We start from the raw sequence: 55103 nt of genomic DNA on the forward strand, positions 1-55103 counted from the left end.
AAACGCGCAAGCAAATGAAAATAAAAGGCATTTAAAAAGGCTCTAAAAATATAAAAGGCGATTAATATACAGCCAAAATAAGCAATAATCTTATAACTTGGTAAATTTAAATACTCATATATAGGTTGAAAATAGGAGCTTTTTTCTAAAAGCTCAAAATTACTCGCTACTGATACAAAAGGCATGATTAAAGAAATAGCAAAGCTTTCTATAAATCCTATAAAAATAGAAAAAATTAGTAAAGTAAATAAAAATTTCTTATCATGAGCATTGAGTATAAAAAAAAGTTTTTTTAACACTGTTTTTCCCACTCATAAGCACTTTTGCAGATTAATTCTAAATTATCATATTTTGGTTTCCAGTTGGTTAGAGTTTTGATTTTATCCGCATTTGAAATAAGTACAGAAGGATCCCCAGCTCTTTTTGGTGCTAGTTCTACTGTGAAATCCACCCCGCTTACTTTTTTCATGGTTTCAATAACTTCTTTTACGCTAAAGCCATGTCCATAGCCTACATTGAAAATATTACTTTCATTGTTTTCTAGGTATTCTAAAGCAGCTAAATGCGCACTTGAAATATCATCAACATGGATAAAATCTCTAATGCAAGTACCATCTTTGGTGTTATAATCATCGCCAAAAATATAAAGTTTTTCTCTTTTTCCTGTGGCTACTTCAGCAGCAACCTTGATAAGTAAAGTAGCTTTTGGATAGCGTTGACCTATAGGATAACTCATACAAGCACCTGCTACATTGAAGTATCTTAAAATGCAGTATTTAAATTCAGGATTAGCCATATTAGCATCTTGTAAGACTTTTTCACTCATAAGCTTGCTTTGTCCATAAGGATTAATCGGTGCTAATGGACTTTGCTCATCTACGATAGGAGTTTGTGGCTCTCCATAAGTAGCTGCGGTTGAAGAAAAAATGAATTTTTTCACACCTGTTTCTAAGCAAGTTTGGATTAGATTACTTGTGTTTGCGGTATTGTTCATATAGTATTTTAAAGGATTTTCCATGCTTTCAGGAACTTCAATACTAGCTGCAAAATGCACAATTGCATCAAATTTTTCTTCTTTGAAAAGTTTTTTAATCCCAGCATAATCGCTTAAATCTTGCTCAAAAAACTTAAAAGGTCTGATTTTAGAAAGTTCATCTAAACTTTTTTTGCTACCTTTTGAAAGATTATCTAATACACAAATTTCATGATTTGTTTCTAAAAATTGTTTTAAAGTATGAGAGCCTATGTATCCTGCGCCACCGGTGATTAAAATTTTCATTTTTATCCTTTTTGTGATATTTAATAATAGTTATTTTAATATACTTTTCTTAATTAATTTAAAACTTACTCTTTTCTTTTTCTATAGCCTCTAAAAATGGCTTTTGATAGCTTTTATCACTATGTTTTTGCAAAAGTTCTTCTTTGAAATTTTCTAAAATATTAAGATAATCTTCTTGGGTTAAATTAGCTTTGATGAGTTCGTATTTTAAAAATAGCATATAGGTGTTTAACACATCGCTTTCACAGTATTCGTGGATTTTTTCTAATTTATTTTGATAAAAAAGTTCTAATACTTCATTTCCATGCACATCATATTTTCCAGGAAGTCCTGCCATAGCACAAAGTGTGTCAAGTCTTAAGCCTTTTTGACCAAAACTTCCTAAAGATTCTAATAAATCACAATGTTTATTTTCTACAAATTTACTTTTGTAGTTATTCCATTTATCGCTTGCGTCTAAATAAGCACTTGCGTTGATATTGTATTTTAATGCTCTTATAACAAGCAAAGGCATGTCATAGCTTTTACCATTAAAACTTACAAGGCGGGGTTGGTGTTTATCTATGAAGTTAAAAAACTCTTCTAGCATTTGCTTTTCATTTTCGCCTTTGATTTTATTGACTTTGATGAAATTTCCAAATTTATCTGCAATCACTGCACAAATGCTTACAACTTTATGAAAAGGCAGGGGTAAAAATTCGCTTCCGCTTTCTTCTTTTTGTCTTTCTAAAGCTTGCTTGCTAATGCTTAAATCATCGCCATTAAAATCATAAAGATGTTTTATCAATTCTACATCAGGAATGCTCTCACAATCAAAAACGCAAATATATTCTTGCATGATAAACCTTTTTTTAAAAAAATCTTTGTTAAAATCATAACAGAAAATTTAAAAATAAAGTAGCATATGAAAATAGGTTTGGTTAAGTTATCCGCACTTGGAGATATCATCCATGCGGTAATTGTTTTGCAATTTATTAAAAAGCATTATCCTAAGGCGAGTATTGATTGGTTTGTAGATGCAAGATTTGCAGGATTATTGCAAGATCATCCAATGATCAATGAAGTGTATGCCCTGCCTTTAAAAGATAGAAAATTCAAAGAAGTTTTTGCTATGCTTTTTGAAGCTAGGCAAAATAAATATGATGTTGTGATTGACTTGCAAGGTTTGATTAAATCTGCTTTGGTGAGTAAATTTTTATGTGCTAATACTTTTGGTTTTGATCAAGAAAGTATCAAAGAGGGCTTTGCGAGCAATTTTTATACGCATAAATTTGCGTGTAATTATGAAGAAAATATTATCGTGCGTAATCTTTCTTTGGTAGCTTATGTGCTAAATGAGCATTTTGATCATAGTGACATAGAGTTAAAACAAAGTTGTTTTAGCGTAGATGATGAGTTAAAAGAAGAGCTAGAGCAAAGACTTTCTTTAAGTGAAAGTGCGCCAAATATACTCATACATGTAGGCTCATCTATGCCTAATAAAATTTACTCAAAAGAGCGTTTGATACTACTTTGTAGAATGCTTTTAGAGTATTTTACTAGTGCAAAAATCATGCTTGGTTGGGGCAATGTTAATGAGTTTAATTTTGCTAAAGATATAGTTTTAAATTTAAAACATTTAAAAATAGAACTTGCGCCAAAATTAAGCTTAAGTGAGCTTTGTGCTTTAACCAAGGCAAGTGATTTGATTATCGGAAATGATAGTGGGCCTACTCATTTAGCCTTTGCACTAAACAAGCCTTCTATAACGATTTTTGGTGCTACTCCTAGTCAAAGAAATGCTTATGAAACAAATATCAACAAAACAATCAATGCAGGTAAAAAAATACTGCATTCAAAGCATATAGATAAGAGTGATTTTTGCATACAAAATATCGATGAAAAAGATATTTTTAAACTTGCTTGTGAGCTTTTAAAAAAATGATAAATTATGTATATCTAAGCCTTTTTTATACACTAAAAGCTCTTGTGAAGATTTTACCTTCAAAGCTTTTAAGTTCTTTTGCAAATTTGGTTGCTTTGATCACTTATAGGCTTAATCGCAAACACCGCAAAATCATTGACACAAACTTAAAAATTTGCTTTCCTGAAAAAGATCAAAAATGGCGTGATGAAACTAGTCTTAATATCTATAAAAATTTTGCTAAATTTGGGATTGATTTTATCAAAAATCAAAACGCAAGCAAAAAAGAAATCATCAATAAAATTTGCTTTGATAATGAGGAGCAAATTTTAAATATAATGCAAAGTAAAAGACCCTTGATTGTAACTACGGCTCATTATGGTAACTGGGAGCTTTTGGCTTTATCTTTTGGGGCTAAGTTTCAAGGAATTTCCATAGTTGGAAGAGCGCTTGATAGCGTGATAATGGATAAAATTTTAAGTAAAAATCGCACGCAGTTTAACATAGAGCTTATAGAAAAAAAGGGTGGTCTTAAAAAAATGCTAAAAGCCTTAAAAGAAGGCAGATCGCTTGGAATTTTAACCGATCAAGATGCAGTGGATAGTGAAAGTGTAAAAATACAATATTTTAACCAAGAAGTAAATTTTATAGCAGGTGCGAGTGTGCTTGCAAAAAAAACAAATGCTATGATTTTACCTTGTTTTGTGTATCAAAAAGATGAGAAATTTTTTGTAAAAACTTTTAAGGCTTTAGACGCAAGTAAGGCAAGCATAGAAGAGCTTACTAAGTATCAAGCAAAGTGTTGTGAAGAGATGATTAAATTTAAACCTGATGAGTATTTTTTCTTTCATAAGAGATTTAAAAGATACAATCATGAATTATATTTATAGGGTATAAAATGGATTTAAAGCAAATTAGTGTGATAATGATTGTTAAAAATGCTCAAAAAACTTTAAAGGCTTGTTTGGAATCTTTGCAAGAATTTGGCGAGATCGTTTTAATAGAAAATGATAGTAATGATGATACTTTAAAAATTGCTTATGAGTTTAGTAAAAGTTATAAAAATATCAAGATTTATCAGCATAAATTTATAGGTTTTGGACCTTTGAAAAATTTAGCCATAAGTTATGCTAGTAATGATTGGATTTTTAATATTGACGCAGATGAACTTGCTAAGAAAGAATTTTTACAAGAGCTAAGGAAAATCGAGCCTAATAAAGAAGATATCATAGCTTTGCCAAGAGAAAATTTATACAATGGAGAGTGGATTAAAGCTTGTGGGTGGTGGCCTGATTATGTAATGCGGGTGTTTAATAAAACCCATACTAGTTTTAATGAAAATTTGGTGCATGAGAGTTTGATTTTACATGAAGAAAGTAAAAAGATTAAGTTGCAAAATGGTTTGAGGCATTTTGCATTTGATGATATCGATAGTTTGTTAGATAAGCTTCAAAAATATTCTAAGCTTTGGGCTTTACAAAATTTACACAAAGAAAGTAGTGTTTGCAAGGCATTGCTAAGAGGAATTTGGACTTTTTTTAGAAACTATATTTTAAAAAAGGGAATTTTTTATGGTTATAAAGGCTTTATCATAAGTACTTGCAATGGCCTTGGAGCTTTTTTTAAATATATGAAATTGTATGAACTTAAAAAGCAAAAGCCAAAAACTTGTGCTTTGATTATCACAACCTATAATCAAAAAGAAAGACTTGCTTTGGTGCTTGATAGTGTTAAAAACTTAGAACCTTTACCAGATGAGGTTTTAATAGCTGATGATGGAAGCAGGGAAGATACAGCTAAACTTATACAAGCTTATCAAAAAGATTTTCCTTGCAAGTTAGAGCATATTTGGCAAGAAGATGAGGGGTTTCGTGCCGCGGCAAGCCGCAATAAGGCAATTAATGCTTCAAATAGTGAATATATTGTTTTAATCGATGGGGATATGATTTTAGAAAAAAACTTCATTAATGATCATTTAAAATTTGCTAGCTTAAAGACTATTTTGCAAGGCTCAAGAACTATTTTAAATGAAAAAGAAAGCAAAGAACTTTTAAGAAAAAATGATTTTAGTTTGGCATTTGATAAAAAAGGTTTTAAAAATCATAGAAATATTTTTTTAGCTAAATGTGTTTATAAATTTTCAAAACTAACTAAGAATTTTTTTAAAAAATCACAACTTGTTAAAGGTAGTAAAACTTGCAATATGAGTTTTTATAAAAGTGATTTTGAAGCCATTGAGGGATTTAATGAAAAATTTATAGGCTGGGGCAGGGAAGATAGTGAGTTTGTAGCTAGATTTTTATTTAATAATGGAGTGTTTAAAAGACTTAAATTTAATGCCCTAGCTTATCATATTTACCATGAAGAAAATAGCAAAAATATGCTCGAAATCAATCACCAAATTTATCTTGAAACTATAAAAAATGAAAAAACAACTTGGAGATAAAGTATGAAAAAAGTAGGTGTAGTAATCCCTATATACAATGTAGAAAAATATCTAAAAGAATGTTTAGATAGTGTAATCAATCAAACCTATACAAACTTAGAAATCATACTTGTAAATGATGGTAGTACAGATGAAAACTCACTCAATATTGCAAAAGAATACACTCTAAAAGATAAAAGAATAACTCTTTTTGATAAAAAAAATGGTGGTTTAAGTAGTGCTAGAAATGTAGGTATAGAATTTTTTTATGGTGAATATAAAACACAATATATTGAAAAAGAAAATGAATTAAATATTTTTAAGATTGTTGGCAATAATCCACAAAATATTTATAAAATTTATAAGTACAAAAATACTTTAATTGATGATAAATTAGAAATTCCAAAGATTGATTATATTATCTTTTTAGATTCTGATAATTATTGGGAGTTAAACTGCATAGAAGAGTGCGTTGCGAGAATGCAAAATGTAGATGTGTTGTGGTTTGATCATGCTTGTATTTATGATGATAGTATAGAAGATAAGGGTCAAAAAACAAGGATGAATGTATTTAATTTTACTCAAGAATGCACTATCACTCCAAGAGACTATGCTAAGCAAGCTATAAAAGTAGGTTCGAGGGATATCTCGTTTAGCTGGGGTGGTATGATAGATTTTTCATTTTTAAAACAATTAAAACTTAAATTTATTAACAAAATCATCAATGAAGATATTCATTTTGGTATGATTTTATTTGCGAGTGCTGATAGTATCTATATTTTGCCAAAAAGATTGTATTTGTGCCGTTTGAGAGCAAATAGTATATCAAATCATGATAAGAAAATTACGAAGGCAAATGTGTCAGAGTATTTTAAAGACTTGTATGAATTTTTTGGAGAAAATGCTAAAGAGGCAAAAAACTATTTAAAAGCAGTAAGTAGGATGATAACAGCTTTAGAGTTGATAGAATTTTTTAAAGATCAAAAAAATGAAAATTCTCAAGCTATAAAGGAAACCTTTTTGCCTTTTTATGTAAAAAAGGCTTTGATGATTAAAAAATTTAAAAAAGATCCTTTAAATTTAAAGGAAAAATTACCTATAATTAAACCTTTTATCCAGACAAAAATCCCTTATGATCTTTGGAAAATTTGGCAAAAAATAAAGGGTATTTTTAGATAAAATCAACTTTGCAAGATGATTTTATCTATCATTGAATCTTTTTTTATAGATTTAAAATGCGTGAGTTTGTGTAAAAAACTTTGTTTTTGAATATCTTCCCAAAGAGTTGGATTAAATTTTTCTTTGGCGCTAAATTGTAATAAATGGCATTCTATATCGCTCATGTTTTTATAAGTATCATTTATAAAGCCATGTTCTTTTAAAAGTTCAAATATGATATGTAGTACAAAATAATAGTGATTTCCATTTGATTGCTCATTTTTCCAATAATTCATTAAAATATCTTTTAGAGTTTGAATAAAAGTATTGCTTGCTTTGGCTATCATAAAACTACTTAGCATTTTAACTTTAAAATCATCATTCCAGTTAAAGTATCCATAAGAAAAATATCCACTTTTGATAAATTTATTCAATTTTTCTTTGCAAGGTTTTGTTTTTGATCTTTCAAAGGCAAAAAAATCTTTATTACAAAGTTCACTAGGAATTTTAGAGCTTAAAAATATACTTGCATCACACCATATACCACCATAAGTTGCAAGCAAGCATACTCTTAAAAGATCTGAAAAAAAAGTTATAGTTTTTTCTCCAAAAAAATTATTTTCTAATTTTTCTATAACAAATGGTGGAAAATCAAGGTAATCTTTTATATTATCTTTATTTAAAATGATGATTGTGTAGTCATCTTTCATTTGACTTTGCACTGAATTGAAACATTGTTGTATCATAGGTGAAGCTTGATTTTTACCTTGGTACCAAAACTGCCAAATGATTTTATCGTTTTTAAAATGATGTTTTTTTTCAAAATCAAAATGAGGAATTTTTCCTTCTAAAAAAGGATTGATATAGTTACTTGAAAGATAACTAGCTACTTTAGGGTGTTCTAACTTATATTGGATATGATTTCTTAATTTTCTTCTTGTTGATTTTATGGGTATAAATGAGCTTAGTTTTTTTGTTAAATTATTATAAAATAAAGGGTTATTTTGTTGTATTTGCATATATATTCCTAAAAAGTTTTTTGATATAATATCAAAAATAATCAAGGTTATGTATATATGAAAACCGTAGGCGTAGTAATCCCCATATACAATGTAGAAAAATATCTAAAAGAATGTTTAGATAGTGTAATCAATCAAACTTATACTAATTTAGAAATCATACTAGTAAATGATGGTAGTACAGATGAAAACTCACTCAATATTGCAAAAGAATACACTCTAAAAGATAAAAGAATTACTCTTTTTGATAAAAAAAATGGTGGACAAAGTACAGCAAGAAATGTAGGTATAGAATATTTTAGTGGAGAATATAAACTCAAAAACAAAACTCAAATTATAAAAGAAAATTCTTTAATAGAATTTAATATAGAAGGTAATAATCCTTATGAAATATATACTGTATATAAAAGCTATAAAGCTTTTAATAATGAACAAGATTTAACTAGCTTTACTTATCCTATTATAGATTATATTATCTTTTTAGATTCTGATGATTATTGGGAATTAAATTGCATAGAAGAATGTGTACCTAGAATGGATGGGGTAGATGTGTTGTGGTTTGATGAGGCAAAATACTATGAAATATCTTGTAAAAATCAAAGTCAAAGTAGCAGGCTAAAAGACATTAATATAAAACAAGAAAAAAAGATTACTTCATTAGAATGGTTGCGATATTTAGCAAGAAGCAAGATGAAAGATTTTTCTTTTGTTTGTTCGGGTATGATAAATTTTAACCACATAAAAAATAAAAAGATAAAATTTAAAGATGGTATTTTTGCTGAAGATCATTTATTTGGAATTTTGCTTTTTTCGCAAGCTAAGAGTATTTATGTTTATCCTAAAGTATTTTATTATTACAGAATTCGAACAAATTCATCAACAAATCAAGATAAGATAATCATTAAAGATAACATACTTCCTCATTTTAGAAATATATTAGATGCTTTTAATGGAGATGCATTTTTAGCAAAGGAGTATTTTAGGTATTCTAGTTGGGTGTTGATAGCCTTAGAGCTAATTAATTTTATTAATAGTTATCAAGACAAAACCATCTCTTTGTTTTTAAAAAAAGCTATTTTATATTTTTATATAAAAAATGCATTTAAGATAAAAAAATTTAGCAAAGACCCACTGTGTGCTCAGAGAAAACTTAAAGATTTAAAATCTTATAAGATATCAAAGATTCAATATAAAATATTTAGATTATTATCGAGTTTTATTAAATAATGAGATTATTTTTTTTGGATGTCTAATGTATAATCTAATTATGTAATATAGTTTATATAATTTAACAAATTTTAAGTACTTATATAGATTCTCACGGATTTTTAGAGGATCTTTTGTAATTTTCTTTTGTGCTATAGAGTACAAATAACTTTTTGATGATTTTTTTAAAAAATAGGTTTGATTGTCAAATTTTTGTATTTTTAAAAAAATAACTAGTAGGCAGTATAGGTGAAAATATTCTCTAAGCTCTTTATAATCGCTAAAATGTTCTTTTAGCGGCTCTAGATGTTTAGGTAATTTTTGTGGTATTAAGGTATTTTGGATATTTGTTATGGAGCCTTTTCTAATTCTATATATCATTAAGGTTGTATTGATATAAAAAACTTTTTTAGCCAAGCAAAACAATATAGTTCCAAAATCATGATCTTCATGATAAATTCCATGAGTGAAACGAAGATTATATTGATTTAAAATTTTAGCCTTAAAAGTTCCTTGCCAAGCAAAATAAAACTGAAAAAAGTTATTTTCTTGCAATAGTTCTATACCGGTATTAAAAAATATTTTTTTACTTTTTTGCATTAGATCTGTTGGTGGTTTTTTTAAAAAACAAGAATTTTCTTCATGATATTCTTCAAACCCATGCGCACAAATATCCAAATCTTTTTCAATCATTTCTTTCACGCAAAGCTCTATACAATCATTTAAAAAATAATCATCTGAATCTAAAAAGTGAATTATAGAATTTGGTAGCTCTTGCACTAATAAATCATTTATATTTTCTATATTTGTTTTTATGTATCTTTTTTGAATAGGTATAAAATTTGATTTTATAGTTTCTTTGTTAATTGTTTTTGTATTTTTGTCAAAGGTATGAGTTGAGGTAAAAGAGATTATATCTTGTTCTTTCTCATCTTCAAAAAAGCTTCTAAGTTTAGTTCCTTTTATAAATTCTAATCCCATATTTCTTGCCGAACTTAATCCTCCGTTTTCCTTAGAGATTAAAAATATTCTTTCATCTTTATTGAGATATTCTAAAGCTATATCTAAGCTTCCATCATCACTTCCATCATCTACTAAAACAATATCTAAATGTTTATAGCTTTGATTGATAACGCTATCTAGACATTCTTTTAAGTATGGTGCTATATTGTAAATTGGTATGATGATGGAAACTTGATAATCAAACACGATTTATCCTTTAAAATTTATGACATTTTAACATAAGTTTTATTGTTTTAACTTTTTTAGAAAATGATTTATGATTGATAGCAAAAATTTCCTTTCCTAATGTATAAGCAAAAGCTTCCTTTTTGCTTAGAAGAGGATTTGTACCGCATTCTTGGATGCTGTTTAAATAATTACTATTTTTAATCTTATGATATAACGCTAAAAATATTTTTACTTTTTTTATGATATTTTTTTCATTTAAAATTTTATTGCCTATTTTATAGTACAGACTTTTTTTTATGGTGTATAAATTCTTTCTATATTTATCTTTAATTTTTTCAAGTTGGTTATATTCTTCTATAAAGTTTTTATTTAAAGCAAAATTATTGTTAAAGAAATCTAAGTTATGTATATATTCATGTGTTAAATCTCGTAGTAAAATAATATAACTTAAATTAGGATATATTTGAAGTATGTTGTAGTCCATATCATCTTCTAAAAAAATATTTTTTTCTTTCCATAGTTTGTAAATTTTGATAATTTGTTCTTTTTGTGATTTAATCTCTAAAGATATGTTTTCAGCATTTTTAAAGTTTTTGTCGCGCATATTGTATTTTATAAGTATCAGTTTCAATAAGATATTATTTTGGTCGAACTTTAAAGCTTGATCAAGAATTTTTATTAAAAAAAGATCTGGTTTGTTAATATTTTTTGCAAATATAAATAGATTAAATAAATAGAATGATTTGTAGAGAGGATCGGTATCGATAATACTGTTAAAATTATTTAATATTTCAAATTTCTTATGATAATTAAAAAGTTTAGACCAAGCGATAGGTTCTTTTTGATTTCCTATGATGCTAGCCAAACGTGCAAAACCAGAAAAAGAATAAATTTTTTTACAATTTGACATAAAAATTATTTCAAAAATATCAATATCGGTTTTATTATGGAGATTTTTAGGTATAAAATCTTTGGCTAGATAAATTTTGATATTAGAATTAGTTTGGTAATAGAGTATTATCTTTTTTAAAGATGATTCATCTTCACCAAATAAAATTATAGTATTGTTTTTATTTTTTTGAATGAGATATAAAGCTATTTCAATGGGCATTGATTTTTCTTCGTGAAAATAGAACCATTCAGATCTTCTTTCCCCAAAGATAATATCGCCGCTTCTAATATGAATAGCAATAACTTTTTTCTTGTTAAAATTTACTTTAAAAGTATTTTTGCTTTGTTTTATAATATCGTTAATATGTGAAGAAAATTCAATTTGCGAAAATATTTTTTTACCTTCTTTTAAAAAAGTACTCTTTTTACAAAAAGTCCAATGATTTGTATAGTAGCATGAAAATATAGATTTTGTATTATTGTAGCTATTATACTGATTATAGTTAGGGGTATTGCTATAATTTATTTTGATATTACTATTTTGCGTGTATGAGAAATTTTGTATAAATTTTTTTGAAAAAACATAGTATTCATCTTCAATGTTTATAAAATTATCAATATGTAATTTTTTCCAAGCGTAACCGAATTTAAATCCTGTGTGTTTTGATAAATACATAGCATTAAGTAAGGCTAGTATTCTATCTCCCCACCCCCCCCCTAATGATGCTAAAAAAATATTAGTATGCTTTTTAATATAAATTTTTATATTTGAAGGATTTGTCTTGATTTTTAATGCATTAATTATAAAAGCTTCTTTTAGCAATAAATAATTTTCACTATTTTGATTGACTATGATATTTTTCGGAAATATTTTCCACTGAGATTCGTTAGAAAGATATAGTATAGAGTTTATATCGCTTATATTTGTTTTTATCATATAAATTGGAAAGATATTTTTGAAAGTAATATTCAACCATTCTTTGTTTTGTTGTATATTTATCAGATCATCGTTTTTTGTTATATCAATCAATGATGGGTTAGAGTTCATTGTTTATTCCACAATATCATTTTCTTGAAAAGTTTTTTTGGATGGCGTAGATAATTTACCTTTTGAGCATTGTATATGATGTCAGTGTAGCTTTTTGCTGCTTGAGAATTTGGTCTTCTATAGGCATATTTTTTTTCTTGAGAAAATATATTATCTAAAAACGATTCTAATTTTTGTGTATAGAAGCTAGTGATATCAAAATCATTTAAAAAAATAGGTTCTTTTAGTATTTTCTTATAAATTATATTATCATTGTCGATTTTTTTTATTTCATTTATCATATCTTCAATAGAGTTAAAATCATGAGCATTGATATATGCCTTTGGGTTTAGAGTAAAGTCTTGATTTATATTGCTATTTAAGCTAGGATCTCCCCAGTATATAGGTATGCAACCAGCAAAAAACGCATCAAAAAGTTTTTCTGTTAAATATCCTGGATAACTAGAATTTTCACAACATAGATTAAACTTGTAATCTAATAACCATTGATGTTTATCTAAAACCTGATAGTTTATATTATTTTTGAATTTTCCACCAGAATCAACTTTTTTATATAAGCATAATTTTTCAAAAATTTCATCTCTTGGTGAGTATTGATTGCAGTTTCCATTGCTAACTAAAAACGAACAAAATTTTTTTCTGAATTTGCTATTTTTTCTTTCAAAGTCTATAGACTTATTGTGTTTAGTAATATTGTTATTTGCGTTGATTATGAAAGAATTAAGTTTAAGATGTCGATCCGCAAGATATAGATTGTCATTACCTATGCTGTAATCTGTAAAATTATAATCTATATTTGTATTTTCTAAAAATACAGCAATTTTTATACAATGATTGTACTTTGCATGATTTTTCCCAAAAGTAGAAAAAAATAAATAATCAGGATTTTCACAAAAGATTATCTTGTATTTTGTTTCTAAGTATTTAACAATAAAAGAATTTTTAACTGATTCTTCTCCACCCCACCAATCAACGAATTTTATTTTTATCTCTTGCAAAATATTCTCCTATTATTTTAAATATTTTTTAAATGAAATAAATAAATCTTTAACATTGCTAAAAATAGATTTATAATATGGTCTTTGAGGTGAATAGGTATTTCTATATTTTAAAATAACTTCATTTTTGAGTAGAACTTTGTTTTTTAAGTAATCAATAAAATCTTTATCATTAATATGTAATATTTTATTATCCTCAATGTCGTAATCAAATAGTTCGAAATCATCTTTGTATAATTCTCTAATGATTTTATATGTTTCATGAGTATAGTAATTAGTGTAATGTAAGTGAGTGTTTTTATTTGCATGAGATAGTTTTCTGTTAATTTGTAACATTGTTATGATATAATTAAAATCTTCTTGAATATTTTCTACTTTTCCGACAAAATTAACCATAATATTCTTTTCGTTATCACAAAGAAAACGATATTGTGGCTCAAAATGCATCCAAGATAAAATTTTTTCTTGAATTTGTTTATTTTTCAAATCTAATACAAAATCATGGAAATTTTTATAACAAGAAAGGTTTTCTTTGGCCCATTGTGCATCAATATCACTTCCCCCGCCATTTTTTAGATAATGAAATGCAGATACAATTCTATCATATGGATTACGAACAAAACCAAAAGAAAAAAATTTTTGAAATTCAACTTGGTTGTAATCTTTAGCTTTAGCGTGTCCAGTAAGCCATTTATCTGTTTCATAAATTGCTTTTTCAATACTTGTACCCGCTGCTTTCGGTACGTGTATAAAAATACAATTATATTTTTTTTGGAAATCTTTAATATTTATTTTTTTCATTTCTATACCACTCCAACATACTTTTAATCCCTTCTTCTAAAGAAGTTTTGTGTTTCCATCCTAGTTTATGAAGTTTACTAGGATTGGTTAGTTTTATCATAGTTCCATCAGGTTTTTGAGTATTAAAATATAATTCCCCTTTAAAACCTACGATATCTTTTATAAGATATGCAAGCTCTTTTATGCTTACATCTATTCCTGTACCTATGTTTATATGGGTATTTTTAATCTCTTTTTTATCGCTTATAAGATCTTTAAAATTTATATTTTCCATGATAAATACACACGCATCGGCCATATCTTCATTATATAAAAATTCTCTTCTTGCTTGACCACTACCCCAAATTTCAACTTTATCTTTATAAATTCCAAAATTTTCTAAATAATTTTTAGCTTGATTGATATCTTGTATATTTAAGTCTTTTAAAACTTCTTGCATATTATCTTCACTTAAAAGTTTAGCTAGATATATTTTTCTAAGTAATGCAGGTAAAACATGGGATGTTTCAAGGTTAAAATTGTCATTTTTTCCATATAAATTTGTAGGCATTACACTGATAAAATTGGTGTTGTATTGCAAATTGTAACTTTCGCACATTTTCATACCAGCTATTTTAGCTATAGCATAAGGTTCATTGGTGTATTCTAATTCGCTAGTTAAAAGCACTTCTTCATCCATGGGTTGAGGTGTACTTTTTGGATAAATACAAGTAGAACCTAAAAATAGCAATTTTTTTACTTTATTTAGATAAGAATAATGAATGATATTGTTTTGAATTTGAAGGTTTTCATAAATAAAATCAGCTCTATAGGTATTGTTAGCTAATATGCCTCCTACTTTTGCAGCTGCTAAAAAAACATATTCTATGTTTTCTTTTTCAAAAAAATCTTTCACAGCTCGTTGATTTAATAAATCAAGTTCTTTTCTGTCTTTATAAATTAAATTATTATAACCTTTATCTTGTAAATTTTTTAATATAGCTGAACCAACTAAACCTTTATGACCTGCTATGAAAATTTTGGATGTTTTATTCATTGCTATTAACTTCAAACTCAAATTTTAAAGGAATTTCAGGATTTGAAGGCCAAGATGGATAGTCTAATTTAGTTATACCAATTGTTTTATAATTATATTTAATATCGGTTTTATCTAAATCTTTTTTTCTTATATAGCTGACTTCTAAAGTAGTACTAAAAAATAAGCCATTAGAATAGAATATTTTTCCATGGTTGTTTAGGTGCACATGAAAAGGATAATAATATTGATTTATTTTTTCTAGGAGAGATTTTCTTTTTTCAAAACCTACTTGTTCCTCAGGATTGCATCCGTGAAATTCAAATATAACTTGTTTAAAATAATCGTTAAATAGCCCTATATTTATACTATTAAGCATATCCCATTCTGAATTTTCAATATCGCATTGGAGAATATTTATATCTTTTTTATTTAAGTTATTATCTTTTATAACTTTTTCAATATTTATGTATTCACCTTCATTTTTTATACCTATAAATTTTTTATGAAAAGTTATATTTTTATGTTGATATGGACTTTGCTTTATGCTAGCATCATATTCGATCACTTTAAATCCTCTATCAGCCATATCTAAATCCCATGGTGAAGATTCTGAAACACCTAAAGATATAGCTTTGTTATTTAGAGGATTATTTAATTCATTGTTTTTATTATACATTATATAACCACCATCAGTATGACCACCAATGCGAATTAGATCTTCTTGTGGAATATCAAGTGGTTGTAAAACTTTTAAGTATGCTTTAATATTTTCGTAACACTGCTTGTTGTTGTTAATTCTTATGAAATTTCTATCTCTATCTTGTAGCAATAATAGTAATATTTCTTTATCTTTTTGATTTTTAAAATCCAAATTTGAAATAATATTTGACATTAATAATTGATATTTTAATTGGTTATTTAGTTTTAGTTCTTTTAATAAATCTTGCATTTTATTTCCTATTCATAATATCTCATTATTTTATATCCACCTTGCTTAAGATAGACATCTTTATTCATAAGTTTTAAATCACTTTCCATCATATCATCAACTAAATTTTTAAGATCATATTCTCTATTCCAGCCTAGTTCTTTTTCAGCCTTAGAAGGATCGCCCAAAAGCAAATCAACTTCAGTAGGTCTAAAATATCTAGGATTTACTTTTACTACCACTTGACCTTTTTGAAGATGGTTAAAATTTAAAGAAAGCTCTTTAGCTCTTTGTTGGTCAAAATCTTCTATAAAACCTTCTTCATCCACTCCGCTTCCTTTAAAATTTAATTTTATCCCACAGTATTCAAAGGCAAGCTTCACAAAGTCTCTTACTGTAGTAGTTTTTCCAGTAGCTATAACCCAATCATCGGCCTTTTTATGTTGAAGTATCATCCACATCATTTTTACATAATCTTTTGCATGACCCCAATCCCTTTTAGCATCTAAATTACCAAGATAAAGTATATCATCTAAATTTAAGACTATTTTTGCAGCCGCGCGGGTGATTTTTCTAGTTACAAATGTTTCACCTCTAATAGGACTTTCATGATTAAATAAAATTCCATTACATGCAAACATATTATAAGCTTCTCTATAATTTACTGTAATCCAATATGCATACATTTTTGCTACCGCATAAGGACTTCTTGGATAAAATGGGGTTTTTTCACTTTGTGGGGTTTCTTGCACTTTTCCAAAAAGCTCTGAAGTAGAGGCTTGATAAATTTTAGTTTTTTGAGTTAGATTTAAAAATCTTACTGCATCAAGTATTCTAAGCGTACCTATACCATCAGCATTTGCTGTGTATTCAGGTGTCTCAAAGCTAACATGCACATGACTCATAGCGGCAAGATTATAAATCTCATCAGGTTTAATCTCAGCTATTATTCTAGTTAAATTCATAGAATCAGTCATATCACCATAGTGTAAATAAAAATCATTTTTTTTGCCATGATGACCTTCAAATAAATGATCTATTCTATCTGTGTTAAATAAAGAAGATCTTCTTTTTATGCCATGTACTTCATAACCTTTATTGAGTAAAAATTCAGACAAATATGCCCCATCTTGTCCAGTAACTCCAGTTATTAACGCCACTTTTTTCATTTATATCCTTTTATAATCATCTTCTAATCTTACTATATCATCTTCACCAGTGTATTCGCCCACTTGAGCTTCTATAATTACAACAGGAATTTTGCCATAATTACTTAAACGATGTTTCTGTCCCATTTTTATATAGATTGATTCATTAGGTCTTACTAAATTTTTTACCCCATCTATTTCTACACTTGCTGTGCCACTTAAGACTATCCAATGTTCATTTCTGTGAAAATGTTTTTGTAAAGAAAGTCTTTTGCCAGGTTTAACTTCTATGCGTTTGATTTTGTAGTTTTTCTCATCTTCAAGTATAGTAAAACTCCCCCAAGGTCTATGCGTGCAAAGATGATTTTTACTTAGATTTTCATTTTCTTTAATAGCTTCATAAATTTGCTTTACTTTTTGAGAGGATGATTTTTTGCTAATTAAAAGTGCATCTTGAGTATCTATGATAAATATATCATCAAGATCAATTGTAGCTATAAATTTCTTTTTATCACTTGCATAGCAAAAGATATTATTAGAATCTAAAAATTTAGTATTAACATTAGAATAATTATTGCCATTATTAAACTCTTTAGCTAAGCTTTCAAAGCTTCCTACATCACTCCAAGAAATGTTACTAGGTATCACTTTTACTTTGTTTGATTTTTCCATCAAGGCATAATCTATACTTAGTTCCGGAATTTTCTCCATGTCTTCTGATTTGATTTTAATAAAATCATTTTGCTTTAAAACATTTTTATGCGCTTTTAAACAAAAATCATATATTTCTTTTGAATAAGCTTGCATTTGCTCTAAGAAAAAACCAACTTTAAACATAAACATACCAGAATTCCATAAATAACTTCCATCTTCTAAAAATTCTTTAGCTTTTTTAAAATTTGGTTTTTCTATAAAAGCTTCAACATCATAAGTATTTTTGGATTTAATATAGCCATATCCAGTATGTGGATTATCGGGCTTTATGCCAAAAGTTACAAGATAATTATTATTTGCAAATTCTATAGCTTTAGCTATTGCTTCTTGATATGCTTTTTCATTTTTGATTAGATGATCGCTTGGTGTAATTAAAACTATTTCTTCCTTAGATAAAGATAAGCAAGCTAAAGTAATAGCTGCTGCGGTATTTTTTGCTAGTGGTTCTAAAATAAATCTAGTTTTACTTGTGTTTGAAATTAGATCAAGAGCTAGGAAATACTGCTCTTCGTTGCATACTATTAAAGTATTAGAGCAAAATTTGGAATTTCTTTGTAGGGTTAGCTCAAATAAAGATTTATTATCAAATAATTTTAAAAATTGTTTTGGCATTAGTGTTCTACTAAGTGGCCAAAGTCTTGTGCCGCTACCACCGCAAAGAAGGATATTAGTCATTTATTCTACCCTCTAACCCTAAAATTTCTTTCTCTAAGATTTCTAATATTTTTTCATTAAAATGTTTATGTGAAAAAACACTAGCTAATTTTTTAATGCGCTTTAAACTTTGCTTTTTATGCTCGTAATTTTGCCATAAAATTTCTTTATTTTTGTTTTCATATCTACCATTTTCGTTAAATTCATAGCGGTATATACATTCTTTTGATATAAAAAAACTTCCACTCAACATAAAATTTATATAATTAAAAAGCACATCCTCTCCATAGCAAAGTCTTTCTTTGAAATCAACATATTTAAAACTTTTTAAAATCAAATTTTTCCTATATACTTTTGCCCAAACACTCCAACAAAAATGTTTTTGCTTAAGTAAAAATTCCAAAAATTCATCTTTATTAAAAAGCTCATCTTGTTTAAATCTGTAAAATTTCTTAAATTTCACTCTATGTACATACGCATCAAACACTACCATATCTACATTTTTAATTTTTTCAAGCCCAACTTCACAAGCATTAAGCTCTAAATAATCATCAGGATCTAAAAACATTATACAGGGTGAGCTTGAATTTAATACACCTATATTTCTACTAGCAAAAGTTCCTAAATTCTCTTCATTATGTATGATTTTTATTCTATTATCTTTACTAGCATATTCTTTAGCTATATTTATACTTTTATCACTTCCACAATCATCTGCTACAATGATTTCTATATCTTTAAAGGTTTGGTTAATACAACTTTCTAATGCTCTAGCTATATATTTTTCTACATTATAGGTTGGTAATATGATAGAAATTTGACTCATTTTAGCTCTTTATTTTTTGATATAATTATAGCTTTTATTTTTAAGGAAAATCATGAATATTTTTATCAATCTTCCCACTTGGCTTGGCGATACAGTGATGGCTAGCGCGGCTATTTATGCTATAAAAGAAAAACACCCCCAAGCTAAATTTACTTTTTATGGTTCTTTTGTGAGCACAGAGCTTTTTAAACATTTTGAAAATGCTCAAATTTTAGTAGAAAATAAAAAGCAAAGATATAGGCAAATTTTACAAGCTAGAAAAAACCTTGGTAAATTTGATCTAGCTTTTTCGTTTCGCTCGGCATTTTCAAGCAAGATCATTTTAAATCTAATCAAAGCAAAAAAAAGATTTTATTTTGATAAAAATATTCTAAAAGAAGAACACCAAGTCTTAAAATACTTAAATTTCATAGAAAAAGCTTTAAATTTTAAAGCTACTTCAAATGCTTTAAAGCTTCCTATAAAAGCAAAATCAACTCAAAAAATTTTAGGTATAAATGCAGGTGCACATTTTGGAAGTGCGAAAAGATGGGAAGCAAGCTATTTTGCAAGGGTAGCAAGAGAATTTAGCTCCACTCATCAAATTTTAATCTTTGGAGTAGAAAGTGAGAGAGAAATTTGTGATGAAATTGAGCATTTTCTTTTAAAAGAAGGCATAAAAGTAAAAAATCTTTGTGGTAAAACTAGTATTTATACTTTATGTAAAAATATTTCTATGCTTGATTTACTCATTACAAACGATAGTGGTCCTATGCACATAGGTGCAGCTTATGGGGTAAAAACGGTGGCTGTTTTTGGCTCGACCAAATTCAGCCAAACCTCGCCTTGGCAAGAAAATGTTAAAATAGCACATTTAAATTTAACTTGTATGCCTTGTATGCAAAAGGTCTGTCCTTTGAAACACCACAAATGTATGAAAGACTTAAAGCCTGAAGTGGTAATAAATTTAGCAAAAACATTTTTTTAACATATTTTTCTTTGTGATTTGGGTTTAAACCTCTTGCAAAAGCTTGATAAATGTGTTAAACTTAACAATCATTTTTAATCAAGGAGCTTTTTATGACTAAAGCAGATTTTATTTCTCAAGTTGCTCAAACTGCTGGGCTAACTAAAAAAGATGCAACTGCAGCTACTGATGCAGTAATCGCTACTATTACTGATGTATTAGCTAAAGGTGATAGCATTAGCTTTATTGGTTTTGGTACATTTTCTGTAGCTGAAAGAGCTGCTAGAGAAGCTAGAGTACCAAGCACTGGTGCTACTATCAAAGTACCTGCTACTAAAGTTGCTAAATTTAAAGTAGGTAAAAACCTTAAAGACGCAGTTGCTGCTGCTAAAACTGCTAAAAAAGCTAAAAAATAATTCTTTGCGCAAAAGTTTCCAACTTTTGCGTTTTTCTTCATAATTAAGTATTAATTTTCTTTTGATATTGTTTTTAAAAAGTTACAAGGAAGACAATGTCAGTTTATAATAATATTTTAGATTGTATAGGTAATACCCCGATTATTTCTTTAAAAGAATTTGCTCCAAATCTTTACGCTAAATGCGAGTATTTTAATCCAAGTCATTCTATAAAAGATAGAGCGGCTGTGGAGATGATAAAACAAGCTTTAAATGAAGGTAAAATCAATCAAGAAACAACCATTATAGAAGCTACAAGTGGAAATACCGGTATAGCTTTAGCAATGATTTGCGCAAGCTTAAAACTTAAACTTATCATAGCTATGCCTGAGTCTATGAGTGTTGAGCGTAGAAAAATGATGAGTTTTTTTGGTGCAAAGCTAGAGCTTACTCAAGCAAGCAAAGGTATGCAAGGAGCGCTTGATAGAGCTAATGAGCTTTTGAGTGAAATTCCAAATTCGTTTATGGTAAGTCAATTTGAAAATATCAACAACAAAAACGCACATAGAAAAAATACTGCTTTAGAAATTTTAAAAGCTTTACCTGATCTTGGTATTTTTTTAGCAGGTTTTGGTACAGGTGGGACTATTAGCGGGGTAGGAGAAATTTTAAAAGAACACAATCCTAGTATCAAAATCATAGCCTTAGAACCCGCATCTTCGCCACTTTTGAGTCAAAATACCGCTGCAAGTCATAAAATTCAAGGTATAGGTGCAAATTTTATCCCTAAAATTTTAAATCAAAAAATCATAGATGAGGTAGTTTGTGTAAGTAATGAAGATGCTATAAATACAGCCTTAGAGCTTGGTAAAAACGGCATAATGGCAGGAATTTCAAGCGGAGCAAATGTATATATGGCTAGAAAAATTGCTTTAGAAAATCCAAATAAAAAAGTCTTGACTATGCTAAATGATACAGCAGAGAGATATTTGTCAACTGATTTATTTGCAAATTTATAATTAGGAGTGTGTATGAGTCAAAATAATGAGCATTTTGATTTAGATCTTGAAAGGGCGATTTTAAGTTCTTGTATATATAGCGAAGATTCTTTTTTTAGTATTTCTTCAGATATTGAAATTAATGATTTTTCACTCAAAGCTCATCAAGATATTTATAAAGCGATTTTAGCTTGTGTGAATGCAGGCGAGCCTATAAGTGCAAGTTTTATAAGAAAACATAAAAAAGTAGATGAGCAAATTTTAGCTGAAGTTTTAGCTACTACTTCCATAGCAGATGTGAGTAAATACGCATATGAGCTAAGAGAAAAATCCATTAGACGCCAACTTTTAAATTTTGCTTATACTATACCTACAAGGGTAAATGAAGATAAAAGCATTTCTCAAATTTCAGATGAAATAGGCAAAGAGATTTTTAATCTTACCAACCGTGTAAATAGTAATAGTATTAAAGATATGACTATGGTGATGTCTGAGCTTATGGATGAGTTTAAAAAGCAAAAAGAAGCTGAAAACAAAGATATTTTAGGACTTGATACAGGCTTTAGTGAGCTTAATAAAATGACAAAAGGCTTTAAACCTGGTGATCTTGTAATCATAGCTGCACGTCCTGGCATGGGAAAAACTACAATTTGTCTTAATTTTATAGAAAAAACACTAAGACAAAATAAAGGCGTTGTGATGTTTTCACTAGAAATGCCTGCTACACAAATCATGCAAAGATTAATCAGTGCAAAAACTTCCATTCCTTTGCAAAAAATTCTAATCGCAGATTTAAACGATGATGAGTGGAGTAGGGTGGGTGATGCTTGTAATGAATATGCGCAAAAAAATCTTTATATTTACGATAGTGGCTATGCTAGTATAGCTGATATTCGTTCGATTTTACGCAAAATCAAGGCTCAAGATGAGAGTATCGAGCTTTGCGTAGTTGATTACATCGGTCTTATGATGAGTAATTCAGCTTTTAATGATAGGCATTTGCAAGTGAGTGAAATTTCAAGAGGCTTAAAGCTTTTAGCAAGAGAATTAAATATGCCAGTAGTGGCACTCTCACAGCTTAATCGTTCATTAGAAAGTAGGGCAAATAAGCGTCCTATGCTCAGTGATTTAAGAGAAAGTGGCGCTATAGAACAAGATGCAGATACGATTTTATTTGTATATAGAGATGAGGTTTATAGAGAACAAGAAGAAAAAGAAAGAGAAAATAAAGCCAAAAATGAAGGCAAAACTTATGAGAGAAAATTTATGCCAAATCCTGTGCAAGAAAAGGCTGAGCTCATTATAGGTAAAAATAGAAATGGCCCTGTAGGGCATGTGGATTTGCTTTTTTTAAAAGAAAAATCATGCTTTATTGAAGCTCCAAAAGAAGATTTTGTGGTTACAAACTTTGAAGGTTAATTCAAAGGGTAACCATAATTTTTATGCATAAAAAGCTCTAAATCCTTAAAATCAATTTTTCCCATTAGCTCTTCTACGAGTTGCTTATACACTATTTTTCCATCTTTGACTACAAAGGCTGCTCTTGCTAGTAATCCTGCAAACACACTATCGCCTATTAAAACTCCATAATTAGTGCCAAAATCTTTAAAAGCAAAATCACTTGCTACAATAATATCATCAACCCCTTCAGTAGCACAAAAACGATCCATAGCAAAAGGTAAATCCATACTAATAATAATAACTTCAATATTTTTCATAGAAGCTAATCTTTTGTTAGTTTCTTTTGCCTGTTTAGAGCATACTTGGGTGTCTAAGCTAGGAAAAGTTAGTAAAATTTGAGTTTTTCCTGGTGGTGCTATTTCTACTGGGGCGAGGTTTTTGGTTCTTAGAGTTATTTTTGGAGCATTATCGCCAACTTCTAGCTCATCTCCTATAAGTTCTATTTCTTGATCTTTATATATAATGCTTGACATAATTTCCCTTTTTTATAATAAAATCATTTTTGCTAAAAGTAAAAAACTAAAAAATCCCAAACCATCAGTAATTGCAGTAATCACTACACTCGATCCTACCGCAGGATCGATTTTAAATTTTTTCAAAGTTAATGGTACAAAAGAACCTACAAAACCGGCTAAGGCTAGATTAATTAGCATTGATAAGGCTATAACAAGTCCTAAAAGAGCTGTTTTAAACCATATAAAGGCTATAATGCTCATAATACTAGCAAATATAAGCCCATTTAATAAAGAAATTCCACTTTCTCTTAATATAACTTTTTTAGCGTCTTTAAATTCTACTTCATTGAGTGAAAGTTTTCTAACTGTTACTGCTAAAGCTTGTGAGCCTGTATTGCCTCCCATAGAAGCTACGATAGGCATAAGTACTGCTAGGGCTACAAGTTGTTCTATTTCGCCTGAAAAAAGGCTAATTATATTAGCTGAGATTAATGAGGTGGTAAGATTGATCATAAGCCAAAAAGCTCTAGCTTTAGCTGCTTTAAAAGCGCTTTCTTCTTCGGCGTCTTCATCAACTCCGGCTAAGTTATAAATTTGTTCTGTTGCATTTTCTTGGATTAAATCATGGATATCATCATAGGTAATTCTACCTAAAAGCACTCCATCATCACTTACAACCGCTAAAACACTCAAATCATAATCTTCTACTATATCAATAGCCTTTTGTATATCTTCATGATCTTTAATGCTATAACATTTATATTTTTCGCTATTATTTTTAATAATATCTGCAAAACTTAGTTTAAAATCCCAAATCAAAAGATCACTTAAGTTGATAGCATTACAAAGCTTTCCTTGATTATCTATGATATAAACTTGAAAAATTTGATCCACTTGTCCTGAGTGTTTTAAAATTCTATATCTTTTAATAGCCTTTTCTATACTCTCATCAATAGAAGCTGTGAAAATTTCTGTTTGCATATAAGCACCCGCAGTATTTTCATCATAATTTTTAAGGCGTAAAATTTCTTCTTTGTCTTCTGAACTTAAGCGGTTTAAAATAGCTAAAGTTTTTTGTGGATTTAGCTCTTCAAAACGTTTAATCAAATCTGTTGCGTCATCACTTTCAAGCTCTTCTACCGCTTTTGCAATCTTTATAATACTTAAGTGTTCTAAAATATCTTCTAAGATATGTTCAGGCGTTATAGTAGCTACATTTGCAAGTGTATAAGTATCAAAAGATTTAAGAGTTTGCAAATAAAGCTCTTCGTTATATCTTTTGATAGTCTTTAGGGCTTCATTGGTTTCATAGGTGCTTTGATCTTTGGAAATATTTTTTAAAAGTTCTTGTGCTTCTAAAAAATCATTCATCATCTCAAAGCTCCATAGAATTTTCTATATTTTGTTCTTTTGGTGGATTTTTATAGTTTTCATCAATGCTTTGCAAGCGATTTTCATACTCTTTTGCCATTTTTAAAAATTCTTCTTTGTTTTTACCGCTTAGGCTTGATTTTGGAATTTTTACTATGGTTTCAGGATTAATTGCTTTGTTATTTAGATAAAGTCCAAAATGCAAATGTGGCCCAGTACTCATACCAGTAGAACCTACATAAGCAATCACTTGGCCTTGTTTAACTTTTTGACCGCGTTTGATTTTTGCAAAACGGCTAAGATGAGCATATAAAGTCATATAGCCTGATACATGTTTTACTTGTACAACCTTACCATAACCACCTTTTGTCCCAACAAAACTAATCGTTCCATCTCCTGCGCTCTTAACCGGAGTACCTGTTGGAGCCGCATAGTCAATACCTAAATGCGCTCTATAGCGTTTTAAGATGGGATGATATCTTGCCCTAGTAAAGCGATCTGAAATTCTTGTGTATTTAACAGGTTTGGTTAAAAAGAAATTTTCAAGCTCTTTTCCTTGAGCATTGTAATAAGAATCTTTATATAAAAACACAGAATATTCTTTACCTCTAATGTTAGCTAAAGCTGCTTGGATGTTGATGTCGCCAAAAAGTCTTCCTAGTCTTCTTTTTTGCTCATAAATTAATACTACACTATCGCCTTTTCTGACATTTTTAAAATTAACACTATTTTTAAAAGCTCTCACCATAGCTCTTGCTAAGGTTACACTGCCACTTTCATCATAAACATCTTGATAAGCTGAGTTATTAATAGCTACGCGAATAGTTCTTTTTTCTTTAGTGTAAGAAATAGGGGTAAAACTCAATACAAATTTGTTTTCATTATTTTTGTAAATATGAATTTGTAAATCATCACTAATTGGGATTAAAACTTGTTCAAGCTCACCTTGCTCATCTTTTAGCATTTGGTATTTAACACCACTTGTGATTTCTGCGCTTAGTTCTTTATCTTCGGTGTCAAGATTATAATATAAATTAAGTGGTATAGAATGATCTTGTAAAAAATCAAGTAAGGTTTTGCCATTTTCCCAAGAAAGTTCTTCAACACTTGAAATAGCAAAAAGTTTTATGGATATAAGTAAAGATATGAAAATTTTTTTCATGATAATCTAAAGCCTTCTAAAATTTAAACATAAATTTGTATTTTACTTAATTTTTCTTACAATTTTGTAAGGAAAAAACAATATAATTTATTTTTTACACTTTTTAAGGAGTATAAATTGTCAAGAATTATCTTAATGCTTTGCTGTTTTTTAGCATTTTTGCAAGCTAAAAATTTTGATTTAATACAAACAAAACTTGAAAAAGTAGATGATATTTATGGTTATATAAAAGATGATCCTAGAATTTTATTGCACTCAAGTGGTATAGTTGTACATGAAATTGATACACAAAAATCTATTATTGCAAGAGCTAGTGTGATAGGACGTGAAAATGGCTTAGTTAAATTACAATTTAAAGTTTTTGATATGTTAGCTCAAGATGCTATGCCTTTGCCAAATGTATTGCCACAAGTAGGCGATAAAATAGTTTTAAATTATTTATACGATAGAGCTTTGATTGTAGCTCCTGATAAAAGTGTGTATGATTTTATAGCGCAAAAATTAAATGGAATTTATTTTTTACACCCTGATTTATTTGGTGCTCATATGATACAAGAATACCGCCAAACCCCAAGAAGATCAGATTTTAGATCTTTTTGTTCAAAAAATGCTGTTGGGCTTTTAGTGGTAGCTTTAGAAAATAAAGCTGAGATAGTTGATTGTCAAGACTTTGGCAAGATTGAAGAATTTGCCATACCGCAAGCTCAAAGTTTGCAAATTCCATTTTATTCAAGAATTACAGGTTATAAAAGTGATATTTTTAGCTTAAATGATGAGGCTATTGGAAATTATTATGTATATTATGAAAAATTAATTAGTTTAACTAGAGAAAAATAATGCAAGAAATTCATCAAAAATTCTTTCAAGATCTTTTAGGGGTTGAAAATGCGCATTTTGATCCTATCCATAAAAGAGCGTATAGTTATGATGCTACTAAAAAGCATTATTTGCCTGATGGGGTGCTTTTTCCAAGAGATGAAAATGATATTAGTCAAATTCTAAAATATTGCAATGAAAATAAAATCATCGTTATTCCTAGGGGCTCAGGCAGTGGATTTACCGGTGGAAGCTTAGCTGTTAACGGTGGAGTGGTGTTAAGCTTTGAAAAACATATGAATAAAATTTTAGAAATTGATCTTGAAAATTTAGTCGCAGTGGTACAGCCTGGTGTGATAAATATGGCTTTGCAAGAAAAAGTAAAAGAATATGGTTTATTTTATCCACCTGATCCTGCTAGTATGGAGTATTCTTCTTTAGGGGGAAATGTAAGCGAAAATGCAGGGGGTATGAGGGCTGCTAAGTATGGTATAACTAAAGATTATGTAATGGCCTTAAGAGCAGTTTTACCTAATGGAGAAATTATTAGAGCAGGTAAAAGAACCATAAAAGATGTAGCGGGTTATAATCTAGCTGGAATTTTAATAGCAAGTGAGGGATCTTTGGCTGTACTTAGCGAGATTACTTTAAAACTAGTTGCTTTACCAAAGTTTAAAAAGACAGCTATGGGGATTTTTAATAGCATTGATGAAGCGATGAATGCAGTTTATAAAACTTTAGCTAAAGGTGTAACTCCTGTATCTATGGAATTTTTAGATCAATTAAGCATACAAGCATTAGAGCAAAAATTCCAAAAAGGCTTGCCTATAGATGCGGGTGCGATTTTAATCGCTGATGTAGATGGTAATGTGAAAGAGGCTTTGGAAGCGGATTTGAAAATCTTGCAAGAGAGTTTTTATGAATCTGGTGTAAGAGAGTTTAAAATAGCAAAAGATGAGCAAGAAGCAGCTAATATTTGGTTTGCTAGAAGAAATTGCTCTCAAAGTATAGCAATGTATGGAAATTTAAAGCTTAATGAAGATATTACAGTACCACGTTCAAAACTACCTGAGCTTTTAAAAGGCATAGCTGAAATTTCTAAAAAATATGGTTTTAAAATCCCTTGTTTTGGTCATACTGGCGATGGCAATGTGCATACTAATGTAATGGTAAGTGATAAAAACAATCCTGAATTAGTTAAAAAAGGCTATGAAGCCGTGGAAGAGGTGTTTAAGCTTACAGTTTCTTTGGGTGGGACTTTAAGTGGAGAACATGGTATAGGCATTTCAAAAGCTCCTTTTATGAAGCTTGCTTTTAGCGAAGCTGAAATGGACTTAATGAGAAATATCAAAAAAGCATTTGATCCAAATAATATACTCAATCCTTTCAAAATGGGACTTTGATGAATTTTAAAAACTTTTTTAAAATTCTTTTGGCTTTAAGAGATAAAGAAATTTTAAATTATGCTGCGGCTTTGAGTTTTTATACTATCTTGTCTTTAATACCACTTTTGTTTTTGTGTTTTTGGGTTTTTACTCAAATTCCAAGTTTTGAAATGTATCAAGAAAAAATTAAAAATTTAATTTTTACTTTTTTAATCCCAACTCAACAAGAATTAATCATACAATATATCAATACATTTTTAAAAAACAGCGTAAATTTAGGACTTATAGGGCTTTTTGCTATGGCTTTGACTTCTTTGGCGTTTTTTTCAGGTTATGATTATGTGATTAATAAGCTTTTAGAAGAAGATTCTAAAAGTCTTTGGCACAGTATAAGTTCTTATTGGACTTTGGCAACTTTAACTCCACTTGGACTTGGGGTGAGTTTTTATATTTCAGGTTTTATACAAAAAACCTTAGATGATTTTAATATTGCTTTAAATTTTTTTGAGATTTTGCCCTATGTGATTGTATGGGCTTTATTTTTTGTATCTTATTCAAGTTCAGTAAGCAAAAAAGGTGATTTAAAAACCTTACTTATCAGTTCTTTTGGCGCTTCTGTAATTTGGTATATTTCTAAGATGATTTTTGTGTATTATGCTGTATATAATAAAACTTATTTAAATGTATATGGTTCTTTTTCTGTAATATTATTTTTCTTTTTGTGGATTTATATATCTTGGATTATTTATCTTTTGGGCTTAAAGGCTTATTTGCTTTTAAATCAAGAAAATAAAGGGAATAAGCCCAAGAGAAATTATAAAAAGAGCTAAGTATTTATTAAATATAGCGATTAAAGATAAAATTAAATAAATACAATAAAACACAAAAGGTATTGATAGATTAATCGCATGCATTTTAAACTCAAAAAAATGCATTAAATATAAATCTAATAAATTTCCATAAGAGAAAGTATGCAAGATTAAAACCAAAGGATAAAATATTATAAAGGCTAAACTTAAAGGTATGGCTAAAAATTGCTGAAAGCTAAGTAGAGGAAAAAAGTATAATACAGGGATAATCATTGCTAAAAAAGTCCAGATATTTAGCAAAAAAACATGAGTAAAATTTGAAAATTGATCTTTAAAATGATGAAGATATAAATAAATATAAAAAACTCCTAAAATAGAAAATAAAAACCCGACGCTAAAAAGAAGTTTTGGAAAAATGCTAATGCAAAATACTATACTTAAAAATAAAAATTTAAAACTGAGTATTTTAATATTTTTACTAAATAAATAAAAAGCAAAAAGACTCATTAGTAAAGCTCTTGCATAAGAAGGTGTCGGCGGAAAAATAAAAATACACCTTAGAAAAATAAAAATACACTTTTTGGTGTAATTTTAATTTTCCACAAAGCTTAAACTTAAAATGTAATTATTATATTTCTTTTACTTTATTTTTCCAAAAATCAATAATTTTTTTATCAATTTTAGGATTTATTTCAGCTTCTTTTATTAAATCATTTATACAATCAATTCTTTTTTGCCTAGATTTAATGGTTTTTAGTTTCTTAGCGTCTTCATAATACTTAATACATTGATTTTCAAAAAGACTTACATCATAATTATCTTTTAAAAACTGAATGATACCAGCAATTAAACCATAAGCTTTAGGATGTCTTTCTTGTATTTTTTGTTCCATTTCTAATGCAAGTTTTCTTCTGCTTTCTGCAACATCTTTATTTTTTGATTTTAAAGCTATATCAACGCTTTCTTCTGCGATTTGAATAAATCTTAACACTTCTACATATTCATCTTGATCGTTTAAAAGCAAATTATGTAAAAATTTGCCTCGTTCATCTATAGAAAAGTTTTTATATTCTTCATATATTTCTTTATAAGAGTCTTCTATTTTTACTAAGTCTTTTTGTTCTTTTTTCTTTGCAAATTCCTCATTTATTGTTTGTGTTTTTTGTCTATATTCTTCATCAATTTTTTTACATTTTTGCTTATACTTATCCCAATCTTCTTTACTTTCTTGCTTGTATTTATACCATTCAAGTTTAAGATCACTCCAAGTTTCTTTCAGTGATTTATCTGGCATTCCTTTTATTCTTCTATATAAATAATTACATAAAAGAATAATAAAAATAATTATTAATATTAATAATACAACATTCATTTTAAATCCTTAAACTATATAATAGAACGCAGAACCTTGCCTTGTATAATTAACTCAATTTGTGAGTCTTTTAGGTCTATGCTGTAGCTTTTGTAATCCTTATTAACACTAATAATATCCAAAATTTTACTTATTGGATTTAATTGCAAAAGCTTGACCATAAGTTGATTATCAAAATTTAAAATATATAATCCATCTCCTTGATACTCATGTGTTTCTTCAAATACTACCCAGCTATCAGGTAGAAGCATCGGGACCATAGAATATCCATCAACTTTAATAGCTTTTAAATTCTTTGGTGTTGTTTTAAAAAAAGCTTTACTAAGCTCTAGCATTTCACCAGTTTCATATTCTTCTAATCCTATTAATTCATTGCCACCACCAGCAGAAGCTGAAATATTAAGTTTTGGTATAGAGTAAAAAGTGGCACTTTGGTTGCATTTGTTAGTATTATACTCATTTTTATTAGTATTATTTAAAAAATATTCATATGGTAAATTGCTATCTTGAGAAATTTTATAAATATATTTTTCAGGAATTTTACCTCTCTTCTCCCAGCCAGCTATAAAGCTATTTTCTATATTTAGATACTTTGCTAGTTGATTTTTATTTTTAACACCTATTGCTTCGAACATTTTTTGTAGTATATTTGAAACTTCCATAAAATTACAACCTCGATAAAAATACTATTAAAAATTAGTTTTTTTCTTGACTTATACTAACTTTTAATAGTATAATACTTCAATTAAAATTGAAATTTTATCACAATCAAAAATAAACTTCAATTAAAATTGAAGTATTAAAGGAAAAATATGATTAAAGCATATTTTGAAAACAACGCTATTAATGTAAAAGCCTTTGCTAGAACACATAATATCAGTTATGATATTTTACATAGAGTTATTAAAGGCGAAATTACAGGTCAAAGAAATACTAAAGGTAGTACAAAAGTTGTATTTGAAAAACTATTAGAGCTTGGTATTATTAACGAGCTTCCACAAGGTTTAAAGTAAAATGTATTTCTTAGAAACCAAAGAAGCTTCACAGGTTTTTAATGTAAGTGAAGGCGCCTTAAGACTTGCAGTAACTAGAAAATCAAATAAATACAAATGGTTAAAAGTAGATAATGCTAATGGTGGCAGAGGTGGCAAAAAACTACTATTTAAAATAAGTAAAGAGCAGATTTTAACCGCCTTTAACCAAGAATTAATCAGTAAAAATACTTTAATTTATGATGAAAAAATGCAAGAAGTTAAATTGAGTGGGATTATAAGTGAAAATAATACAAATTGCATTATTGAAGAGAAAAATTTAAATTTAACAGAGCCAAAAATAGACAATGATTTGGCTGTTTTAAATTTAAAATTTGAAAATTTAAGTGATAAGCTTAAAGAAGATGCGAGAAGCAAAGTAAAACTACTTAAGCAAGTGGAAAAATATATTGAAGGTGGTTTAAAACAAAAAAGAGCCTTAGAAATATTAAATATTAAAAAAGATATTTTTATGAAATGGCAACAATCCTTCAAAGCTCATGGCATTCTAGGTCTTATCGACACTCGCGGACTTCATCGCAAGGATAAAACCAAGCTTAGTGCTTGGATACAAGAGTATGCTTTAAGAGAGTATCGCTCCTTTGCAGCAGGTGGCTTTAATTTCACTGAGCTTTGGTGGAAAATTCACAAAGAGGCAGCACAAAAAGAAAACTATGACTTTATAGGTTTTGATTTAGGAGAGGTAAAACCGCTTTTTAGTGTAAAAACCTTGCAAAACTTTATTAAAAACTACTATAAAGATAAACCATTAGAACATTGTATTATCACTCAGGGTTTAGATAAAGCAAAAAGTAAGTTTTTACCTGCACTTGGCAATCAAAGAGAGCTTTATGATATGAAAAATATGTGTTGGCAAATCGATAGCTCTCCAGCTGATTTTATAGTTAGAGATGATGAAACTTTCGAGCCTTTCCGCCCTCATATTTTAAGTGTCGTTGATGTCTTTAGTGGTATGGGAGTAGCTACTTTAGTAAAAAAATCTAATTCTTTAAGCTTAATACGCCTTTTATGGAAAGCTATAGATAAGTTTGGTAAGCCTGATATGATTAAAGGGGATAATGGTAAAGATTATCTTTCAAAAGATTTTCAAAGCTTACTTGATGGTCTTAATATAACTTACGATGCAGCTATTGCTTATGCGGGAGAACAAAAGGCTTTAGTTGAAAGAAGATTTGGAACACTTCAGCATGCTGGTATTTCTTTATTTCATGGAGCAATAGGATCAAATTTAGCTAAAAGAGAAGCTATTGAGCAAAAAACTCCTAAAAAAGAACGACATGCTAAAGATGAATACGGTTTTACTAAAAAGACTAATCAAAAACTACTTCATACCTTTAATGAGGCTTGTGAATTTTTAGAAGCTGAAGTAATTAAATGGAATATGTCTAAAGTACGTCGTAAAAAAGGCGTTAAAACACCACTTGAACTTTGGAACTCATGTGATAGAGCTATAGTAAAAATATCTTATGAAGAATTTTTATTTAATGCAGGTAATAAGGAACTTAGAGTTGTTGGCAAAAAAGGTATTAACTTTGAAGGTAGAGTTTATAAAAGTGCCTTAATGCCAAGTGTTGGAACAAAGGTTAAATGTGTACAAAATATCGATAATATCAAAGAGCTTTTTATCTATGATATGATGGGAAATTTTATTTGCTTAGCACTTGATGAAAGTATCGCCAAACTTAGCAAAGAAAGCTTTAAAATACTTAAAAAAGGCTATGAAAGCGAAGTTAAAGCCATCAAAGAAGTGCTTAAAAAAGATGAAATTGCGGCCTTTACTAAACTTAATATTAAACAAGACTTACAAGATCTACAAGTTGCTTTTGAAAACTCACTTATAAAAGCTAAAGAAGTACAACAAAAATCACTTGCTAAAGAAAATTTAGCAACACAAAGAAAACTTGAAAAAATTAAAAATGATACCAGTGCTGATGAGCTTATTTTAAACTCTAAAAAAGAAACTACAAATAATGAAAGCGAATTTGACATGGAAGCTTTTATGGATAGAAAGTATTTTGCTGGTTAAAAATTGTTTAAAGCTTGATTAATTCAAGTTTTAAAGAGTTTTTAAAATCTAAAAACTTAGCAAAAAAACAAAAGGATGAAAAATGGATTTAGTTGAACAAACAAAGAGATTTTTAAATACACAAAACATCTCTCAAAACAACTTAGCTGATCGCTTAGGTATTAATAAAAGCTATATGGTTGGATACATGAAAGAAGGTAGAGCTTATAAATATGCTACTAAAGTAGAACCATTGCTTGAAAAGTATATAAAAAGCTTCGTAGAAGAAAAGAGCATTAAAGAACTACAAACACCTTTTATAGTTACAAAAGATGTAAAAGCAATTAATGTAACTATAGAAAATGCTATGTGTAATCGTGAAATGGGAGTTATCATAGGCGAAGCAGGAACTGGTAAAAGCCGAGCTATTAAAGAATATGCTAATAAAAATGGCACAAGGGTAGTTTTGTTTGAAGCTACTACTGAAACTAGCAAAAGAATGCTTTTAAGCGGTCTTGAAAACAAACTTAATGTGTGTTTTAAAGGCTCACTTGATGATAAGATTAGAGGCATAGCTAGTGAGTTATCAAGAACTTCAAAAGTTTTAATTATAGATGAGAGTGAACACTTACCTTTTAGAGCACTTGAGTGCTTAAGACGCATATATGATTTTTCAAACACTGCTTTGATTTTAGTAGGAACTAAAAAACTTAAAAACAATCTTACAGGTGTTGGTAGAAATGATTATAACGAATATGGACAGCTTAGCTCTAGAATTGGTGCAAAATGGGAATTAAAAGGACTTTGCTATCAAAACAAAGAGGGCTTAAAAAATGATGATTTAAAAGCTCTTTGTGATTATTTTTCCTTAAGAGATAAAAAAGCAATAGATTTGGTTTTTAATTTAGCTAGAGGTAATTTTAGAAAAAGCGAAAAGCTTTTAAAAAGAGCTAGTGATTTTGCTGATGGTAAAAGTATAGAAATAAAGCATATTGAAGCTGCAGCTGGATATTTACTATTAGGCTAAGAATGAATTTTGAAGAAATAGCTAGGGAATTAAATATCTCAAGAGTTAGAGTTGGGCAAATATATAAATCTGCTTTAAAAAAGCTAGCTCATCCAAAAAACAAAGAAAAATGGAGAGAGATTATGGATACCTTAGAAGCTTTAGAAGAGCAAAGAGTAAAAAAAGAAAATTTAATACAAGGAGAAAGAAAATGAGAAGAATGATTAGAGGCGAAAGAGCTGATTATAGTGCTTCTTTGTATGTGGTAAAAGGCATAAATATTATTTACAAAGAAAGCGGTGAGTTTATAGATATTTTAAAAGGAATCTATCCTGATCATATTGCTTTAAAAATAATCAATCAAGAAAAGAGCAAAAAGCTTAACAAAGGCTTTAATTTAGGTGGTTTTGTAGGTAAAACATTGCCTAATAGAAAAGCAATTTAAAATTATAACTTAAGAATAAAAGCTTAACAAAAGTGCTTAATTAAAGCACTTTGATTAAGTTTTTTAAAACTTAAATTTATTAGAAAGGAAAATTCATGGCAATAGTTTATATAGCTTCCCCTTATAAAGCTTTAGCTGTAAGAGAAAGTCAAAGAAAAGCACAAGCTATTAGCATAGCAACGCAAGAATGCTTAAAAATCATGCGTGAATGTGAAGGCTTTACACCTGTTTCACCTATTTTACAATTTAGCTATTTAGATGAAGAAAAACACAGAGAAATAGCTTTAAAAATGGGATTAGAGCTTTTAAAAGCAAGTGATTATATTTTTATATGAGTACTCATGAAGATGCTAAGTATTCACAAGGTATGCAAGAAGAATTAGCATTAGCTAAAAAGCTTGGCATTAAAGAATTAACATTGGATTTGCCCTTATAAAAAGGGTTTGAGAATAGTTAGAAAAAGAATTAAACACGCGATACTTTTAAGGTATGGCGTGGTTCTTTGGGATTACCAAATTAGAAAATACAATTTAAAGGAGAACAAATGGAAATAAAAAGTTTTGAAGATGTTAATTTAGCGCTTAAAAAAATAGCTGAACTTAGTGTAAAGATAGAAAAGATTAATGGTGATGTAACTTTAGCTTGTAATGAAATCAAAGAAGCTCATGCGGGTAAAATTAAAGTTTTAAACGATGAGCTTAAATATATGGAACAATGTATTAGCACCTTTTGTGAAAACAACAAGCATGAATTTGCTGAAAAAAGATCTAAAGAATTTACCTTTGGAAAAATTGGCTATCGCATAAGCGAGAGTGTGCCTTTACCAAGAGTAAAAGAAAAGCTAGAAGCTCTTGTAAAAGCTTTTAAAAGCTATGGGCTTAATGATTGTATTAGCTACAAAGAAGAGCTTAATAAAGATGCTATTGTAGGGCTTGAAGATAGTACTTTAGTAAAGCTTGGTCTTAAAAGAGTGGTAAAAGATAATTTTAGAATAGAACCTCGTATTGAAAGCTTGGAGATTGAAAAATGAGAAAACTTTCTTTAGTGGCTTTTGGACTTTTAAATAGTGTTTTTAAAGCAAAAACAGCTCATTTTAATGGCTTTTTAGCCATTAATTCTAAAAACAAACCCAAACTAAAAAAACAAAGATTTAAAAGAAAAAAGAGAATGAGTGCAAAGCAAAAAATTAGATTTAAAAAAAGAAAAATTTAACAAAGTCCATTGATTTAATGGGCTTGATTAAGTTTTTAAAACTTAATTTAAAACAAAAGGATGAGAATGTATGTAAATGCAAAGATTAGTACGGATGATTTGGAGCTTGTCTCTCTTTATGAAATCATAGAACTTTTTAATAATTTAGATAATGACCAGCAAGAAGAGTTCTTTAGAAGAGTTAGCAGAACTTACCCTGAAAAAACGATAAAAGCTTTATTTTTTAAATTAGATAACGATGAAGCTAAGGAGCTTTTAAATGAACTTAACCAAACGATTAAAAGCGACAAAGAATGGCAAGAAATAGTTAAAAATATAAATGAAGATTAATATAGGAGGATAAAATGAATATAAAAGGTATTGTTTTTAATGAGTGGTATATTTTGTTTATAGTTCTTTTTATAATAGCTTTGGTTTTAAATTATTACTATAGTAAAAAGCAAAAAGATCTTTTGATGTTAAACTTACAAGCATTAGAATTAAATTTACAACTACAAGAAGAAAGCATTAAGCGATTGGAAATTCAACAACAAGAGTTAAAACTTCTTATAGATATATACAAGGATAATTTAGTAAAAATCAAAATATAAGAATTTAACAAAGCCCATTAAATCAATGGGTTTGATTAAGTTTTTAAAGGATGGTTTGTGAAATTTCTTACTTCAAAGTCTTTTAATGATGAAAGTGTGTTTTTTGTAAAATTAAGAGCTTATCAAGCCTTACAAAATATGTCTATAAAAAGTTTAGAAAAATTTTTAATACAAAAATTCTTTAAACAGGCTGTGATAAAAAATAAAATTTTAGTTTTTTATTTTACAAATACCACTGCTTTAATGGAATTTAACACAAAAAAAGAATTGATAAAAGCTCAATTAAGGATTATTTACAAACAAAATTTTGAACTTTTTTATAAGAATTATATGCTTATTTTTAAGGATATAAAAGCAGAGCTTATAATTTTAAAAAACATACAAGAAAAAGAAGTTTTTAAAAAAGAAATCTTTATTGAAAAAAGCACGGGAAACTTTCATATTCACGATAATGTTTTAAAAGAAAAATTTTTAGAACTTCAAATTATTATAAAAAACAATATTAAAAAGGATTTGAATGCAAAATCTTAAAAAACAACTTATAAAAATAATTCATACTCTAAGAAAAGATGCTCATTTAAGCGATGATGAAAGCTATCGCTGGATATTAAATGAAAGGTATGGTAAAAGCTCATCCAAAGATTTAAGCATTGAGGAACTTAGAGATTTTGCTATAGCTTTGGGGTATGATGAAAAGTTCTTAAAAAACACTAAAAAAGCAAGATATTTTAAAAATGAAAATACCAAAAGTGGAAGGGCTACAAAAAAACAGCTTAATATGATACAAGCTATTTGGAGTAAAAATGCTAAAAATCCTACACAATGGGCTTTAAGAGAATTTATTAATAATATCATTAAAAAGCGACCTTTACATCTTTGGTATTTAAGTATAGAAGATGCTAATAAAGTCATTTTAGGGCTTAAAAATTTAGAAAACAACAGCACACATTCAGCTAAGCGAAGCTAATCTCACAGAGAGTGCAAAGCACAAGGTTGTCTCATCAAAACAAAAGGATATTAAAATGATTTTAGAGCTTTATACTAAAAATGGAACTTTTTTATCTTTGGTAATAGAAAAGCAATCAGAGCTTGTTTTAAAAGCTGACAAAGAAAATATTGTCGTATTTTATAAAGGTTTTGAAACTCAAATCAAATTTAATGAAAAGTTTGATGTTTTAATTAATCTTGTGGGTAGCATTAGAGAAGAAGCTAATGATGCAATGCGTGAAAAACAAGATTACTGCCATATAAACCTTGATTCTCTCATTCATGATATTAAGCTAGATTTAGAATGAATCTAGCTTGAGCTATCTAGTTAATTCCCTAATTCTTTTTTCTTTTTCACTCATAGGATATTGTTTGTCCCAAGATTCCATAAGTTTTCTTTCTTGATCTGATAATCTAATATTATATGTTTTACTCATATATAAATAGCTTCTTGCAATATATCCTTTAGAATAATTAGCAGGATAAAATCTTTTTGCTTTAAAGTCTGTATATACTTTGCAATTTCCATATTGAGTATATTCTAAATTCAAAGGAGCTTCAGCATATCTAAAATTACTTCTATCGCCATTAATCTCGCCTATAGCAGGAACTAGGTTTTGTTTATCAGCTTCCATTTTTGCAAAAAGTGGATCATTTTGACAAGCTTTTCTACCACCTTCTCTCCAACAAGGTAAATGCTTTCCAAAGTTTTGTGCAGGCATAATATGCTCCCATTCTATGCGTTTTGCTCTTTGATTGATTTTACCTTTTTTAGTATATTCATTGCGTGGAGTGTATAGATCACTTTTAACTACTTCAAACTTAGTGTATTTTCCTTTTTTATTTGATTTAAATGGAGCATTACAATAAAAATCATATTGATAAGCACTACCTAAGCTATCATAAAGCTCAACTAATTCTTTTTTGCTTTCATTGAAATTATCACTAGCTAATAAAGATAAAGATGAGAATAATAGAATAGATAAGAGTTTTTTCATTGTTTTTCCTTTATGTAAAAATGTAATTATAATCTCAATTTACCAAATTTTATTTTTTTAGATAAAATTTTAAAAATCTTTATTTAAGGCTTAATGTGCTCTCTAATAGTGAATATTTTGATTATTTTATTGATTTTGTGAAAAATAATGATAAGCGTGAGATTTTAAAAGAATTTGGTGGTGGAAATATTTATATCCCAAGCTACAAGACTTTAATGAGAGATGAAGAATTAAAACAAGATTTTAAAACACTTATAAAACAAGGTTTAACCACTAAAAATGCAAGTGTAGAATGTGCAAAAAAATATGATTTAAGCTTAAATGCTGTGTATTTAATCACTAAAGAATTAAGAGAAAATTTAGAGCCAAGCTTGTTTTAACTTAGACTATTTTGATAATAAACTTCAATTTAATTTGATATTTTTTACTATAGTTTTAAGTATAATATGTTATATTAATATTCAATTGTTTATTTTAAATTAGAGGATAAATGTGATGACTGTGGGGGATATTCAAAAAATTTTTGAAAGCAAATTGCATGAGAAAACTCAAAATCAAAAGGTAGTATTTACTAAAAATGAAAATGAAAGACCGCACAATGGTAGTAGTAGAGAAATTGCAGAATTCCTTTCAAGCCTACAAAATGATGATGTTATAAAAGAAGTAGTAGAAAATACTAGCAATCAAGCAATATCACTTGTGAGAGAATATAAAAATGTCTAGAATCGCACAACCTTTTGTGCATTTTGATGCTGCAAAGATGCATTCTCTTATATTGTTTTTTCAACAAACTTTTGCCAAAAGCTATGAGAAGCAAGTTAAGGATATAAAAATTTCACTTACAAAAGAATTTGAAGAAAAAATTATAAATGAAATTTTAGAACAGTATATTAATTATGCTATTGCCTATGAACTTGTAGTAGAAGATGTTTGTCCTTATAAAATTTTGGCTTGGTATGGGTATTTGTTAGCTGATGCTCTTTATATTGAGCAAAAAGAACTCGCTATTTTATCAATATCAACCTCTATTGTATGTATGTTGAAATTGTTAGAAATTGAAAATGTAAAACTAGAAGATACATTTCATAAAAAAGCTTTACAAATGGTTTTGTCTGAACTTAAAGGTAGTCACATGAAATCAGAAGAGAGTAATAAAAAACAACATACAAAAATAGGACTAGGTATGAACGGCTTATATATGATGTTTAGAACAGCATCAATTTGCAAAAAGATTAGCTCTCAAACTCAACACTAATCACATAAGCTGAGTCATTAAAATTATGACTCACGCTCTTGATACTAAATTCATAATGATCCATATTAATATCTTTAATCTTAAGTTTGCCACCAGCTCTTATTTCTCTTCCTATAAGCTCACATCTTCCATTTACTCCACCTTTTTGAAGCTCATTTAGCTTGCTTTGTGCCTTTTTAAAAGCTTCATTATCACTTTTTGGTTGTGATATGTGCATTTTATAAATATTTTCCCCACTTCCTACTTTTATACTTTTTATCTTTGCTTCATCTATATCTTGCCACTCTACTATCACAGCAGAGTATTCATTTCTATCACTTTCTGAAATTTCTAATGAATTACATTCACATAAGGCTATCTCAAAACAAGGTAATTTTTCATTTTTACTTGTAATGTTTGCAGCATTATCTCCTATTTTTCCATCTTTTGGTGTTATGATTAAGGTATTTTCTTTAATCATGCAAATAAATCCATATTCAAAACAAATCTTATATAAAAATTCTAAGTTATTTTGATTGTTTTGTAATATACTTACGATATTTTGATCCTCTCCACTTGTTTTTATCTTTAAACTATTTTCACTCGCTAATTTACTTGCTATAGTAAAAAGTGTAGTATTTTCAAAGCTTCTTGTTTTTTTATCTTTTATGTTTGTGTCATTTTTTCCACTAAAATTAACAGCACTAGCCCTTACTTCGGTAGTATTTAAAGTGTAATTTTTGCTCACAACATTTACATTAAAAGTTCCACATTTAAAAAGCTTTTCAAAACCAAGCCAAAGTTCTAAACTATCCCCAAACAATGGTTTAGAGTAAAGCCCAAAAAAGCTTAAGCTAATCTCATCGCTTTCGCTACCTTCTTTATCTTCATAAGAAATACTGATAATATTTTTAGAAAGCTTTTGTGTAACATCTTTTCCTTTTGCAACAAGTTTAAATCTTGGTTTTCTTACCATAAGGCTTTTTCCTTATCCTCTTTGATTTCAAGTTGCGGTAGAATAATCTTATCTCCTGCTTTTAAAATAGGTTCTAATTTTGGATTAGCTATTAATACCTGCTCAAAACATTGTAAATTTTTATAATGTTTATAAACTATACTATCAAGCCTTTCATTATTTTTAGCTATATAAATTTTATTCATCAAAGTCCCTTTCCAAATCCATACTAAAGCTTTGTGCTACAAAGCCACTTCCATCTACAAATGCACTTCTATTTTCATTTAAAGCTAAAATCACAAACTTACCATAATACTTTCCATTAGCTCCTATTAAAATATAAGATTTTTGTTCTTTTGCCATATTCTCAAGTTTATCTAAGTAAGTGTTTCTATCCCCTTTTAAAGGTAAGGTTTTGCCTTGTATTTTAATCTTTTCACTTTCTTTGGAACTTGCAAATAAAGCATTATGATTATTAAGTCTATTTTGACTTTGTATGTTGTATTCTAAGCTTCTTTCTAAATTATCAAAATTTAAAGCTTTAAACTCAAATTCTCCTAAAGCTAAAACCATTTAAACTCCTTTTTAGTTTTGCAAAGCTAAAATTATCTTAGTTAGATAGGGTTGATGGTTGCAATGTAGTAGTTGAGGATGTGCGGTAACCAGTCCGAGAACACATCGTATTGTGGGTGCAAGTCCCACCGCTCTATCTAATTTTTTCTAAGTGCTTAAGACCTTTTCTATCTTTATCCACTTTCCCAAGTGTAATAACAGCATTAGTTTTTCCAAATTTTTTTAGTTTGTAATCATGTCTTATAATGATTTTATTCACTTTTTTACTATTTTTCATATCATCAAAAAAATAAACCAAACTTTCTTCTTTCTTATCCCAATAAACCTCTTTTGCTTCATCTAAAACCTTAACAATTTGCTTGATTTCATCCACACTTAAGGCTTGATTGTAGTTTGCTTTTCTTTTAGGACTTGCGTGTAAAAGATTGTTTTTGCTAAGTGTAAAGTATAAGTCTTCTAAGTCTTTTTTGTTAAGCTTTTCTAAAAATTCCTTAGTGTTTTTATCCATTTTACCCACTTGAATGAAATTAATAGGATATTTTTGATTATCTTTAACAATAATTTCATCTATCATTTCATCTAAACTTTTTTGCCAAGTATAAAGTTCTTTTTCGTGAGTAAAACTCTTAGCTTCTTTTGTTTTTTTGGCTGCAATACTTAGCATGTTAAGTTTTATGAAATTTTGAATTACTTCGGTGTTTTTTTGCTTATAAAGCTCATCTAAAAGCTCTTCATCGTTAAAGCCATTAAATTCACTTTCTTTGGTGTTTGAAGGTGGAATTTTTAAGCCTTTAACTTCACTTTCTCCTAGATTTATAACTTTACATCTACAGCCATAATCATGCATGTTTACATGTGGATAGTGCGTATCCCAAAAAGGGTCATCTTTATGTAAAACTATGCCATCAAATGCTCTATGCTTATCTCTAACATGCGAATCTTGTTTTGTGCAATATTTAAGATAAGGCTTGATGCTTTTCATTTGATTTTCATAGATAGCTTTTGCTTTAGCTTTTCTTGAGTTTTCTTCAAAAATCTTTTTTAGTCTTGCACTATTAAAATTGGTTTTTTTAATTTCACCTGTTTTTCTATCTATAATTTCTTTTGAACCCCACCAACCCTTAGTTTTTAATTTTTCTTCAGCAATCTTACTCCAAGTACTAAATTTATCTCCATTTTTTATAGCATTTACTAAAGAATCTTGTATATCTTTCAATAAGCTTTCATCTATAAGCTTGGCAATAGTAAAAACTTTTTTATGAGAAGAATGTGAAAGCTCATCATAATCAAAGCTAACTTGTGGCTTTTTATTTTTTAAAAATAAAACAGCTTCACTTGGTTCTTGGAAAAAACCTATTTTAGCGTTTGGCATTTTAATCCTCCAAATATCCCAAGATATTAGAATTAACTAAAGACATATAAAGATATTTTTCAAAATCAGCTTGCTTTAGACTAGAAAAACTCCCTTGAAGTTTTTCAAATGCTTCATCATAATTTTTGCTTTCTTTAATAGTTTTTTCAAACTGTTCTTTGAAAAATTTTGCCATAGCCTCATCAACTTGTAAATATTCTTTTTGTTCCAAAGCTTTGTCAATAAAATCTTCCTCAAAGCTCTCTAACTTTGCTTTATTTTCAAATAAAGCTTTTTTATTTTCTTCATTGTCTTTTAGTGTTTTGCTTTCTTGGCTTAAAAGTTCTTTTATAAGTTTTCCTTCTACATTATAGGTTCTTTTAATATATTCTTCATCAAAACAAAAGCCCATATTAAAAAGTTTTAAATCCCTTTCGCAAAGCTCACTTTTTGGTTCTGCTTCGCTAAAAAACTGCACAAAAAGCTCATCTTTAAAATGATTGATTTCTTTGAAAAACTTAATGGCGCGATTTAAAATAAAAAGAACGATTTGCCCATCTTGGGCAGCTAAATCTTTTCTTATTTGATTATGTGACTCAGCCGCTGCTAAAGAACCCCCACTCACTTGAGAACTTAAATTAGCTCCTAAAACCACGCTTCTTATTTGATTATCTAAATAATCTATTATTTCATTATAATTTGCCTTAGCCTTTGGCTGGATTAAATCAAGTTCTTCTTCTTTATCAATAACCGCACTATCGCCATTTAGCATTTGATGGATTTCAGAAGCTAGTGCATCAGGGTCGCTATCTGTTTTTGCAACTGCCCAAGGAGAGCCAAATCTTTCTAAAAATTCCATCCAAAACTTTAAACTTGCATTTTTAAGTTTTATTGGAAAATAAAGCTTAGCCAACAATGCATCTCCATTTTTAAATAAAAAATTAGAGCCAAAAAGTCCATAAATTGCTTTTTTATCTTCAACTAATTCATCATATCCATTGCCATTATAAATAAGCTCATCATTTTCATTAAAGCCAAAATTTCTAAAATCTCTTTGTTTTAAAATAGGATAATAAAAACCATCTTTTAACTTGTAATTAACCTCAAAGACATTAAGCCCATAAAGATAAGTTTCTAAAATTTGCCCTATTAAATCAGGATTAAAAAGATACTCAAAGCTTTCTTTGATTTTTTCATTTTCACAAACGATTTGAAGCTCTTTTGCTAAAATCACACTCCTTCGTGATTGATGAGCTTGAGTAAAGCTTAGATCTTTAAAAATCATTTTTTGATCGTTCTCGCTGATTTGAAGCACATTTAAATAGCTTGAGTTTATAAGAGTGTTAATAAGACTATTATTTTTTAGAATAACTTCTCTTTTGCTTTTTGTTTCTTTTTTCATATTTTTCCTTTAAAAACGCCTTATTCTTGAAACAGAGTTAAAATGATGCTTTCTTCTTTTAATACTACTTTTAGTTCTTGCTAATAAAAATGCTCCTGCTAAGCTATCAGGTGCATCATCATTTTTGCCTTCTGGAAATTCTAAAAGTTGATTTATAAGCATGCTTTGGCTTTTATGTAAAAAAAGCTCTTCATTTTCAAAAGCAAGACTTAAGCTCTCAATGCGTTCAAACTTAGAAATGCTGTTATTTTTACCACGCAAAGGCAAAAATACTCCACTATCTAAACTTTTTTCTTGTAACCATTTTTTTAAGAAAAATTGACCGCCATTAGTTTCAATTTCAATCAAACGACATTTATAAAGCTTTTGAAGATTAAAAATAGTTTTTATAATGTTTTGTGCTTTTAAAATTTTTACGATGCTTTCTACTACATAAAAGCCCTTTGCACCTTTACCAATAATTGTAATCGCAGTAAAGTCACTTTTTGCTTTTTCTCCTGCTGGGTCAATATACATATAATACTGATTAATGGGTGGTAAATCATCATAAAAATTAATACCATCAAGACTAAAGATTTGATTTTCACTTCTTGGATTATTAAGCTGCTCTTTATTGAAAGCTTTTAGATTTTCAGCCCTTAACTTCATTAAATCCTCTAAGCTTTTTGCCTCTTCCCAAAGAACCTTAGCCCCTTTATCCATTAAAACTTTATTTTTTAAATAAAATTGATGAGCTGTATTAAAATCGCTATTTCTATAAAGCGTGGCATACTCATCCCATAAATCAAGCCTTTGTGGAAACTCTTCAATAGAGCGAAATACTTTAGGATTCCAAAAACCAAGCTTTAATTTTCTAGATAACACACTATCATTATGTAAAATGGTTCCAATATAAAGCACATCTAAACTTCCATCCGCACTCCCTAAGTTTAAAACCGCTTCATCCACCCAATCTTCTAATTTATCCCTTTGATCTTTGCTTCTAACATTTGTATCATTTTCTAAATCATCTAAAATAACCAAATCAGGTCTTTTAACTCCATATCTAACCCCGCGCAGTCTTTTTCCACTTCCAAAAGCTTTAATCTTTACACCATTATTGCTTACAAATTCACCCACACGCCAAGTCTTGCCAATTCCTACAACTTCAGGAAAGTCAAGCTTTAAATGCGGATTATCTTCAAGCTCTGCTTTAATAGCTTCAAGCATTCCTTCCATAAGTTCGACCGCATCTGAAATCTCTACTATAAAGCTTTTATAATTAAAAACCAAACACCACAAAGGAAAAAGCTGTGAGGTATAAGTTGATTTACCATGTGCTCTTGGGGCAGCTATAGCATGTTTTTCTCCTTTACTCTCTTTTTTAAGTGCGATTTTTGAAAAAACTTCATTTAAGTGCAAATGTAAGCCACATTCTCCTTTAATGGTAAAATAATGCGGAAAATAAGTTCTTGCAAAATAATCAAAATCCACACTTGCTCTTTTAATTCTTTCTTCTTTTAAGGCAGGATCTAAATGACTTTCATGCAAAAATTGAGTTTTTAATTCATTTTTTAACTCATCCATCCATTCTAAAAAGTCTTTTCTTTGCATAGCACTTTTTAACTCGTTTGGAGTGCTCTCATGTTTTTGCTCATTTATTATTAAAAACTCATCTAATTCTTCTTTAGTAAAAAGCATTATTCATCCATTGCTAAGATTTCTTTTTCTATCACGCCACTTTCTAAAAGCAATACTAGTTTGCTCACACAATCTTTATCATTTTTCAAATGGCTTATTATGATTTCAACTACCTTTTTAGCGACATTTAAACGATAAGTACTTGGATCTTCAAGTCTTGCTACTTTTCTCATTTTTGAAAAACTATCTCCTATTCTTGCAATAGCTTCAGTTTTTTTCTCAGCATTCATTTTTTCATCAGAATTGATATTTTCAATCGCACGAAACATTTGATCTGTAAAGCTTTCATATAAAGATGCACTTTCCTTGTCTTTAATTTTTGAAGTTAAAAGACTAGTTTTAACCTTATCCCAATCTCCATCTTTTGCTTTGTAATTTCTTATAGTTTTTTCATTACGGTTTAAAATTTTTGCAATCTTAAATATATCAAAACCTGCAATATAAAGTTCTTTTGCTAAATCTTTTAATTCGTTATTAGCCATTTATTCTCCTTAAATCCATTCTTTTTCTTTTAATCTTAAACGCCCTAGCTTTGTTTTGTGGAATAAAATCATCTTCACTAATTTCAGTTGGAATTTTTTTATTAGCCATTTTTAAAAGCAAATCATTTGCCCATTCTATAATTTCATTCAAACTTTCCTTTGGAAAATCATTACGGCGTTTTAGCTCCATAATTGTAAGCTTTACACAAATATCTTTTAAAAGAGGAGTTGGTTTATCAGGTATTTTTATAAAACTTGCAATATAACTTTGTGCATCATTAATAGCATCATCAATCACTTCTTTATCACAAACACCATCAGCATTTAAATCACTAAGCTCTGCTATGGCATGAATACTTAATTCTTTGATTAAATCTTTTTCATCTATCATAAAAAGATGTGTTTTAGTTTTTGTAATAAGCTCTTCTTCTAAAGTGTCTTGATAATTCATTTTAAAACCTTTTTTAAAGTGGTTAAAATATGGTTAAAATCGTTTAAAATATTTTTCTAATATCTTTTAGCTTTAAAGGCAAAAAATGCTTTTAAAGCTAAATTTGTGCGTTTTATTCTAAAACAAGCTTAATTAGCCCATTTGGTCTGGTACAAACTGGCATGGCTCTCATTTCACCTACAATTTCAATTCCAGCACCACGAGATAAAATCTCAGGCTTAGAAACAAACATTAAACTTGGTGCTTTTCCTAAAGCGTCGGTGTGATTTGCTCTTGTATAATAAATGCGATTAGAACTATCCTTTGGCACAACCATACCCTCAGTGCCTTTTAAAAACTCAACGCTCTTTCCATTTGTATTTTTGTATTTTGCACTATAACGGCGATACTTGGTGCCATATAAAATTAAGGACTTATCTTTCTCATCCCTACTTGCAAGATGGTTTTTATAAAGATCTTCGCTTAATGCCAAATTAGAAATAGTCGCAAAAAGTTCATTTCCACAAAGCACTTCATAATCAGCACTTGTTCCAAATTCATCAATAATTGCCGCATCTATACTATCGCATATATTAGCTAGTGTTGTGCTTCCATCTTTTTTAACACTAACAGCTTTCTTGCTTGCACTGCCAAAATCAAAAAGCACATTTCCTTTACCATCTAAAATCTTGCCAAATAAAGCACCATTTGCCATATATTCAAGCGTAGTATTAAAGCTTTCTTTCATTTCTTTAACCAAAACCCCAAGAATCTCACTTAAACTTTTAGTCTGAGCTTCTTGTAAAGCTAAAGACCTTAAAGAATTAATCTCACTTGCACTGATTCTTTTTGCTAATGCAAAGCGTGGTAAAGGTATGTTTAAAATATAAGCGTCTTTAGTGTTTTCTAAAGAATGCTCTCCATTTTCTGAAATGCTATTTAAAACAATTCCAGCACCTTTTATAATTTCAACCCTTACGGTGCTCTCAAGGCTTGGAATTTTATCTTTGAAAAAAGTATCGCTTACAAAGCGAGGTGAAGCTTTAGTTTGATTGATAACTTCAGTTATTTTTGTGCTTGAAAAAAGTTCCAAAAGTTGCTCTAAATCCATTTTTACTCCTTAACATTAATAATTAAATTTTGCATAAAAGCTTTTTTAACCGCACTTGCATGAACGCCTTTTAAATTGATTTCTCCTGCTAATAAAACTGCATAAACGCCGGATCTTAAAGCGTGATCTTTAAGCATGGCTAATTTAATATTTTCTTTTGCACTAATATCTTCATTAGGGCATTTTTTAAAGCTTTCTCCAAAATCTTCACTGATTAAAAGCGTTCCAAGAGCTAAGCTTTCATTATCTTCAAGTTCTACTTTTGCATTAATTGAAAGCAAATCTTTATTGATAAAACTTTCAAGGCTTTGTGGCATAGCAATTAAAGGATCATTGCTTAAGCTTTTTGGTGTGACCTTTGATGGCATTTCTTCTTCTCCTTTTTCATTTATAAGTTCCTTAGCGGTTTCATTTTCACTCACAATTTCTTCACTGGCTGAGTTTTCATCTTCTAAAGACAAAGCTTTGGTTAAGTCTTCATTTTCTAGGTTCTCATTTTCTAACTTTTGGGTTTCTTTTTTAGCTTTAGCCATTTTTAATCCCCTAACATCATTTTCACAACATCAAACTCATTAGTTTTTGCTGTGTTTTTATTTGCAAAAAGATTATTTTTTGGAACTTGCACTTGTTCATCCTTAGTATCTAAAAAGGTTTTAAAGCCCTCTAAATCCTTACAAGCATAAGTTAATGCCCATTCTTTTTGAGAATTAGCTATTTTGCCTGTATTTAAAGCATTATCAACCAAAGAACTGGCTAAGTTTTTAACGCTTTCTTCGTTTTGTTTTTTTAAAGCTTCATTCTGCGAAGCTAAAGAGCTGTTTTCATTTTTTAAAGCTACAATCTGCGATTCTAACTCTTTGATTTTTTCATCCATTTTCTCTCCTTTGTTTTGATGAATGTTATTTTTATTAGCAATGAGTTCGCCAAGCTCATCTATAAACGGTATGTTTGTTAGAGCAACTGAGTGTAATTTTGCTCTTATTAATTTTCCGCTTTTATTGTCTTTTGTGTTAAACTCAAAAACAGGCGAAAGATAGCGGTATTGCTTGTTAGCTATATATTTTTTAGCTTCTTCGTTAAACTCAGCCTTAGCCATTAAGGCATCATTTTCTAAGTAAAGTTCTTTAATCCAACCTGCAGCAGGTGCTTTTTCATTTTTTAAGCTTTGATGCTCATAATCAATAACTAAATCAATCTTTTTTTGATTAAAATTATCAATCATCGAGTTTAAATCTTTATCATCAACCTTAAACCTGCCATTATTATGCCCTTTCCACTCACCCTTAATTGCCACTTTTATGGGCTTATCATTGCTAACTTCGACTAAATTTTCTTTATTGATAAAAAGCATTTTAAATCCTTAAAAAATCATCTTTTGGTAAAAAGCTACTTTGCAAAGTTCTTGCATAAATGCTTAAATAGCCATGATCGCTTATTCCTTCGTAAACCTTTTTAAGATCTTTAAGCTCTATTCTAAAACCATTGCTAGGTTCTGCATTTAAAAGCACTTTATCAACAGCTTCTATTGCATCAAATAATTTATGCTTAGCATCAATTCTGTGTTTAGGAGCTTTTGATTTTGTATGGGTTAAAATATAAAGTTTCCAAGTACCTATTTTATTTTCTAAATCTTTATAGCTTTCTCCTTCAAAATCAAGCAAAAGCGAAGTTTCTAAACCATTGATACAAGTTGCTATATTTTGAGTGTTTTCAAATTCCCCTAAATATGCTCTGATATTAAAATCTTCAAGTAATTTTAAAAGCTCAATTTCAAATTCTTTAAGCATTTGTTTCCTTATAAAAAATTGATGGCATTTTAGAATGAGAGTTTTTTACTTTCAAATAATGATTTTTGCACAAAGGTTTTAGCACAATTTTTTTCTATTTTTTAAAGATTCTTTTTTATTAAACTTGCAGCAATTCAAAGGAGAAGAAAATGAAAGCAAACTCTTATTTTAAACTTGATGAGTTTAAATGCAGATGTGGAAAATGTGAATTGCCAAAAGGTGTACCAAGTGATGAGCTTGTGGATATTCTTTGTCAAATAAGGGAGCATTTTAACTCATCTATAATTATAAATAGTGCTTATAGATGTGCTTCTCATAATGCTAAAGTTGGTGGTTCCCCTAAATCTCAACACACCTTAGGGAGTGCAGTAGATTTTGTAGTTAAGGGTGTTAAAACAGAGGAAGTTCATCAATATGTTTTAGATAATTTTGGCGAAAGAGGTTTAGGGATTGCTATAAAACATAATTTTGATAATCCTTATGCAGGTTTTGTACATATTGATACGCGTGGTAAAAAAGCAAGATGGACTTATGCTTAAAGGTTTAAAATGTTTGATATATCTAAATTATTTGGCTTTGAAAAAATAGCTATTTTTACCTTAGTTGTTTTAAGTTCTTTTTTGTTTTTTAAAAATCATACTCTAACTTTAGAAAATGAAAATTTAAAGCTTAAGTCTTTACATTTAAGTAGTGAAATAAATGTATTTAAAGATAAGTTAAAAGAGCAAAATAATGCTATTGAAAAATTAAAAATAGAGTTAAAACCCAAAGAGGTTTTAAAAGAAGTTTTAAAGGTTGATAAGGTTTTTATCAAAGATAAAAGCTGTCAAAGTGAGCTTAATGCTTATAAGGAGCTTTTTAATATCTTAGGTAGCAAGCAATGAGAATTCTTTATATAAAACTATTAATCCTTCCTTTTGTTTTAAGTGCTTGTGCTAACAAGGATATTTTGATTAAAACTGAATTTAGCGAGGTTAAAATACCTGTTAAATGTCCTTTAAAGCTTCCTTTAAAACCTTTAAACAAGGGTGATTTAGCTAGTGCAAAAGAACTTAGCAAATATTATTTAGAAATTGAAAGTATTGCTAAAACTTGCACAGGATGGGATGAAAATGAAACTAGTTATTGAACTTAGCATTGCTTCTTTGTTTTCTAGCTTTACTTTAGCTTTATTTTATTTGATTGAAATTCTTACAAGGAACTAGCACATGAAGTTAGAAGATATTTTTGTATATATAGTTTTAATGATAGTAAGCTTTATAGCAGGACTTGTAGGAATAGTAACGAAAAACAAGCTAAGCAAAGAGCTTAACATAAAAGGCAAGTTTATACTCTTTTTAAAAGGTATGCTTGGATCTATGTTTGTAGCATACTTAGTTTTTGAAATTGTAAGTTATTTGAATTTTGGTATCAAATTAAGTGTTGCTATGGGTGGATTTGCAGCTTACATGGGAACAGATGCATTACTTAAAATAGAACAGCTTGTAGAAAAAATAATAACCAAGAAAGTAGAAAAACTATGAATGAGCTTGGCATCATTTGCGACATTAAAGACAATAAAGCAAAAGTTGCTATTGGAGAAATGGTAACTGATTTTTTAAGTGTTTTTCAAGCTTTTTCAAATTCTTACGCAGTGAGCTTTTCACCTTTAAGAATAGGAGAACAAGTTTTAGTAATGCCTGTGCGCGGGGATTTAAATTCAGGTGTAATTTTGCGTGGGCTTTATCAAGAAAAACACAAAGCAAAAAATACAGATACTGATACTTTTAATATAGACTTTGAAGATGGAACACACCTAGAATATAACTCTAAAAGTAGCACTTTAAAGCTTGATGTAACTAAAGATATAAATATTACTTGTGTGAATAAAACCATCAATAACCAAAACGACACCTTAAACACTCAAAGTCATACCACAAACGCTAATACCATAACGCTTAATGCTCCAAGCATTAATTTAAATGGTAACACTCAAATTGCAGGAGCAATTTCTACAAGCGGCAAAGGTGGAGCAAGTGGAACTTTTAGCATAAAGGGGAATTTAAATTTAATTGGTGATTTAAAGGTTAGTGGAAATATAAGTGATAGCAAAGGTGATTTAACAAATCATACTCATTCTTGCACAGATGGTGCTACGGCGGTAAGTAGATGAAATATTTAGCAAGCATTGAAGAAAGTGTTAAAGACATTTTAATCACTCCTTTGGGTTCAAGAGTAATGAGACCTGAGTATGGTTCTTTGCTTTATACACTAATAGATAGAAAAATTGATGATGATTTTAAAATTAAACTTACTAGATATACAGCAGAGGCTATTTCAAAGTGGGAAAAAAGAGTAAAACTAAAAGGCGTAAGACTTAATGATTGCAAGGATAATAAATTAAGTATTACCTTGCTTTTTGAAAATTATCAGGATTTAAAAGTGGAGCTTAGCAAATGAGTGAAATTTTAAACGCTAATAATGCATACTTTAAACAAAGCTTTTTAAAAGATATTCCTTATCCAAAAATCATAGAAGAGCTTGATTTTGAAAAGATTTTAAAAGATCTTGAAGAGCTTTTTAAAAGCTTTTTAAATGAAAATGTAGAGCTTTTAGAATCAGATCCTTTTAAGGCCGTATTAGAAGCACTTGCTTATAGAGAAATGATAATTAGAGCAAGAATTAATGAAGCAATAAAAGCTACATATTTACATTATGCTAGTGGAAGTGATTTAGATAATGTAGTAGCAAATGGCTATTTGATACAAAGGCTTAAAGGGGTTAAACCAACAGCCAAAGTAGAGTTTGAATTAAATACTTTACTTACTTATGATGTAATCATTCCAAAGGGTGCGATTTTTTCCAATGAAAATGCTGATATTGCCACCTTAAAAGAAGAAGTAATAATCAAAAAAGGACAAAACAAAGCACAAGGTGTTTTAGAGCTTGATGAGTTTGTGCAAAGTAAAGAAAGTAAAACCGAGTTTTTACAAACCCCACTGCCTTTTGTAACTAAAATAAAACAACTTGAAAGTTTTAGTGGTGGAGCAAGTAAAGAAAATGATGAAGCCTTAAGAGAAAGAGCTGTAATGAGTGTGCATAGATTTTCAACAGCAGGAAGTGAAAAAGGATATATCTATCATGCCCTAAGTGCAAGTGCTAAGGTAGCTTCTATTAAAGCTTTAAACAATGGAGCAGGAAAAGTAAGAGTTATTATTAAAAGCGAAGATGAAGCAAGTGTTGAAGTGGTTAAAGAGTATTTAAGTGCAGATGAAAGAAGGCCTTTAACTGATGAAGTGAGCGTGGAGTTAGCTAAGAAAAGAGAGTTTATTATAGAAGCTAAACTTTTGCTTTTAGAATTAAGCCGTGCTAATGAAATTAGTGAAAAAATCAACGCCTTACAGAGTGATTTTGATTTAAGTGTAGATTTAGCACTAGGATTTATTTATAAATGCTTACATCAAGATGGAGTTTATAAGAGTGAAATTTTAGGCATTAAAGAAAAAATTACAAATGAAGAAGAGCAAGAATTAAAAGACTTACCTTTAGCAAACATAATAATAGCTGATGATGAGTTTGCAAAAATTAGTTTTGAACTTAGCTATGAAAAGGCTATATTATGAGTAACTTAGTTTTAAACCACCACCCAAAACAAAGCAAAGCTATTGATTTAAGTGCAAAAGCAAGATTTAAAGATTTAAATTTAGCTAGTATCACAAATTTAGCACAGCATTGTGATGAAAGATTATTGCCAATTTTAGCAAATGCTTATGATGTAAGTATTGATGGTTTAAGTCAAAAAGAAGCAAGAGCACTTTTAAGCAAAGCTTTAATGCTTAAAAGACATGCAGGAACTACCTATGCCATAAAAGAAAGCTTAAAAGCAGTATTTGATACAGCTTTAGTGGAAGAATGGTTTAATTATGATGGTAAGCCTTATCATTTTAAAGTAAAAGTAACTAGTTCTCATAAACCTTTTGATGAAAACACTTTTAAACAGCTTGAAAAACTTATTTATGAGTATAAAAATGTGCGTAGTGTTTTAGAAAGTATTGAGTTAAAAGTGCAAAGTAATTGTGATAAATATAATGCTAGTGCCAATTTTACAATAGAAAATATAAGTGTTTTACCACTTAGAGTAAGACAAAGACAAGCAAAGCTTTCTTCTTTTAACGCAATAGCTGTTTTTATTAGTGAGAAAAATATACAAAGTGGAGTTGTTTTATGAATAGTGAATTTTACACCATACTCACAAAAATAGGTATAGCAAAAATCATCGATGCAAGGGCTAGTGGAAAAGCTATAGTTCTTTCTAAATTTAAAGCCTCTTCAAAAGTTATTATTCCTAAAGAAGAGATGCAAAGTCTAGAAGAGATTGTATATGAAGCAAATATTAATTCTAAATATGTGGATGAAAAAAATGATCATCATTTGATTTTAGAATGCATTATAGGTGCAAATGAAGGTGGATTTGAGATTAATGCTATAGGTATATATGATGATGAAAATGATTTAATTGCTATAGGAAATGTCCCAAAAACCTATAAGCCACTTTTAGAAGAAGGTGCTGCTAAAGAGATTATCTTTAAAATCATAATGGAGCTTTCTAACACTAAAGATGTGATCTTAGAACTTGATAAGAGCATGGCTTTAGCAAGTAAGGATTATGTTGATAATATGAAAATAAATCTCTTATTACCTATAACAAGTAACTCTAATGCTATCTTAAAAATTTTTAATGAAAAAATAGACAAAATCAAAGGAGAATAAATGAGTGTTGATATGAGTTCAAAAATAGATGAATTAGCTCACAATATAGGTGAAGTCATAAATAGAGCTGATGCATTGATGGATAAATTTGAAAAAAACGAAGGTGATATTGCAGGTATTGAGGAAAGTTTAAAAAATAAAGCTGATTTATTAACACAAAACATACAATTAACGGTAGGTGCAGGAGGTAAATTTACTAAAATATCAGATGCTTTAAATGAAGCGTTAAAATATTCTCCAGCTAAAATAGGAGCAGGTGATTATCTTGTAAAAATAATCTTAAAAGATGGTTTTGTTATAAACGAGCAAATAAAATGTATAGGTATTAATGCGGGTTTTGTTAGTATTGAAGCAGAAACACCAAATAATGAAATAATAGTTGAAAACTCTGCTATACAAACCGAATTAGGTAATATAAAAACAGCATTTTACGCATCCAATAATGGAGTATTACCATCATTATTATTTAAGTGTAAATTACGAACACCGAATGAAGCAAATACTGCTGGTTTTGCTGTGAGATATGGAGGCAGAATTACCTTAAATAGCAAAGCAGAATTTAGTGATTTTGATGATGGTTGTTTCATAGGTGAGAATTCTAATAGTACTATATTGCTTGCTTCTTTTAAAAGAAATAATAGAGGTATTAGGTGTTGGAAAAGCTTTGTTGATGCTTC

66 protein-coding genes and 3 pseudogenes (2 of these 69 cut by a window edge) are annotated in these 55103 nt (G+C 28.8%); 38 read left to right on the forward strand and 31 right to left on the reverse strand.

Annotated features, from left to right (window positions below; all coding sequences use genetic code 11):
- The 3 genes in view from L8V88_RS03625 to L8V88_RS03635 are tightly spaced (at most 58 nt apart) and all read right to left on the reverse strand, a layout consistent with a single transcriptional unit that may run on beyond the window.
- On the reverse strand, window positions 1–299 hold the 5' end (the start) of the coding sequence (locus L8V88_RS03625; RefSeq protein ID WP_263726844.1) for an ABC transporter ATP-binding protein. Its footprint begins 1396 nt before the window's first position; 299 of the gene's 1695 nt are visible here — the first part of the coding sequence; it begins with the start codon at window positions 297–299; the stop codon falls past the left edge of the window.
- Window positions 293–1279, reverse strand: coding sequence for a UDP-glucose 4-epimerase GalE (gene galE / locus L8V88_RS03630; RefSeq protein ID WP_012661952.1), 987 nt, complete (start codon window positions 1277–1279; stop codon window positions 293–295). Before galE ends, L8V88_RS03625 begins: the two co-directional genes overlap by 7 nt.
- A 58-nt stretch (window positions 1280–1337) precedes the next feature.
- Complete coding sequence (locus L8V88_RS03635) at window positions 1338–2117, reverse strand: 3'-5' exonuclease (RefSeq protein ID WP_220567218.1); 780 nt, start codon at window positions 2115–2117, stop codon at window positions 1338–1340.
- Window positions 2118–2183: 66 nt separating this feature from the next.
- On the opposite strand from L8V88_RS03635, the gene waaC reads away from it, so the two are divergent.
- The 4 genes and pseudogenes from waaC (at window position 2184) to L8V88_RS03655 (ending at window position 6805) form a co-directional block, all read left to right on the forward strand.
- On the forward strand, window positions 2184–3203 hold the full coding sequence (gene waaC, locus L8V88_RS03640; RefSeq protein WP_263726846.1) for a lipopolysaccharide heptosyltransferase I: 1020 nt from the start codon (window positions 2184–2186) through the stop codon (window positions 3201–3203).
- Entirely contained in the window at window positions 3200–4072 is an 873-nt protein-coding gene (locus L8V88_RS03645) for a lipid A biosynthesis lauroyl acyltransferase (RefSeq protein WP_263726848.1), read from the forward strand. The genes waaC and L8V88_RS03645 overlap by 4 nt, the downstream gene beginning before the upstream one ends.
- Window positions 4073–4080: 8 nt before the next feature.
- Window positions 4081–5628 carry a glycosyltransferase family 2 protein gene (locus L8V88_RS03650; RefSeq protein ID WP_263726849.1) on the forward strand — a complete coding sequence of 516 codons (1548 nt, stop codon included), beginning with the start codon at window positions 4081–4083 and terminating at the stop codon, window positions 5626–5628.
- A 3-nt stretch (window positions 5629–5631) separates the two neighbouring features.
- Window positions 5632–6805 (forward strand): annotated as a pseudogene (locus tag L8V88_RS03655) (glycosyltransferase family 2 protein).
- On the opposite strand, the gene L8V88_RS03660 reads toward L8V88_RS03655, so the two are convergent.
- Window positions 6789–7784 (reverse strand): capsular polysaccharide synthesis protein, encoded by a 996-nt coding sequence (locus tag L8V88_RS03660; RefSeq protein ID WP_263726851.1) that lies wholly within the window; start codon window positions 7782–7784, stop codon window positions 6789–6791. The pseudogene L8V88_RS03655 and the gene L8V88_RS03660 sit on opposite strands and share 17 nt — an antisense overlap.
- Window positions 7785–7841: 57 nt before the next feature.
- Between L8V88_RS03660 and L8V88_RS03665 the strand changes: the two genes are divergently transcribed.
- Window positions 7842–9011 carry a glycosyltransferase family 2 protein gene (locus L8V88_RS03665; RefSeq protein ID WP_263726852.1) on the forward strand — a complete coding sequence of 390 codons (1170 nt, stop codon included), beginning with the start codon at window positions 7842–7844 and terminating at the stop codon, window positions 9009–9011.
- Here L8V88_RS03665 and L8V88_RS03670 read toward each other — a convergent pair.
- From L8V88_RS03670 to L8V88_RS03710, 9 genes are read right to left on the reverse strand one after another with little or no spacing between them, the layout of a single operon-like run.
- Complete coding sequence (locus L8V88_RS03670) at window positions 8991–10199, reverse strand: glycosyltransferase family 2 protein (RefSeq protein WP_263726855.1); 1209 nt, start codon at window positions 10197–10199, stop codon at window positions 8991–8993. The genes L8V88_RS03665 and L8V88_RS03670 overlap by 21 nt on opposite strands.
- Before the next feature lie 10 nt (window positions 10200–10209).
- On the reverse strand, window positions 10210–12120 hold the full coding sequence (locus L8V88_RS03675) for a hypothetical protein (protein WP_263726857.1): 1911 nt from the start codon (window positions 12118–12120) through the stop codon (window positions 10210–10212).
- Complete coding sequence (locus L8V88_RS03680) at window positions 12117–13118, reverse strand: glycosyltransferase family 10 domain-containing protein (RefSeq protein WP_263726858.1); 1002 nt, start codon at window positions 13116–13118, stop codon at window positions 12117–12119. Before L8V88_RS03680 ends, L8V88_RS03675 begins: the two co-directional genes overlap by 4 nt.
- Window positions 13119–13130: 12 nt before the next feature.
- A complete protein-coding gene (locus L8V88_RS03685) occupies window positions 13131–13919 on the reverse strand; it encodes a sulfotransferase family protein (protein ID WP_263726859.1) in 789 nt (262 codons plus the stop codon).
- The gene (locus L8V88_RS03690; RefSeq protein ID WP_263726861.1) at window positions 13900–14955 is read right to left on the reverse strand and encodes a GDP-L-fucose synthase family protein; all 1056 of its coding nucleotides are present in this window, start codon (window positions 14953–14955) and stop codon (window positions 13900–13902) included. The genes L8V88_RS03685 and L8V88_RS03690 overlap by 20 nt, the downstream gene beginning before the upstream one ends.
- Window positions 14948–15886, reverse strand: a complete 939-nt coding sequence (locus L8V88_RS03695) for an FkbM family methyltransferase (RefSeq protein ID WP_263726862.1) — start codon at window positions 15884–15886, stop codon at window positions 14948–14950. The genes L8V88_RS03690 and L8V88_RS03695 overlap by 8 nt, the downstream gene beginning before the upstream one ends.
- A gap of 8 nt (window positions 15887–15894) precedes the next feature.
- Window positions 15895–17034, reverse strand: a complete 1140-nt coding sequence (gmd, locus tag L8V88_RS03700) for a GDP-mannose 4,6-dehydratase (RefSeq protein ID WP_263726864.1) — start codon at window positions 17032–17034, stop codon at window positions 15895–15897.
- Complete coding sequence (locus L8V88_RS03705) at window positions 17035–18402, reverse strand: mannose-1-phosphate guanylyltransferase/mannose-6-phosphate isomerase (protein ID WP_263726865.1); 1368 nt, start codon at window positions 18400–18402, stop codon at window positions 17035–17037.
- Window positions 18395–19207 carry a glycosyltransferase family 2 protein gene (locus L8V88_RS03710; protein ID WP_263726866.1) on the reverse strand — a complete coding sequence of 271 codons (813 nt, stop codon included), beginning with the start codon at window positions 19205–19207 and terminating at the stop codon, window positions 18395–18397. Before L8V88_RS03710 ends, L8V88_RS03705 begins: the two co-directional genes overlap by 8 nt.
- Before the next feature lie 52 nt (window positions 19208–19259).
- Between L8V88_RS03710 and waaF the strand changes: the two genes are divergently transcribed.
- From waaF to L8V88_RS03730, 4 genes are all read left to right on the forward strand, one after another.
- A complete protein-coding gene (gene waaF, locus L8V88_RS03715) occupies window positions 19260–20174 on the forward strand; it encodes a lipopolysaccharide heptosyltransferase II (RefSeq protein ID WP_263726867.1) in 915 nt (304 codons plus the stop codon).
- 92 nt (window positions 20175–20266) lie between these two features.
- A complete protein-coding gene (locus tag L8V88_RS03720; RefSeq protein WP_039619003.1) occupies window positions 20267–20569 on the forward strand; it encodes an HU family DNA-binding protein in 303 nt (100 codons plus the stop codon).
- A 95-nt stretch (window positions 20570–20664) separates the two neighbouring features.
- Complete coding sequence (cysK, locus tag L8V88_RS03725) at window positions 20665–21567, forward strand: cysteine synthase A (protein ID WP_263726869.1); 903 nt, start codon at window positions 20665–20667, stop codon at window positions 21565–21567.
- A gap of 12 nt (window positions 21568–21579) precedes the next feature.
- Window positions 21580–22965, forward strand: coding sequence for a replicative DNA helicase (locus L8V88_RS03730; RefSeq protein WP_087699265.1), 1386 nt, complete (start codon window positions 21580–21582; stop codon window positions 22963–22965).
- Here the strand turns inward: L8V88_RS03730 and tpx are convergent.
- The 3 genes from tpx to L8V88_RS03745 are packed head-to-tail and all read right to left on the reverse strand — an operon-like array spanning window position 22962 to window position 25995.
- Window positions 22962–23480, reverse strand: a complete 519-nt coding sequence (tpx, locus tag L8V88_RS03735) for a thiol peroxidase (protein ID WP_263723860.1) — start codon at window positions 23478–23480, stop codon at window positions 22962–22964. The genes L8V88_RS03730 and tpx overlap by 4 nt on opposite strands.
- A gap of 12 nt (window positions 23481–23492) precedes the next feature.
- Window positions 23493–24836, reverse strand: coding sequence for a magnesium transporter (gene mgtE / locus L8V88_RS03740; RefSeq protein WP_263723861.1), 1344 nt, complete (start codon window positions 24834–24836; stop codon window positions 23493–23495).
- Between the two features lies 1 nt (window position 24837).
- Window positions 24838–25995 (reverse strand): peptidoglycan DD-metalloendopeptidase family protein, encoded by a 1158-nt coding sequence (locus L8V88_RS03745; RefSeq protein WP_263726870.1) that lies wholly within the window; start codon window positions 25993–25995, stop codon window positions 24838–24840.
- A 126-nt stretch (window positions 25996–26121) separates the two neighbouring features.
- On the opposite strand from L8V88_RS03745, the gene L8V88_RS03750 reads away from it, so the two are divergent.
- From L8V88_RS03750 to L8V88_RS03760, 3 genes are read left to right on the forward strand one after another with little or no spacing between them, the layout of a single operon-like run.
- Window positions 26122–26832, forward strand: a complete 711-nt coding sequence (locus L8V88_RS03750; protein ID WP_373274567.1) for a plasminogen-binding N-terminal domain-containing protein — start codon at window positions 26122–26124, stop codon at window positions 26830–26832.
- The gene (locus L8V88_RS03755; protein WP_263726872.1) at window positions 26832–28214 is read left to right on the forward strand and encodes an FAD-linked oxidase C-terminal domain-containing protein; all 1383 of its coding nucleotides are present in this window, start codon (window positions 26832–26834) and stop codon (window positions 28212–28214) included. The genes L8V88_RS03750 and L8V88_RS03755 overlap by 1 nt, the downstream gene beginning before the upstream one ends.
- Window positions 28214–29026 (forward strand): YihY/virulence factor BrkB family protein, encoded by an 813-nt coding sequence (locus tag L8V88_RS03760; RefSeq protein WP_263726874.1) that lies wholly within the window; start codon window positions 28214–28216, stop codon window positions 29024–29026. The genes L8V88_RS03755 and L8V88_RS03760 overlap by 1 nt, the downstream gene beginning before the upstream one ends.
- 607 nt (window positions 29027–29633) lie before the next feature.
- On the opposite strand, the gene L8V88_RS03765 is transcribed toward L8V88_RS03760, so the two are convergent.
- Together L8V88_RS03765 and L8V88_RS03770 are read right to left on the reverse strand one after the other, a co-directional pair.
- Window positions 29634–30377: a hypothetical protein gene (locus tag L8V88_RS03765; RefSeq protein ID WP_263726876.1), complete on the reverse strand. Its 744-nt coding sequence runs from the start codon at window positions 30375–30377 to the stop codon at window positions 29634–29636.
- Window positions 30378–30391: 14 nt separating this feature from the next.
- Entirely contained in the window at window positions 30392–31039 is a 648-nt protein-coding gene (locus L8V88_RS03770) for a S24 family peptidase (protein WP_139452529.1), read from the reverse strand.
- 150 nt (window positions 31040–31189) lie between these two features.
- Here L8V88_RS03770 and L8V88_RS03775 point away from each other — a divergent pair, with 150 nt between their 5' ends.
- The 13 genes and pseudogenes from L8V88_RS03775 (at window position 31190) to L8V88_RS03835 (ending at window position 37982) form a co-directional block, all read left to right on the forward strand.
- The gene (locus tag L8V88_RS03775) at window positions 31190–31390 is read left to right on the forward strand and encodes a Mu phage-associated protein (RefSeq protein ID WP_039663976.1); all 201 of its coding nucleotides are present in this window, start codon (window positions 31190–31192) and stop codon (window positions 31388–31390) included.
- Window position 31391: 1 nt separating this feature from the next.
- Window positions 31392–33455: a DDE-type integrase/transposase/recombinase gene (locus L8V88_RS03780; RefSeq protein ID WP_263726880.1), complete on the forward strand. Its 2064-nt coding sequence runs from the start codon at window positions 31392–31394 to the stop codon at window positions 33453–33455.
- Window positions 33456–33537: 82 nt separating this feature from the next.
- Entirely contained in the window at window positions 33538–34461 is a 924-nt protein-coding gene (locus L8V88_RS03785) for an AAA family ATPase (protein WP_263726882.1), read from the forward strand.
- Between the two features lie 2 nt (window positions 34462–34463).
- On the forward strand, window positions 34464–34655 hold the full coding sequence (locus L8V88_RS03790) for a sigma factor-like helix-turn-helix DNA-binding protein (protein ID WP_263686855.1): 192 nt from the start codon (window positions 34464–34466) through the stop codon (window positions 34653–34655).
- Complete coding sequence (locus L8V88_RS03795; RefSeq protein ID WP_263726884.1) at window positions 34652–34885, forward strand: hypothetical protein; 234 nt, start codon at window positions 34652–34654, stop codon at window positions 34883–34885. Before L8V88_RS03790 ends, L8V88_RS03795 begins: the two co-directional genes overlap by 4 nt.
- 95 nt (window positions 34886–34980) lie before the next feature.
- A pseudogene (locus L8V88_RS03800) lies at window positions 34981–35321 on the forward strand (DUF4406 domain-containing protein).
- 108 nt (window positions 35322–35429) lie between these two features.
- Window positions 35430–35915, forward strand: coding sequence for a host-nuclease inhibitor Gam family protein (locus L8V88_RS03805; protein WP_257398790.1), 486 nt, complete (start codon window positions 35430–35432; stop codon window positions 35913–35915).
- On the forward strand, window positions 35912–36097 hold the full coding sequence (locus tag L8V88_RS03810) for a hypothetical protein (protein WP_263692883.1): 186 nt from the start codon (window positions 35912–35914) through the stop codon (window positions 36095–36097). The genes L8V88_RS03805 and L8V88_RS03810 overlap by 4 nt, the downstream gene beginning before the upstream one ends.
- Window positions 36098–36163: 66 nt before the next feature.
- Complete coding sequence (locus L8V88_RS03815) at window positions 36164–36427, forward strand: hypothetical protein (protein WP_263726887.1); 264 nt, start codon at window positions 36164–36166, stop codon at window positions 36425–36427.
- 14 nt (window positions 36428–36441) lie between these two features.
- On the forward strand, window positions 36442–36687 hold the full coding sequence (locus tag L8V88_RS03820) for a hypothetical protein (protein WP_263726888.1): 246 nt from the start codon (window positions 36442–36444) through the stop codon (window positions 36685–36687).
- Between the two features lie 57 nt (window positions 36688–36744).
- Window positions 36745–37218 (forward strand): hypothetical protein, encoded by a 474-nt coding sequence (locus tag L8V88_RS03825; RefSeq protein ID WP_263726890.1) that lies wholly within the window; start codon window positions 36745–36747, stop codon window positions 37216–37218.
- On the forward strand, window positions 37205–37654 hold the full coding sequence (locus tag L8V88_RS03830; RefSeq protein WP_263726891.1) for a regulatory protein GemA: 450 nt from the start codon (window positions 37205–37207) through the stop codon (window positions 37652–37654). Before L8V88_RS03825 ends, L8V88_RS03830 begins: the two co-directional genes overlap by 14 nt.
- A gap of 55 nt (window positions 37655–37709) precedes the next feature.
- Window positions 37710–37982 carry a hypothetical protein gene (locus L8V88_RS03835; protein WP_263686860.1) on the forward strand — a complete coding sequence of 91 codons (273 nt, stop codon included), beginning with the start codon at window positions 37710–37712 and terminating at the stop codon, window positions 37980–37982.
- A gap of 12 nt (window positions 37983–37994) precedes the next feature.
- Here L8V88_RS03835 and L8V88_RS03840 read toward each other — a convergent pair whose 3' ends face one another.
- The gene (locus L8V88_RS03840; RefSeq protein ID WP_263726892.1) at window positions 37995–38672 is read right to left on the reverse strand and encodes an endonuclease; all 678 of its coding nucleotides are present in this window, start codon (window positions 38670–38672) and stop codon (window positions 37995–37997) included.
- 95 nt (window positions 38673–38767) lie between these two features.
- Here L8V88_RS03840 and L8V88_RS03845 point away from each other — a divergent pair, with 95 nt between their 5' ends.
- The 3 genes from L8V88_RS03845 to L8V88_RS03855 all read left to right on the forward strand — a co-directional run bounded on the left by L8V88_RS03845 (window position 38768) and on the right by L8V88_RS03855 (window position 39927).
- Window positions 38768–39052, forward strand: a complete 285-nt coding sequence (locus L8V88_RS03845; protein ID WP_043019826.1) for a Mor transcription activator domain protein — start codon at window positions 38768–38770, stop codon at window positions 39050–39052.
- Between the two features lie 115 nt (window positions 39053–39167).
- Window positions 39168–39395 carry a hypothetical protein gene (locus L8V88_RS03850; RefSeq protein ID WP_214136107.1) on the forward strand — a complete coding sequence of 76 codons (228 nt, stop codon included), beginning with the start codon at window positions 39168–39170 and terminating at the stop codon, window positions 39393–39395.
- The gene (locus L8V88_RS03855) at window positions 39388–39927 is read left to right on the forward strand and encodes a hypothetical protein (protein ID WP_257911324.1); all 540 of its coding nucleotides are present in this window, start codon (window positions 39388–39390) and stop codon (window positions 39925–39927) included. The genes L8V88_RS03850 and L8V88_RS03855 overlap by 8 nt, the downstream gene beginning before the upstream one ends.
- On the opposite strand, the gene L8V88_RS03860 is transcribed toward L8V88_RS03855, so the two are convergent.
- From L8V88_RS03860 to L8V88_RS03915, 12 genes are all read right to left on the reverse strand, one after another.
- Window positions 39905–40882 carry a phage late control D family protein gene (locus tag L8V88_RS03860; protein WP_263726894.1) on the reverse strand — a complete coding sequence of 326 codons (978 nt, stop codon included), beginning with the start codon at window positions 40880–40882 and terminating at the stop codon, window positions 39905–39907. The genes L8V88_RS03855 and L8V88_RS03860 overlap by 23 nt on opposite strands.
- Window positions 40876–41067 (reverse strand): tail protein X, encoded by a 192-nt coding sequence (locus L8V88_RS03865; RefSeq protein WP_139452501.1) that lies wholly within the window; start codon window positions 41065–41067, stop codon window positions 40876–40878. The genes L8V88_RS03860 and L8V88_RS03865 overlap by 7 nt, the downstream gene beginning before the upstream one ends.
- Window positions 41060–41434, reverse strand: coding sequence for a phage protein U (locus L8V88_RS03870; protein ID WP_039663934.1), 375 nt, complete (start codon window positions 41432–41434; stop codon window positions 41060–41062). The genes L8V88_RS03865 and L8V88_RS03870 overlap by 8 nt, the downstream gene beginning before the upstream one ends.
- 133 nt (window positions 41435–41567) lie before the next feature.
- Entirely contained in the window at window positions 41568–42806 is a 1239-nt protein-coding gene (locus tag L8V88_RS03875) for a phage minor head protein (RefSeq protein WP_263726897.1), read from the reverse strand.
- Between the two features lies 1 nt (window position 42807).
- Entirely contained in the window at window positions 42808–44187 is a 1380-nt protein-coding gene (locus tag L8V88_RS03880; RefSeq protein ID WP_263726899.1) for a DUF935 domain-containing protein, read from the reverse strand.
- A 9-nt stretch (window positions 44188–44196) separates the two neighbouring features.
- Window positions 44197–45867 (reverse strand): phage terminase large subunit, encoded by a 1671-nt coding sequence (terL, locus tag L8V88_RS03885; RefSeq protein WP_263726901.1) that lies wholly within the window; start codon window positions 45865–45867, stop codon window positions 44197–44199.
- Entirely contained in the window at window positions 45867–46349 is a 483-nt protein-coding gene (locus tag L8V88_RS03890) for a DUF1804 family protein (RefSeq protein ID WP_263726902.1), read from the reverse strand. The genes terL and L8V88_RS03890 overlap by 1 nt, the downstream gene beginning before the upstream one ends.
- Complete coding sequence (locus L8V88_RS03895; RefSeq protein ID WP_257905955.1) at window positions 46342–46800, reverse strand: phage protein Gp36 family protein; 459 nt, start codon at window positions 46798–46800, stop codon at window positions 46342–46344. Before L8V88_RS03895 ends, L8V88_RS03890 begins: the two co-directional genes overlap by 8 nt.
- A 112-nt stretch (window positions 46801–46912) precedes the next feature.
- Window positions 46913–47890 carry a major capsid protein gene (locus L8V88_RS03900; protein ID WP_263726904.1) on the reverse strand — a complete coding sequence of 326 codons (978 nt, stop codon included), beginning with the start codon at window positions 47888–47890 and terminating at the stop codon, window positions 46913–46915.
- A gap of 2 nt (window positions 47891–47892) precedes the next feature.
- Window positions 47893–48423, reverse strand: coding sequence for a hypothetical protein (locus L8V88_RS03905; RefSeq protein ID WP_263726905.1), 531 nt, complete (start codon window positions 48421–48423; stop codon window positions 47893–47895).
- 2 nt (window positions 48424–48425) lie between these two features.
- Window positions 48426–49241: a phage protease gene (locus L8V88_RS03910; RefSeq protein ID WP_263726907.1), complete on the reverse strand. Its 816-nt coding sequence runs from the start codon at window positions 49239–49241 to the stop codon at window positions 48426–48428.
- Between the two features lies 1 nt (window position 49242).
- Complete coding sequence (locus tag L8V88_RS03915; RefSeq protein ID WP_263726909.1) at window positions 49243–49677, reverse strand: hypothetical protein; 435 nt, start codon at window positions 49675–49677, stop codon at window positions 49243–49245.
- Between the two features lie 149 nt (window positions 49678–49826).
- Here L8V88_RS03915 and L8V88_RS03920 point away from each other — a divergent pair, with 149 nt between their 5' ends.
- The 10 genes and pseudogenes from L8V88_RS03920 to L8V88_RS03965 form a co-directional block, all read left to right on the forward strand.
- Window positions 49827–50216, forward strand: a complete 390-nt coding sequence (locus L8V88_RS03920; protein ID WP_263726910.1) for a YcbK family protein — start codon at window positions 49827–49829, stop codon at window positions 50214–50216.
- 9 nt (window positions 50217–50225) lie between these two features.
- Window positions 50226–50561 (forward strand): hypothetical protein, encoded by a 336-nt coding sequence (locus L8V88_RS03925; protein ID WP_263726912.1) that lies wholly within the window; start codon window positions 50226–50228, stop codon window positions 50559–50561.
- Window positions 50558–50806 carry a hypothetical protein gene (locus tag L8V88_RS03930; RefSeq protein WP_039663907.1) on the forward strand — a complete coding sequence of 83 codons (249 nt, stop codon included), beginning with the start codon at window positions 50558–50560 and terminating at the stop codon, window positions 50804–50806. Before L8V88_RS03925 ends, L8V88_RS03930 begins: the two co-directional genes overlap by 4 nt.
- A 79-nt stretch (window positions 50807–50885) precedes the next feature.
- The gene (locus tag L8V88_RS03935; RefSeq protein ID WP_214114814.1) at window positions 50886–51200 is read left to right on the forward strand and encodes a phage holin family protein; all 315 of its coding nucleotides are present in this window, start codon (window positions 50886–50888) and stop codon (window positions 51198–51200) included.
- Window positions 51197–51829, forward strand: a complete 633-nt coding sequence (locus L8V88_RS03940) for a phage baseplate assembly protein V (protein WP_263726913.1) — start codon at window positions 51197–51199, stop codon at window positions 51827–51829. The genes L8V88_RS03935 and L8V88_RS03940 overlap by 4 nt, the downstream gene beginning before the upstream one ends.
- Window positions 51826–52116, forward strand: a complete 291-nt coding sequence (locus L8V88_RS03945) for a GPW/gp25 family protein (protein ID WP_263674617.1) — start codon at window positions 51826–51828, stop codon at window positions 52114–52116. Before L8V88_RS03940 ends, L8V88_RS03945 begins: the two co-directional genes overlap by 4 nt.
- A complete protein-coding gene (locus L8V88_RS03950) occupies window positions 52113–53279 on the forward strand; it encodes a baseplate J/gp47 family protein (RefSeq protein WP_263726915.1) in 1167 nt (388 codons plus the stop codon). Before L8V88_RS03945 ends, L8V88_RS03950 begins: the two co-directional genes overlap by 4 nt.
- Window positions 53276–53884, forward strand: coding sequence for a phage tail protein I (locus tag L8V88_RS03955; protein ID WP_263726916.1), 609 nt, complete (start codon window positions 53276–53278; stop codon window positions 53882–53884). The genes L8V88_RS03950 and L8V88_RS03955 overlap by 4 nt, the downstream gene beginning before the upstream one ends.
- A pseudogene (locus tag L8V88_RS03960) lies at window positions 53881–54411 on the forward strand (phage tail protein); the annotation flags it as partial. The gene L8V88_RS03955 and the pseudogene L8V88_RS03960, both read left to right, overlap by 4 nt.
- Before the next feature lie 15 nt (window positions 54412–54426).
- On the forward strand, window positions 54427–55103 hold the 5' portion of the coding sequence (locus tag L8V88_RS03965; protein WP_263726918.1) for a hypothetical protein. The gene runs 226 nt beyond the window's last position; only the first 677 of its 903 coding nucleotides appear in the window; its start codon is at window positions 54427–54429; the stop codon falls past the right edge of the window.

Origin of the sequence: Campylobacter sp. IFREMER_LSEM_CL2101 (assembly GCF_025771825.1) — a bacterium.
GTDB classification, from domain to species: domain Bacteria; phylum Campylobacterota; class Campylobacteria; order Campylobacterales; family Campylobacteraceae; genus Campylobacter_D; species Campylobacter_D lari_C.

What these genes read in the sequence shown, in the direction of transcription:
- L8V88_RS03650 (WP_263726849.1), top strand. Translation starts at nt 4,081, where the DNA reads ATGGATTTAAAGCAAATTAGTGTGATAATGATTGTTAAAAATGCTCAA.
- L8V88_RS03810 (WP_263692883.1), top strand. Translation starts at nt 35,912, where the DNA reads ATGAGAAAACTTTCTTTAGTGGCTTTTGGACTTTTAAATAGTGTTTTT.
- L8V88_RS03835 (WP_263686860.1), top strand. Translation starts at nt 37,710, where the DNA reads ATGATTTTAGAGCTTTATACTAAAAATGGAACTTTTTTATCTTTGGTA.
- L8V88_RS03745 (WP_263726870.1), bottom strand. Translation starts at nt 25,995, where the DNA reads ATGAAAAAAATTTTCATATCTTTACTTATATCCATAAAACTTTTTGCT.
- L8V88_RS03775 (WP_039663976.1), top strand. Translation starts at nt 31,190, where the DNA reads ATGATTAAAGCATATTTTGAAAACAACGCTATTAATGTAAAAGCCTTT.
- L8V88_RS03690 (WP_263726861.1), bottom strand. Translation starts at nt 14,955, where the DNA reads ATGAATAAAACATCCAAAATTTTCATAGCAGGTCATAAAGGTTTAGTT.
- terL (WP_263726901.1), bottom strand. Translation starts at nt 45,867, where the DNA reads ATGCTTTTTACTAAAGAAGAATTAGATGAGTTTTTAATAATAAATGAG.
- tpx (WP_263723860.1), bottom strand. Translation starts at nt 23,480, where the DNA reads ATGTCAAGCATTATATATAAAGATCAAGAAATAGAACTTATAGGAGAT.
- L8V88_RS03950 (WP_263726915.1), top strand. Translation starts at nt 52,113, where the DNA reads ATGAGTGAAATTTTAAACGCTAATAATGCATACTTTAAACAAAGCTTT.
- waaF (WP_263726867.1), top strand. Translation starts at nt 19,260, where the DNA reads ATGAATATTTTTATCAATCTTCCCACTTGGCTTGGCGATACAGTGATG.
- L8V88_RS03675 (WP_263726857.1), bottom strand. Translation starts at nt 12,120, where the DNA reads ATGAACTCTAACCCATCATTGATTGATATAACAAAAAACGATGATCTG.
- L8V88_RS03860 (WP_263726894.1), bottom strand. Translation starts at nt 40,882, where the DNA reads ATGGTAAGAAAACCAAGATTTAAACTTGTTGCAAAAGGAAAAGATGTT.
- cysK (WP_263726869.1), top strand. Translation starts at nt 20,665, where the DNA reads ATGTCAGTTTATAATAATATTTTAGATTGTATAGGTAATACCCCGATT.
- L8V88_RS03940 (WP_263726913.1), top strand. Translation starts at nt 51,197, where the DNA reads ATGAATGAGCTTGGCATCATTTGCGACATTAAAGACAATAAAGCAAAA.
- L8V88_RS03915 (WP_263726909.1), bottom strand. Translation starts at nt 49,677, where the DNA reads ATGCTTAAAGAATTTGAAATTGAGCTTTTAAAATTACTTGAAGATTTT.
- L8V88_RS03770 (WP_139452529.1), bottom strand. Translation starts at nt 31,039, where the DNA reads ATGGAAGTTTCAAATATACTACAAAAAATGTTCGAAGCAATAGGTGTT.
- waaC (WP_263726846.1), top strand. Translation starts at nt 2,184, where the DNA reads ATGAAAATAGGTTTGGTTAAGTTATCCGCACTTGGAGATATCATCCAT.
- L8V88_RS03660 (WP_263726851.1), bottom strand. Translation starts at nt 7,784, where the DNA reads ATGCAAATACAACAAAATAACCCTTTATTTTATAATAATTTAACAAAA.
- L8V88_RS03830 (WP_263726891.1), top strand. Translation starts at nt 37,205, where the DNA reads ATGCAAAATCTTAAAAAACAACTTATAAAAATAATTCATACTCTAAGA.
- L8V88_RS03795 (WP_263726884.1), top strand. Translation starts at nt 34,652, where the DNA reads ATGAGAAGAATGATTAGAGGCGAAAGAGCTGATTATAGTGCTTCTTTG.
- L8V88_RS03760 (WP_263726874.1), top strand. Translation starts at nt 28,214, where the DNA reads ATGAATTTTAAAAACTTTTTTAAAATTCTTTTGGCTTTAAGAGATAAA.
- L8V88_RS03710 (WP_263726866.1), bottom strand. Translation starts at nt 19,207, where the DNA reads ATGAGTCAAATTTCTATCATATTACCAACCTATAATGTAGAAAAATAT.
- L8V88_RS03815 (WP_263726887.1), top strand. Translation starts at nt 36,164, where the DNA reads ATGTATGTAAATGCAAAGATTAGTACGGATGATTTGGAGCTTGTCTCT.
- L8V88_RS03890 (WP_263726902.1), bottom strand. Translation starts at nt 46,349, where the DNA reads ATGGCTAATAACGAATTAAAAGATTTAGCAAAAGAACTTTATATTGCA.
- L8V88_RS03895 (WP_257905955.1), bottom strand. Translation starts at nt 46,800, where the DNA reads ATGAATTATCAAGACACTTTAGAAGAAGAGCTTATTACAAAAACTAAA.
- L8V88_RS03935 (WP_214114814.1), top strand. Translation starts at nt 50,886, where the DNA reads ATGAAGTTAGAAGATATTTTTGTATATATAGTTTTAATGATAGTAAGC.
- gmd (WP_263726864.1), bottom strand. Translation starts at nt 17,034, where the DNA reads ATGAAAAAAGTGGCGTTAATAACTGGAGTTACTGGACAAGATGGGGCA.
- L8V88_RS03765 (WP_263726876.1), bottom strand. Translation starts at nt 30,377, where the DNA reads ATGAATGTTGTATTATTAATATTAATAATTATTTTTATTATTCTTTTA.
- L8V88_RS03685 (WP_263726859.1), bottom strand. Translation starts at nt 13,919, where the DNA reads ATGAAAAAAATAAATATTAAAGATTTCCAAAAAAAATATAATTGTATT.
- L8V88_RS03705 (WP_263726865.1), bottom strand. Translation starts at nt 18,402, where the DNA reads ATGACTAATATCCTTCTTTGCGGTGGTAGCGGCACAAGACTTTGGCCA.
- L8V88_RS03865 (WP_139452501.1), bottom strand. Translation starts at nt 41,067, where the DNA reads ATGAATAAAATTTATATAGCTAAAAATAATGAAAGGCTTGATAGTATA.
- L8V88_RS03880 (WP_263726899.1), bottom strand. Translation starts at nt 44,187, where the DNA reads ATGAAAAAAGAAACAAAAAGCAAAAGAGAAGTTATTCTAAAAAATAAT.
- L8V88_RS03955 (WP_263726916.1), top strand. Translation starts at nt 53,276, where the DNA reads ATGAGTAACTTAGTTTTAAACCACCACCCAAAACAAAGCAAAGCTATT.
- L8V88_RS03875 (WP_263726897.1), bottom strand. Translation starts at nt 42,806, where the DNA reads ATGCCAAACGCTAAAATAGGTTTTTTCCAAGAACCAAGTGAAGCTGTT.
- L8V88_RS03695 (WP_263726862.1), bottom strand. Translation starts at nt 15,886, where the DNA reads ATGCAAGATTTATTAAAAGAACTAAAACTAAATAACCAATTAAAATAT.
- L8V88_RS03665 (WP_263726852.1), top strand. Translation starts at nt 7,842, where the DNA reads ATGAAAACCGTAGGCGTAGTAATCCCCATATACAATGTAGAAAAATAT.
- L8V88_RS03855 (WP_257911324.1), top strand. Translation starts at nt 39,388, where the DNA reads ATGTCTAGAATCGCACAACCTTTTGTGCATTTTGATGCTGCAAAGATG.
- L8V88_RS03925 (WP_263726912.1), top strand. Translation starts at nt 50,226, where the DNA reads ATGTTTGATATATCTAAATTATTTGGCTTTGAAAAAATAGCTATTTTT.
- L8V88_RS03920 (WP_263726910.1), top strand. Translation starts at nt 49,827, where the DNA reads ATGAAAGCAAACTCTTATTTTAAACTTGATGAGTTTAAATGCAGATGT.
- L8V88_RS03900 (WP_263726904.1), bottom strand. Translation starts at nt 47,890, where the DNA reads ATGGATTTAGAGCAACTTTTGGAACTTTTTTCAAGCACAAAAATAACT.
- L8V88_RS03635 (WP_220567218.1), bottom strand. Translation starts at nt 2,117, where the DNA reads ATGCAAGAATATATTTGCGTTTTTGATTGTGAGAGCATTCCTGATGTA.
- L8V88_RS03720 (WP_039619003.1), top strand. Translation starts at nt 20,267, where the DNA reads ATGACTAAAGCAGATTTTATTTCTCAAGTTGCTCAAACTGCTGGGCTA.
- L8V88_RS03780 (WP_263726880.1), top strand. Translation starts at nt 31,392, where the DNA reads ATGTATTTCTTAGAAACCAAAGAAGCTTCACAGGTTTTTAATGTAAGT.
- galE (WP_012661952.1), bottom strand. Translation starts at nt 1,279, where the DNA reads ATGAAAATTTTAATCACCGGTGGCGCAGGATACATAGGCTCTCATACT.
- L8V88_RS03910 (WP_263726907.1), bottom strand. Translation starts at nt 49,241, where the DNA reads ATGCTTTTTATCAATAAAGAAAATTTAGTCGAAGTTAGCAATGATAAG.
- mgtE (WP_263723861.1), bottom strand. Translation starts at nt 24,836, where the DNA reads ATGATGAATGATTTTTTAGAAGCACAAGAACTTTTAAAAAATATTTCC.
- L8V88_RS03930 (WP_039663907.1), top strand. Translation starts at nt 50,558, where the DNA reads ATGAGAATTCTTTATATAAAACTATTAATCCTTCCTTTTGTTTTAAGT.
- L8V88_RS03645 (WP_263726848.1), top strand. Translation starts at nt 3,200, where the DNA reads ATGATAAATTATGTATATCTAAGCCTTTTTTATACACTAAAAGCTCTT.
- L8V88_RS03870 (WP_039663934.1), bottom strand. Translation starts at nt 41,434, where the DNA reads ATGGTTTTAGCTTTAGGAGAATTTGAGTTTAAAGCTTTAAATTTTGAT.
- L8V88_RS03840 (WP_263726892.1), bottom strand. Translation starts at nt 38,672, where the DNA reads ATGAAAAAACTCTTATCTATTCTATTATTCTCATCTTTATCTTTATTA.
- L8V88_RS03945 (WP_263674617.1), top strand. Translation starts at nt 51,826, where the DNA reads ATGAAATATTTAGCAAGCATTGAAGAAAGTGTTAAAGACATTTTAATC.
- L8V88_RS03730 (WP_087699265.1), top strand. Translation starts at nt 21,580, where the DNA reads ATGAGTCAAAATAATGAGCATTTTGATTTAGATCTTGAAAGGGCGATT.
- L8V88_RS03785 (WP_263726882.1), top strand. Translation starts at nt 33,538, where the DNA reads ATGGATTTAGTTGAACAAACAAAGAGATTTTTAAATACACAAAACATC.
- L8V88_RS03905 (WP_263726905.1), bottom strand. Translation starts at nt 48,423, where the DNA reads ATGGCTAAAGCTAAAAAAGAAACCCAAAAGTTAGAAAATGAGAACCTA.
- L8V88_RS03790 (WP_263686855.1), top strand. Translation starts at nt 34,464, where the DNA reads ATGAATTTTGAAGAAATAGCTAGGGAATTAAATATCTCAAGAGTTAGA.
- L8V88_RS03755 (WP_263726872.1), top strand. Translation starts at nt 26,832, where the DNA reads ATGCAAGAAATTCATCAAAAATTCTTTCAAGATCTTTTAGGGGTTGAA.
- L8V88_RS03850 (WP_214136107.1), top strand. Translation starts at nt 39,168, where the DNA reads ATGACTGTGGGGGATATTCAAAAAATTTTTGAAAGCAAATTGCATGAG.
- L8V88_RS03820 (WP_263726888.1), top strand. Translation starts at nt 36,442, where the DNA reads ATGAATATAAAAGGTATTGTTTTTAATGAGTGGTATATTTTGTTTATA.
- L8V88_RS03805 (WP_257398790.1), top strand. Translation starts at nt 35,430, where the DNA reads ATGGAAATAAAAAGTTTTGAAGATGTTAATTTAGCGCTTAAAAAAATA.